The 57,671-nt window shown below is 56.2% G+C and carries 39 protein-coding genes (2 of these 39 cut by a window edge); 28 read left to right on the forward strand and 11 right to left on the reverse strand.

Going from position 1 to position 57,671, the window contains the following annotated elements; translation table 11 throughout:
- Positions 1–36: the 5' end (the start) of a hypothetical protein gene (locus ABEA92_RS24175; RefSeq protein WP_345687086.1), read on the reverse strand. It extends 237 nt beyond the left edge of the window; the window shows 36 of its 273 coding nt (coding positions 1–36); its start codon is at positions 34–36; the stop codon falls past the left edge of the window.
- A gap of 106 nt (positions 37–142) precedes the next feature.
- On the reverse strand, positions 143–1,666 hold the full coding sequence (locus tag ABEA92_RS24180; RefSeq protein ID WP_345687088.1) for a sulfatase family protein: 1,524 nt from the start codon (positions 1,664–1,666) through the stop codon (positions 143–145).
- Positions 1,667–2,034: 368 nt separating this feature from the next.
- Between ABEA92_RS24180 and ABEA92_RS24185 the strand changes: the two genes are divergently transcribed.
- From ABEA92_RS24185 to ABEA92_RS24205, 5 genes are all read left to right on the forward strand, one after another.
- A complete protein-coding gene (locus ABEA92_RS24185) occupies positions 2,035–3,885 on the forward strand; it encodes a leucine-rich repeat domain-containing protein (protein WP_345687090.1) in 1,851 nt (616 codons plus the stop codon).
- The gene (locus tag ABEA92_RS24190; RefSeq protein ID WP_345687092.1) at positions 3,882–5,195 is read left to right on the forward strand and encodes a nickel pincer cofactor-dependent isomerase, group 22; all 1,314 of its coding nucleotides are present in this window, start codon (positions 3,882–3,884) and stop codon (positions 5,193–5,195) included. The genes ABEA92_RS24185 and ABEA92_RS24190 overlap by 4 nt, the downstream gene beginning before the upstream one ends.
- Before the next feature lie 290 nt (positions 5,196–5,485).
- Complete coding sequence (locus tag ABEA92_RS24195) at positions 5,486–6,712, forward strand: hypothetical protein (protein WP_345687094.1); 1,227 nt, start codon at positions 5,486–5,488, stop codon at positions 6,710–6,712.
- Between the two features lie 709 nt (positions 6,713–7,421).
- The gene (locus tag ABEA92_RS24200) at positions 7,422–8,723 is read left to right on the forward strand and encodes an efflux RND transporter periplasmic adaptor subunit (protein ID WP_345687096.1); all 1,302 of its coding nucleotides are present in this window, start codon (positions 7,422–7,424) and stop codon (positions 8,721–8,723) included.
- Between the two features lie 192 nt (positions 8,724–8,915).
- Positions 8,916–12,494 (forward strand): efflux RND transporter permease subunit, encoded by a 3,579-nt coding sequence (locus ABEA92_RS24205; RefSeq protein ID WP_345687098.1) that lies wholly within the window; start codon positions 8,916–8,918, stop codon positions 12,492–12,494.
- 909 nt (positions 12,495–13,403) lie between these two features.
- Here the strand turns inward: ABEA92_RS24205 and ABEA92_RS24210 are convergent.
- Positions 13,404–14,714: a DUF3754 domain-containing protein gene (locus tag ABEA92_RS24210; RefSeq protein ID WP_345687100.1), complete on the reverse strand. Its 1,311-nt coding sequence runs from the start codon at positions 14,712–14,714 to the stop codon at positions 13,404–13,406.
- Here ABEA92_RS24210 and ABEA92_RS24215 point away from each other — a divergent pair.
- Positions 14,698–15,405: an HAD family hydrolase gene (locus tag ABEA92_RS24215; protein WP_345687102.1), complete on the forward strand. Its 708-nt coding sequence runs from the start codon at positions 14,698–14,700 to the stop codon at positions 15,403–15,405. The genes ABEA92_RS24210 and ABEA92_RS24215 overlap by 17 nt on opposite strands.
- A 901-nt stretch (positions 15,406–16,306) precedes the next feature.
- Here ABEA92_RS24215 and ABEA92_RS24220 read toward each other — a convergent pair.
- Positions 16,307–17,185 carry a thiazole synthase gene (locus ABEA92_RS24220; protein ID WP_425572486.1) on the reverse strand — a complete coding sequence of 293 codons (879 nt, stop codon included), beginning with the start codon at positions 17,183–17,185 and terminating at the stop codon, positions 16,307–16,309.
- A 141-nt stretch (positions 17,186–17,326) separates the two neighbouring features.
- Between ABEA92_RS24220 and ABEA92_RS24225 the strand changes: the two genes are divergently transcribed.
- From ABEA92_RS24225 to ABEA92_RS24240, 4 genes are all read left to right on the forward strand, one after another.
- Positions 17,327–20,359, forward strand: coding sequence for a PSD1 and planctomycete cytochrome C domain-containing protein (locus ABEA92_RS24225; RefSeq protein WP_345687104.1), 3,033 nt, complete (start codon positions 17,327–17,329; stop codon positions 20,357–20,359).
- Between the two features lie 66 nt (positions 20,360–20,425).
- Positions 20,426–21,871, forward strand: a complete 1,446-nt coding sequence (locus ABEA92_RS24230) for a DUF1501 domain-containing protein (protein WP_345687106.1) — start codon at positions 20,426–20,428, stop codon at positions 21,869–21,871.
- A 67-nt stretch (positions 21,872–21,938) separates the two neighbouring features.
- A complete protein-coding gene (locus ABEA92_RS24235; RefSeq protein ID WP_345687108.1) occupies positions 21,939–22,754 on the forward strand; it encodes an ATP-grasp domain-containing protein in 816 nt (271 codons plus the stop codon).
- 266 nt (positions 22,755–23,020) lie between these two features.
- Complete coding sequence (locus tag ABEA92_RS24240; RefSeq protein WP_345687110.1) at positions 23,021–23,410, forward strand: hypothetical protein; 390 nt, start codon at positions 23,021–23,023, stop codon at positions 23,408–23,410.
- 309 nt (positions 23,411–23,719) lie between these two features.
- Here the strand turns inward: ABEA92_RS24240 and ABEA92_RS24245 are convergent, their stop codons facing one another.
- The gene (locus tag ABEA92_RS24245; protein ID WP_345687113.1) at positions 23,720–27,205 is read right to left on the reverse strand and encodes a pyruvate carboxylase; all 3,486 of its coding nucleotides are present in this window, start codon (positions 27,203–27,205) and stop codon (positions 23,720–23,722) included.
- A gap of 291 nt (positions 27,206–27,496) precedes the next feature.
- Here ABEA92_RS24245 and accD point away from each other — a divergent pair, with 291 nt between their 5' ends.
- The 6 genes from accD (at position 27,497) to ABEA92_RS24275 (ending at position 33,585) form a co-directional block, all read left to right on the forward strand.
- A complete protein-coding gene (gene accD / locus ABEA92_RS24250) occupies positions 27,497–28,435 on the forward strand; it encodes an acetyl-CoA carboxylase, carboxyltransferase subunit beta (RefSeq protein ID WP_345687115.1) in 939 nt (312 codons plus the stop codon).
- Between the two features lie 94 nt (positions 28,436–28,529).
- Positions 28,530–29,447, forward strand: a complete 918-nt coding sequence (locus tag ABEA92_RS24255; protein ID WP_345687117.1) for a serine/threonine protein kinase — start codon at positions 28,530–28,532, stop codon at positions 29,445–29,447.
- 282 nt (positions 29,448–29,729) lie between these two features.
- On the forward strand, positions 29,730–30,566 hold the full coding sequence (locus ABEA92_RS24260) for a hypothetical protein (protein WP_345687119.1): 837 nt from the start codon (positions 29,730–29,732) through the stop codon (positions 30,564–30,566).
- Positions 30,544–30,753: a hypothetical protein gene (locus ABEA92_RS24265; RefSeq protein WP_345687121.1), complete on the forward strand. Its 210-nt coding sequence runs from the start codon at positions 30,544–30,546 to the stop codon at positions 30,751–30,753. Before ABEA92_RS24260 ends, ABEA92_RS24265 begins: the two co-directional genes overlap by 23 nt.
- Before the next feature lie 338 nt (positions 30,754–31,091).
- Positions 31,092–32,126: a proline racemase family protein gene (locus ABEA92_RS24270; RefSeq protein WP_345687123.1), complete on the forward strand. Its 1,035-nt coding sequence runs from the start codon at positions 31,092–31,094 to the stop codon at positions 32,124–32,126.
- Positions 32,127–32,181: 55 nt separating this feature from the next.
- Positions 32,182–33,585 (forward strand): NAD(P)/FAD-dependent oxidoreductase, encoded by a 1,404-nt coding sequence (locus ABEA92_RS24275; protein ID WP_345687125.1) that lies wholly within the window; start codon positions 32,182–32,184, stop codon positions 33,583–33,585.
- A 194-nt stretch (positions 33,586–33,779) separates the two neighbouring features.
- Here the strand turns inward: ABEA92_RS24275 and ABEA92_RS24280 are convergent, their stop codons facing one another.
- On the reverse strand, positions 33,780–36,338 hold the full coding sequence (locus ABEA92_RS24280; protein WP_345687127.1) for a dockerin type I domain-containing protein: 2,559 nt from the start codon (positions 36,336–36,338) through the stop codon (positions 33,780–33,782).
- Between the two features lie 634 nt (positions 36,339–36,972).
- On the opposite strand from ABEA92_RS24280, the gene araD reads away from it, so the two are divergent.
- The 4 genes from araD to ABEA92_RS24300 all read left to right on the forward strand — a co-directional run bounded on the left by araD (position 36,973) and on the right by ABEA92_RS24300 (position 41,253).
- Positions 36,973–38,727 (forward strand): L-arabinonate dehydratase, encoded by a 1,755-nt coding sequence (gene araD, locus ABEA92_RS24285; protein ID WP_345687129.1) that lies wholly within the window; start codon positions 36,973–36,975, stop codon positions 38,725–38,727.
- 51 nt (positions 38,728–38,778) lie between these two features.
- Positions 38,779–39,375, forward strand: coding sequence for a hypothetical protein (locus ABEA92_RS24290; RefSeq protein WP_345687131.1), 597 nt, complete (start codon positions 38,779–38,781; stop codon positions 39,373–39,375).
- An 82-nt stretch (positions 39,376–39,457) separates the two neighbouring features.
- A complete protein-coding gene (locus ABEA92_RS24295; protein WP_345687133.1) occupies positions 39,458–40,165 on the forward strand; it encodes a hypothetical protein in 708 nt (235 codons plus the stop codon).
- A gap of 32 nt (positions 40,166–40,197) precedes the next feature.
- The gene (locus tag ABEA92_RS24300) at positions 40,198–41,253 is read left to right on the forward strand and encodes a methyltransferase (RefSeq protein ID WP_345687135.1); all 1,056 of its coding nucleotides are present in this window, start codon (positions 40,198–40,200) and stop codon (positions 41,251–41,253) included.
- Between the two features lie 187 nt (positions 41,254–41,440).
- Here ABEA92_RS24300 and ABEA92_RS24305 read toward each other — a convergent pair whose 3' ends face one another.
- On the reverse strand, positions 41,441–43,195 hold the full coding sequence (locus tag ABEA92_RS24305) for a 30S ribosomal protein S1 (RefSeq protein ID WP_345687138.1): 1,755 nt from the start codon (positions 43,193–43,195) through the stop codon (positions 41,441–41,443).
- 176 nt (positions 43,196–43,371) lie between these two features.
- Here ABEA92_RS24305 and ABEA92_RS24310 point away from each other — a divergent pair, with 176 nt between their 5' ends.
- Entirely contained in the window at positions 43,372–43,923 is a 552-nt protein-coding gene (locus ABEA92_RS24310; RefSeq protein ID WP_345687140.1) for a hypothetical protein, read from the forward strand.
- Between the two features lie 372 nt (positions 43,924–44,295).
- On the opposite strand, the gene cysK is transcribed toward ABEA92_RS24310, so the two are convergent.
- The 3 genes from cysK to ABEA92_RS24325 form a co-directional block, all read right to left on the reverse strand.
- On the reverse strand, positions 44,296–45,237 hold the full coding sequence (gene cysK, locus ABEA92_RS24315) for a cysteine synthase A (protein WP_345687142.1): 942 nt from the start codon (positions 45,235–45,237) through the stop codon (positions 44,296–44,298).
- 395 nt (positions 45,238–45,632) lie between these two features.
- Positions 45,633–46,643, reverse strand: coding sequence for a 2-oxoacid:ferredoxin oxidoreductase subunit beta (locus ABEA92_RS24320; protein WP_345687144.1), 1,011 nt, complete (start codon positions 46,641–46,643; stop codon positions 45,633–45,635).
- A 72-nt stretch (positions 46,644–46,715) separates the two neighbouring features.
- On the reverse strand, positions 46,716–48,620 hold the full coding sequence (locus ABEA92_RS24325; protein ID WP_345687146.1) for a 2-oxoacid:acceptor oxidoreductase subunit alpha: 1,905 nt from the start codon (positions 48,618–48,620) through the stop codon (positions 46,716–46,718).
- A 491-nt stretch (positions 48,621–49,111) separates the two neighbouring features.
- On the opposite strand from ABEA92_RS24325, the gene rpsB reads away from it, so the two are divergent.
- From rpsB to ABEA92_RS24360, 7 genes are all read left to right on the forward strand, one after another.
- The gene (gene rpsB, locus ABEA92_RS24330; RefSeq protein WP_345687148.1) at positions 49,112–49,918 is read left to right on the forward strand and encodes a 30S ribosomal protein S2; all 807 of its coding nucleotides are present in this window, start codon (positions 49,112–49,114) and stop codon (positions 49,916–49,918) included.
- Positions 49,919–50,317: 399 nt separating this feature from the next.
- Positions 50,318–51,160: a translation elongation factor Ts gene (gene tsf, locus ABEA92_RS24335; RefSeq protein WP_345687150.1), complete on the forward strand. Its 843-nt coding sequence runs from the start codon at positions 50,318–50,320 to the stop codon at positions 51,158–51,160.
- 249 nt (positions 51,161–51,409) lie between these two features.
- Complete coding sequence (gene pyrH / locus ABEA92_RS24340; RefSeq protein ID WP_345687152.1) at positions 51,410–52,180, forward strand: UMP kinase; 771 nt, start codon at positions 51,410–51,412, stop codon at positions 52,178–52,180.
- 79 nt (positions 52,181–52,259) lie between these two features.
- On the forward strand, positions 52,260–52,820 hold the full coding sequence (frr, locus tag ABEA92_RS24345; RefSeq protein ID WP_345687154.1) for a ribosome recycling factor: 561 nt from the start codon (positions 52,260–52,262) through the stop codon (positions 52,818–52,820).
- A gap of 403 nt (positions 52,821–53,223) precedes the next feature.
- Positions 53,224–54,792: a hypothetical protein gene (locus ABEA92_RS24350; protein ID WP_345687156.1), complete on the forward strand. Its 1,569-nt coding sequence runs from the start codon at positions 53,224–53,226 to the stop codon at positions 54,790–54,792.
- 130 nt (positions 54,793–54,922) lie between these two features.
- Positions 54,923–55,987: a hypothetical protein gene (locus tag ABEA92_RS24355; RefSeq protein WP_345687158.1), complete on the forward strand. Its 1,065-nt coding sequence runs from the start codon at positions 54,923–54,925 to the stop codon at positions 55,985–55,987.
- 121 nt (positions 55,988–56,108) lie between these two features.
- Entirely contained in the window at positions 56,109–56,855 is a 747-nt protein-coding gene (locus ABEA92_RS24360; protein WP_345687160.1) for a sugar phosphate isomerase/epimerase family protein, read from the forward strand.
- Positions 56,856–56,921: 66 nt separating this feature from the next.
- Here ABEA92_RS24360 and ABEA92_RS24365 read toward each other — a convergent pair whose 3' ends face one another.
- Positions 56,922–57,671, reverse strand: partial view of a glycoside hydrolase family 5 protein gene (locus ABEA92_RS24365; protein ID WP_345687162.1) — the end only. 1,488 nt of this gene lie beyond the right edge of the window; 750 of the gene's 2,238 nt are visible here — the last part of the coding sequence; its start codon lies beyond the right edge, outside the window — the gene reads right to left on this strand; its stop codon occupies positions 56,922–56,924.

Here is a 57,671-nt window from a genome sequence, read left to right on the forward strand (position 1 = left end):
GACGAGAAAGACGACCCAGAGAATGAAATAGATCATCGATAGATGGCAAAACTCACGAGGAACGAAGGAAAACGTGGGTCTGTTAGGATAGTTGCCGCATGGCGACCACGCAACGAAAACATCCGCAGATGCCCGCCATCTGCTATTCGTAATCCCATTTCATGATCCACGGATCCTGCATCTCTTTCTGCATCGCTTTCAGCTTGGCCTTGTAACGCTCCAGGATATCTTTGTGCCCTTCGCTGTCGGCTAGATTGCTCGTTTCATTCGGATCGGCCGCAATGTCGTATAGCTCGAATTGGGGGCGGTGAACATAGCCGTCGACAGTCTTGTTGCCGTACGGCGCGTCAGGGCCTTTCTTCCACTGAGCCTGCCAGCTGCTGGCGGCCCACAAATCCGAAGCGAACGGGTACGGCAGTGGATAGGCGATATTCCAGATCAATTTGTACTTGTCGTCGCGAACGACTCGCATAGGGTAATACATCTGGATTTCATGGAACGTGTGCGAGGCAAAAATGGTTTCGTGATGTGGTTCGGACGGATTTGCCAAACAGTGCATCCATGATTTGCCGTGGTAGGAGTCGAATTTCTTGCCTCCGTCACGGTTGTCTTTCATCGCCTCGTCACGCTCGGCCCAATACTTTTTGACGTTGATTGGATTTTTGGGGCCGTTTGTTTTCGGATCCAACCCGCCGGCAAAATCGAGGATCGAAGGAGTGATGTCGATGTGGCTGATCAGGGCCTCGGATTCGACCCCGCGCTCGCTTTGGTAGGGATCGCGAACGACAAAGGGAACTCGCAGCCCTCCTTCGTAGACGGTCGTCTTGCCTCCGGCGAACGCCATTCCGTGATCGGCGGTAAACACGATCATCGTCTTGTCGTAGAGATCGTTGGCCTTCAGGATCTCAACCAAGCGAGCGACGCCTTGATCAATCCGCGAACACGATTGGTAGTACTGAGCCAGCTCTTCGCGTGTCTCGGGCGTGTCGGGCAAAAACGCCGGCACGACCACGTCCGCAGGATCGTAGAACACCTCGTCGACGCCGGGATAAGCTTTGCCGTTGGGCTTGTTGCCAAAGAGATCGGGCTTCAGTTCGAGCTTGCTGGTCTTGTCCACGCCGCCACCGCGATGGGGGTCCGAGGTGGCAAAGTACAAAAAGAAAGGCCGATCATCGCTCGAATCGATGATGAAGTCGCGACTCGCATCGGCCATCTCAACGGCGTTGCGTGAATTGCCTTTTAGATAGGTTTCGAAGTGATAAACCGCCTCGGGCGCTACGTGGTACTTGCCGATCTGTCCCGTGCGGTAGCCTGCGTTCTTCATCACTTGCGGCATCGCCAAACCGACCACGTCGTGAAACGACGCAAATTTGTGGTAGTGGTGTTGGTGACCAAATTGTCCGTTACGATGGTTGTGCAGTCCACTCATCACCACACTGCGGCTGGCGCTACACGACGCGGTGGTCGCGAATGCATTGCGAAACAACATGCCATCTGCGGCGATCGCATCAATGGCAGGCGTCTTGGCAACCGGATCGCCATAGCACCCCAGCGTAGGGCTTTCGTCATCGGTGATGATAAAAATCACATTGCGTTCGGCTGCGACAAGGCTGCCGAGCGAACATAATGAAAGGATCGGGGCAAGTGTCAGGAGTGCGAAACGCATGAGCTGCGTTCCGAAGTGGGCAGGATTTCGCATAGGATGGGAAGGCATGAGGTTGGAAGGGGGGAACAGCATCGAAATCAATCGTGGCAGCAGCGATGGTGAAAGCTTCAAACAGTGGAACCCTCGCGTTGTAGCGGAAGTCGTCAAGACTTTCGTTGCAATTGCTAATGATCCAAAACTCTTGACGGCTTGTTGATTTAAACCAAATGCAAATCGCGACAGTGAGCCATGAGCCACAACGCACCGGGTGGTGCGAAGGACCCGGCCGCTGACGCGTCGCGGCTCAGGAAATCAATAAGCCGTTGACGAGTCCCGCTACCTTGAAACTCACCTTCGACAGAGCGTTAGTTTAATAGATTCACAATCAGATGGCGAATACGTTGCATCAATTTCAAGTTTTTCATTCGCGAGCCCTCTGGTTCGGTCGCAATCTTAGCGGCCCGGCTCAATCCGGCCGGTTGGCATGGGTAAGCCGTGCGAACGCGATGCTTTGCCCGATCCTGAAGATCGCTTTTCTTTTTGCCTTGATCGCAACGCCGTCATCTGGGGCCGATCGCACCACATTTGCCGTCGCATTGCCGGCTGACGCTACGGCCGTGGATGCGGCAACGTGGAATGGAGCCACCTTCGCAAACCAAGCCATGCTGGACACGCCTGCAGCGGCGGGCACGGCATCATCGGCAACCGATACGGCTTGGCGGGCTTACACCGAACTATGGCAATCTCATGCCGACGATCCTGGTGATCGAGCGGTTCGCCGTTTCCTCGGGCTGTCCCTTCGAGGAGTGATTGAAATCGGATCGGCCCGTGGTCGCTCGGCTCCGTCGTGGTTGCAGTGGCGGCGAGGCAGTTACCAGCAGTTCGAATCGCCTCACTTTACCATCTACAGCCGCGCTTCGGACGATGATTCAAAGCGAGTCGCCGTCGACCTGGAACAGTGTTATTGGGTTTGGACGCAGATGTTTTTCCCGTTGTGGGAAGGCAAGCAACAGGTCGCGTTGGCGTTTGCCGAGTGGACCCCTGGAACGTCGATCGCCGATCATTTGGCCAAAAAAACGTCGCGGCTTTCCACACGTACGAAAATGAAAGTCGTGCTCTTTCGGGATTGGAACGAGTACGCTGCGACGCTTTCTAAAGCGATTCCGGGGATCGAGCGTTCCACTGGTTTTTACAGTGACGAAAATCGCACGACGTTCCTGTTTGCCGGGCACGAGGAAACCGAAGCAACACGTCGCCACGAACTGACGCATCAATTGTTTCGTGAAGCCACGCGATCGACTCGCGCGCGGACCAGCCGTTCGGGAAGCGACAAAATGCCTGGCGAAGATGCCGGGTTCTGGTTAATCGAAGGCATCGCCGGCTACTTTGAATCACTGCAGTTGCACCCGAGTCATGCGACGCTCGGCGGGTGGGATGCTTCGCGGCTGCAATACGCTCGTTACCGCACGTTGGTCGGAGGCGATTTTATGCCGCTTTCGGAACTCGGGCCCGAAGGCCGGCTGCAAGCTCAACAACGCCCCGATCTGGCTCGCTACTACGCGCACGCGATCGCCCACACCCATCAATTGCTTGATGGTGGCAACGTTGAAAACCGCAAATGGATCTATCACCGTTTGGCCGAGTTGTATGGAATCGAATCCCCTTACCCCAACGTTGCCGCCCCCGACACGGGCGTGCAGCCGCTGCGTTCGTTTCTGAGCGTCAATGACGATGATCTGAAACGCAATCCGCCTGATCCCACGACGAAGCGGTTGTGTTTGTCGTCCTGTGAAGTGACGGCCGATGGGATTGAACGATTTCCAAAACTGCCGCAGCTCGATTGGCTGGATCTTTCGCGAAATCGCCAAATCGATTCGGGCGTCGTGAACTCGGTTCTGGCCGGTGCCACGTCGCTGACGCAGTTAAGTCTCGAAGCGACGGCGGTCGATAACCGCATCGCCGGTTCTTTGAAAAATGCCCAGAAACTCGAGGAACTTGATCTCAGTTTTGCGGCGATCGACGACACGCTGATCCAGGCGATTGGCGGTTTGAACGAGCTGCGAACACTGTGGCTGACCAAGACCGAGGTATCCGACGTGGCGATGGACGTGATCGAGTCGCTGCCGAAATTGGAAGTCCTGGACGTCCAACAAACCAAGGTTACCGATGCTCGGCTCGAGCAGTTCAAACGAGCCCGACCCAACGTCAAGCTCAATCCGCTGGAGCTGCGCGTGCAATGACTCACCCCAAGGAATCAGCCCTGCCTCAGTGTTTCCGGCTTCGCCAACATTTCGCCTCGCTGGCGGTGGACGATGTCCGTCAATCGGTCGATGCCGCGATTGGCAATTCGACGTTGGCAAGCCGGATTCGTCCGGGGCAAACGGTCGCGATTGCCGTCGGCAGCCGCGGGATCGCGGACTTGCCGACCCTCGTTTCGGCCGTGGTTGATTTTATCAAACGATGCGGCGGCGTTCCCGTGATCGTGCCGGCAATGGGCAGCCATGGCGGCGCGACCGCCGAAGGACAAGCCGCATTGTTGCGATCCTTGGGAATGGAGGAAGCGGCGATGGGGTGCGAGATCCGTGCTTCGATGGACACGATCGTGATCGGCACCTCTTCGGAGGGACTGGACGTTCACTTTGACAAAATCGCCAGCCAGATGGATCACGTCGTGGTGCTGAACCGGATCAAGCCACACACACGTCTGGTCGGCCGCTACGAAAGCGGGCTGGCCAAGATGTTGATGATCGGGTTGGGAAAACACCAAGGCGCAATCGTTTATCACCAAGCGATGGCGGATGCTGATTACTGTTTAGACGCGATGGCGGCAGAGATTGTGCCGATGATCCAGGCCGCCGCGCCGATCTCGCTCGGGCTCGCGATCATCGAAGATGCGTTTGACCAAGTCTCGCATGTCGAAGCGGTCGAACCAGCCGAATTCCTGTTGGCCGAACCACGATTGTTGACGATGGCACGCCAGCGGATGCCGCGTTTGCCGTTTGACCATATCGATCTTTTGATTGTCGATCGAATGGGCAAAGAGATCAGCGGCACCGGAATGGATACCAACGTGGTGGGCCGTAAATGGAACGACAAGATCGCCGCGGCGGACGAGTTTCCGAAAGTCAAACAGATCTACGTGCGTGATCTCACCGACCAATCCGCTGGCAATGCCGCCGGGATCGGAGTGGCCGAATTTTGTCATCGCCGCGTGGTGGAAAAGATCGATTACGAAAAGACTCGCGTCAATTGTTTGACCAGCATGCACGCGACGGCCGGTGCCGTGCCGATCCATTTTGACTGCGATCGCGAAGCGTTAGTCGCAGCGATGGGACAAGTTGGCAAGCGGACACGCCAGCAGCTGCGTTGGGTCTGGATCCAAGACACGCTCCATCTGAGCGAGCTGGTCTGCAGCGAAGCCTACTGGGACGAAGTGGCTCGCGGCGAGGACCGCAGCGGCGCGGCGCTCGAAACCCTTGGCGAACTTGGGCCATTGAGGTTCGATGACGAGGGAAACCTTCGGTCGATATCGGAATTTCTAATCGAGTAAACTGCCCCGCTTCTAATGGAAAACGTTCCCCCCCCCTTTAGCGTGGCTATGCTAACCTGGAACGGCCGCACGCTCCTCTTGTGGACGAGATGGCAAATTCGCTAGGCTAAACGGCCTTGTCTACCCCAAATCACGGCGGCGTTTGCAAGCGATCCTGCGATTTTTCCCCGTTCGATTCATTTTACAGCGTCCTCCTGAACTTTCGGTCCCCATTGTCTGACGTCGTTTCACAGCCGACCCCGTGGTCTGAACGGATTTCCGAGCGATATCAGTGCGTTTTGGCACCTGATTTGGCTGATTGGCTGGACCGTGAGATCTGGAAACGCAAAGGCACGGGCGAATTCCGCGTGCCGATCGCCGCCGATGGGTTGCTCTCGGATGCTCCGGATGAAATTTGGCCCGGGCTGATGCCCTGTGACCTGTTGCCGATACTGGGGGATTCCGACGGTAATTGGGTCTGTGTTCGCGCCGATGCAAACAATCAGCTGGCTGAGATGGTCCAGTGGTTTCATGGCGGAGGCGATTGGATGCCTTGGGGCAAACGATTGGCGGACGCGATTGTTTTCGAGGCCGTGGTCGAGCGACTGCCAGGCCCCCGACGACGATTGGCGATTCCTGCGGAAAATCCCAAGCAAGATTTTGATCCGCTCAATGACCCCTTCGTGCACTGGGCGTTCGAACATCAACACAAGGCGATCCGCGAGCTGTTGGCCGAGCAGATCGGAGCTCAAGAGTCCGCCGATATTCTGCTTCGTGAAGACGTCGCCTGCGAAGCCGTGCGATGCGAATTGGTCCAAGATGCAATGCATCAACCTTGGGCCAGTCGACTCAACAGCAAACTGGCCAACCAACTCGGGTTGTCATGGAACGATTGCGTCTCGTGGATGTTCGATGGATCGCGGATGCCCGAGGACGCATGGAGTTTGCTCAAAGAAAAACTAAAGCTAGGTGACCATGATCGCGGTCAGCAAGATTGGCAGGCGGTCGAATCGCATTGCCGCGCCGTGATCGATCATACCTCTGATTCGGCTCGCCAGATCGCTTGGGCATGGGATTTACTCGGCTACGCGATCGAACGCCGAGGGGATGTGGCCGCAGCGATTGCAACGTATGAACAAGGCGCGATGGCATCGAGTTTTACCGATCAAGCCGTTCGCATGAACAGCCATTGGATGCAGCAAGACGCGGCCAAATTTTCGGTTGCCCGACTGCAAAAACTTGATCCGAATCGAGTCGCCGATTCAAAATATTTCTCTAGCTTGCTAGCCACAGACACTCAGTCGTGTCGCCACCAAGTTGTCGAGTACTGGATGGATCAAGCCAACCAGGCAACGTGCGAAGTCCAGCGACACGACCGTTTGATGAAAGCCGGTTGGGATGTCGGTGTCGACTCGTTCGCACGTTACTCGGTGCTGTTGGATCGCGTGGCCGAAGCCGCCGAAGGTTCCGGGCAACATGCACGAGCGACGTTAGCTAAAACGCATCGCCGCTGTTTGCGTAATCGCTACGGCGTCTAGCCAAATCTTGAGTCAACATCCAGCGGGTCGATTTCAACAAGAATCGTTCTCGATGACAGACTCGAAGTCCGGTTCCACAGAGCACCCCCACCAGGCGGATACGGGGCGTCGATTTTGATGACTCCATCGGCATAATCGTTACCGTTTGACGCTCGACCTGCACATTCCTAATCAAACAACACGAACAACTAGAAGTATCAGCACGATCCGGTCGATTGTTCATGAAGCCGGCATGGGTCAACCAAGTGGACGACCCGATGCTAGAAATGTTGAGTGGGTAACAATCGTCTCGGCTTATGTGGGTTTGCTGGGACGAGAGTGCATCTTCTCTCGCGGGTTTAAGTGATAAGCGGCTGTGAAACACTTTCGAGTGTCTCACAGCCGTTTTTTTTTTTGGCGTGATGGGAATTTGGTTCAGTGGGCCAATCTCGCCCAGTCCAATCCTTCGGACTCGGGGCGCCGCCAACGCACCATGAACGCGTTGTCTCGCCGGGCGACCGCCGGTCTGGGAAGAAAGTGCGTCCCAAATTGGATTAGAAGGTGGGAAACCCGAACTTTGCGGCCTATGATAAGTATGATTACCGAAGATGGGCTTGCCGTGATCCCCCACTCGATTCCTCCCACCCTGGCATGCTCGCTTCAGTGTTAGTGGATTCAAATCCCCTCTGTTCTGCCCCTCTCGCCGTATCTAGAGCAAACCGTCATTTCGATGCCGACATTTCAATACCTTAATTGCTGCGATCGCCTTCCCAATCCGTTGCTCGCGATTTCGCTGACCTTGCTGACCAGTTTTCTGATCACAAGTGATCGTGTTTTGCTAGCACAAGGCGGTCCTGCGAGCGTGGTGGTCACGGCGGTCGTGGAAAAGGACATTTCGTCGGAACAGTCATTTGTCGCCAACGTCAAACCGTGGCGTCAAAGTACGATTGGCAGTGCCGTCGATGGCCGTGTTTTAGAGTTCTTGGTCGACGCGGGGCAAGCGGTCACCGAGGGCCAACCGCTTGCACAATTGAGAACGAAGACGATTGAGATCGAAATCGCAGGTGCCGAAGCCGAATTGGCTCTACAGCAAGCAGAGCTCGAAGAGTTAAAGAACGGTTCGCGTCCGGATGAGATCAAACTAGCCGAAGCGTTACGAGACGAGGCCAAAGCCAAACTCGAATACGCTCAAGCCAAACTAGCCCGCGCCAAGCGGTTGTACACCGATACGGCGGGGATCTCGGTCGATGAATTCGAGAGCGACCAAGCGGCAGCCTTGGTAGCCGCCGCGACATTGGCGCAAGCCGAAAGCTCGTATCGGTTGGTGGTCGAGGGGCCTCGCAAGGAACGGATTGCGCAAGCAGCAGCACGAGTGGACAGGCAAACCCAGACGCTCGAAGGGCTGCGGGATCGCCATGCCAAGTACACGTTGAAGTCACCCTTTGACGGCTTTGTCGCGAGCGAGTTGACGGAAACCGGCGCTTGGGTACGCCAAGGCGATCCGGTCGCCACCATAATCGAAATTGATCCAATTGAAATCGAAGTCTACGTGCCTGAGAGCGGCATTCGCTTCGTGCGTCCCGGCGATGAGGTGGTCGTTTTGGTCGAAGCGGTTCCAGGCCAAACGTTTGCCGGGGTGATCGATCAAATCGTGCCATCAGCCGACCCTCAAGCTCGCACGTTTCCAGTGCGGGTGCGAGTGGAGAACGCGGCCGTCGAAGGGCGTCACCCTCTGCTGCCTGGCATGTTGGCGCGAGTCAAATTGCCGTCGAGTGAAAAACAGACGCGTTTGATGGTTCCCAAAGATGCCATCCAGCTAGGCGGGGCGGCTCCGACGCTGTACCGCGTCGTCGATGGCAAGGCGATGGTCGTGCCGGTGGTGATGGGGCCGTCGCAAGGCAGCTGGGTTGCGGTCACGCCCGCAGTATCGGATCAACTCAGTCCGAATGACTTGGTCGTCACTCGCGGCAACGAACGACTTCGCCCGGGGCAAGACGTCAAGATTACGGAGCAACAAAAGACAACCCCTTAACGATTGATCTTCGCGGTTCGTTTTGGGCGAGCGGAAGCCAACCGTCGGAATTCGACGTCGCTGCCGTCGCTAGATGGCGGCGATCCACGCTCTGGCGAGCGTCGCTACCACCCTGATCGGCCGTTCATCCGCCGCGATTCTTAGCGTTTCATCACCATTCATTTCATCGCTACTGCAAACTGATCCGAACACATGCATCCCATCGAATCCTGTGTCCGCAATCCTGTGAAAGTCGCCGTCGGTGCGCTGCTGCTGATTCTGTTTGGCGTGATCGCATTGATCGGGATGCCGATGCAGTTGACTCCCGAAGTGCAAACGCCAACGTTGACGATTGAAACGCGTTGGCCGGGAGCCAGTCCACAAGAAATCGAACGCGAAATCATTCAAGAGCAGGAAGAACAGCTCAAGAGCGTCGAAGGGGTCACCAAGATGACCAGCGAATCGATGGACTCGATGGGCCGCATCACGCTAGAGTTCTTTGTCGGCACGAACATGGAAGAGGCGTTGTTGAAGGTCAACAGCCGGTTGCAACAGGTTCCGGAGTATCCCGAGGAAGCGGACCAACCGGTGATCTCGACGAGCAATTCGTCAGACCGTCCGATCGCGTGGTTCATTCTGAGTGCATTGCAACCGACACGCCAAGAGATTCAAGCCTTTGCCGACCAGCATCCCGAGCTTCGTGAACCGCTTGCCACCGTGCTTCGCACCGACAACCCGGGGCTGCGATTGATGCGGCTGCGCAATCTTGCCAAGGATCACCCGGGCATCGCTCCGCTATTGCCGCCCGATTTGAATGTGCCCGAAATGCGGCGGTTCGCCGAGGACTATATCGAAGCACGACTCGAACGCGTCAACGGTGTCTCCAATGCCAACGTGCTGGGCGGATTGACCGACGAGATGCAAGTCATCATCGATCCTCAGAAATTGGCCGCCCGCAGCCTGACGATTGACGACGTCCGCCGCGTGCTTCGCAACCAAAACCAAGACACCTCGGGCGGCGATTACTGGGAAGGCAAACGACGCTATGTCGTTCGCACGCTGAATCAATTTCGCAGTGCCGATCAAGTCAAATCGCAAGTGCTGGCGATTCGCGATGGGGCGCCTGTGTTTGTCAGCGATGTGGCCGAAGTCAAACTGGGGTTCAAAAAGCCTGACGGTTTGGTACGCCGTTTCGGCGAATCATCGATTGCAATCAATGCGCTGCGGGAAACCGGTGCGAATGTGTTGGACGTGATGGATGGATTGAAACACAGCGTCGATGATCTGAATAACGACTTGCTGCGTGACCGCAAACTGCAACTGTTGCAGGTCTATGATGAAACCGAATACATCGATGCGTCGGTCGGGTTGGTCAACCAAAACATCGTGGTCGGCGGAACGTTGACGATGTTGGTGTTGATGTTGTTTCTGCATTTGAATGTGCGAACGTTGATCTTTGTGCCGTTGATTGTCGCTAGCACCGTCGCATCGATGTTATTGAGTCCTTGGTACGGCTTGATCACGTTGGCGCTGATCGTCATTGCGGGGTTCTGGTTCGCCCGAGGTGCTTTGGTCGTCGGGATGGCGATCCCGATTAGTGTGATCGGCACCTTCTTGCTTTTGAATTTGTGGGGGCGGTCGTTGAACGTGATCAGTTTGGCAGGGATGGCGTTTGCGGTTGGCATGTTGGTCGACAACGCGGTGGTGGTGCTGGAAAATATCTATCGTCATTACCAAGACGGACGGTCACCGTATGACGCGGCGTATCGCGGAACCAAAGAGGTATGGGGAGCGGTGTTGGCGTCGACGTTGACCACGTTGGCCGTGTTTCTGCCGGTCTTGTTCGTCGAAGAAGAAGCGGGGCAACTGTTTCGCGACATCGCGCTGGCGATCAGTGCGGCAGTCGGCTTGTCGTTGATCGTCAGCATCACGTTGATCCCGACGGTCACAGCTCGACTGCTGACCGAAAGGCCTGAACGCTCGAAAGCCACTTCACAGCCCAAGCCAACGCCGCACTCGCTGCAACGTGTGTCCGATCGGATCGTACAACCGATTCTGTGGCTCAGTTCGTTGTTTGTATCGATGGTGGTCGGCACGAACCGGATGATTCAACAGAGTTTGCTGCGGCGATTGGCGTTGGTCACGGTGCTGTTGGCTGCCACCGCGGCGTTGAGTTACGCGTTGTGGCCAAAGGTCGAGTATCTGCCAACAGGCAATCGCAATTTGGTGTTTGGCATCATTTTACCGCCGCCAGGATACAACCTGGATGAACTGTCGAGTCTTGGTGAAACGGTCGAAGAGCATTTGAAACCCTACTGGGACATCGACCCGGATGACCCGGCGACCAAGAATCTCGAATACCCGGCGATCTTTGACTTTTTCTATGTTGCTCGCGGACGGCAAGTCTTCTTGGGCGTGCGTTCGGTCGATCCGCAGCGCAGCGGTGAACTGATTCCGTTGATCCAAAGTGTGCGTTCCAAATTGCCTGGCGCGTTTGTGATCGCCAAACAATCGAGTTTATTTGAACAAGGATTGACCGCAGGCCGCACGATCGATGTCGAAATCACTGGCCCCGAACTCGAGAAATTGGTCGGGATCGGGGGCCAAGTCCTCGGTCAAGTGATGGGAGCGATGGGCGAACCGGTGATCCCCAACGCGCAAGCTCGACCGGTGCCTAGTTTGGACCTTAGCAATCCCGAAACCCACGTGATCCCCTATCTGTTTCAAACCGAGCAAATGGGGGTCGATGCGTCTAGCCTGGGTTATGCCGTGAACGCGTTAGTCGATGGTGCGTTTGCCAGTGATTATTACATCGGTGGCGACAAGATCGATCTGACAATTGTGGGCAGCCCTGATCAGGCGGGGTCGATTCAGGATCTCGAGTCATTGCCGATCGCGACACCAAGTGGTCATTTGGTTCCACTGAATTCATTGGCTCGGATTGAATCGTCAAGCGGACCGGAACAGATCAATCATCGCGAGCGACAGCGGGCGATCACGATCGAAGTGTCTCCGCCGCCCGAGATGGCACTGGAGGATGCGTTGCAGCGGATTGAAACGCAAATCGTCGATCCGATCCGAGCATCGGGGCAACTCGATGGCGGTTACCAAATCACATTGTCGGGGACCGCCGACAAATTGCGTGATACCTGGTTGGCGCTGCGCTGGAACGTGCTGCTGGCCTTGCTGATCACGTACCTGTTGATGGCCGCGTTATTTGAAAGTTGGGTTTACCCATTTGTGATCATCATGAGTGTTCCGCTGGGCGCGGTCGGCGGGATTTTGGGCCTGCGGCTGTTGAGTGTTTACTTGACTTGGCGGGGGCTGCCGCCGCAAGCACTCGATGTGTTGACGATGTTGGGGTTTGTGATCCTGATCGGGACAGTGGTCAACAATGCGATTTTGATCGTGCATCAGTCGCTTAATTTGATGCGAGAAGACGGTTTCAAGTCGCGCGACGCGATTTTGGAAAGCGTTCGCACTCGGGTGCGTCCGATTTTGATGACCACCGCAACGACGGTGCTCGGGTTGTGTCCGTTGGTATTGTTCCCTGGTTCCGGCAGTGAGCTTTATCGAGGTTTGGGCAGCGTGTTGTTGGGCGGGCTGCTCGTGTCGACGATCTTTACGTTGGTGTTCGTGCCGACGTTGTTCCGAATCTTCATGGACATCAAAGAATCGTTTGGCCGCGGAGAGAAACCGAGTCATCCAGATGAGTCGTTGAGTGTCGACGACGATTCGCAAGAAACGCCGGCTGAGGCTCCGGCGCACACCGCCGCCCACGTGATGAGTTAAGGGGCGTGGCTTTCATAGCGGTTTGTGTGTCGTTCGAAATGAAATCACCCTCCCGTGTGCGGGAGGGTCGGACGCGGTAGCGGCCAGGGAGGGTTGGTTGCATTGTGTTTGCACAATCCACCACTAACACATCGAGGCCCCACCCAGAGCTTGCTGCCGCTCGCTTTGACCTCCCCAAAACAAGTTTCGGGGAGGTGAAAATGAAATTACCCTCCCGTGTGCGGGAGGGTCGGACGCGGGAGCGGCCGGGGAGGGTTGGTTGCATTGTGTTTGCACGATCCACTGCTAACACATCGAGGCCCCACCCAGAGCTTGCTGCCGCTCGCTCTGACCTCCCCAAAATCGAGTTTCGGGGAGGTAAAAAAGAAATCACCCTCCCGTGTTCGGGAGGGGCGGACTCGGTAGCGGCCGGGGAGGGTTGGTTGCATTGTGTTTGCACGCTCCACCACTAACACATCGAGGCCCCCCCCAGAGCTTGCTGCCGCTCGCTCTGACCTCCCCAAAACGAGTTTCGGGGAGGTGAAAATGAATTCACCCTCCCGTGTGCGGGAGGGTCGGACGCGGTAGCGGCCGGGGAGGGCTGGTTGCATTGTGTTTGCACGATCTATCACTAACACATCGAGGCCCCACCCAGAGCTTGCTGCCGCTCGCTCTGACCTCCCCAAAACGAGTTTCGGGGAGGTGAAAATGAAATCACCCTCCCGTGTGCGGGAGGGTCGGACGCGGTAGCGGCCGGGGAGGGCTGGTTGCGTTGTGTTTGCACGCTCCACCACTAACACATCGAGGCCCCACCCAGAGCTTGCTGCCGCTCGCTCTGACCTCCCCAAAACAAGTTTCGGGGAGGTGAAAAAAAATCACCCTCCCGCACACGGGAGGGTAAATTCCGCTTGGCCTAACAAACCAACTCCCTCAACAGCCTCGTTCCTTCATCCGCCACTGCTCGCCATCGACTTGTTCGATCAGTCCGGCTTGCGACAAGATTTTCAGCGACCGCTCGACTTGAAAGTCGACTTCGACGTTCACCGCTTCACGAATCATTCGCTCGCAGTGACGCCGCAGTTTGCGAGAGCTCAGCGGAGTGTCGCTCGACAGGATCCCGTACAACGCCAGCGTCACCTCGGCTTCACTCTGTTGCCGGGCTTGTTGGATCAAACGGTAACCCACGCCTGCGTTGGTATCGAGTTTTTGGTAGTACAGGTTCTTTGCCAGGTTCAATAGGTAGCGATTGCGGGTCTGGAAATAACTCACCACACTGCGAACGATGTAGCCGATCGAAGCAAAGATCAACCCGGCCAACATCATCGAAGAGTACAGCGTGATCGCGGCAAACAAGAAGATGAAATGGGCTAGTTTTCGAAGTGACATCAGAAGCCCTCCCAGACTTGGCACGATGATCTTGACCCGGTCCACTTTGCTGATTCGAACTTGCGTTCCTGGCAACAGCATGTCGACATCCAGCTTGGGAATGTTTTTGAACATCCTCAGGTGCAAACACCGTGACGACAATTGTTCTTCCGATACATCGTCGTTGTGCAGTTTGAACAGCACCACCATCCGTTGATACACGGGAACTTCGACTGGTTCACGTTGATACAGCGTGCGGAGCCGGCGGCGAAAGCGGGTGCCGACGATGTCGCCTCGCGAATAGACCACCAGCTGGTCGAACAGCGTGAAGTCGACATGCAGCGGGACTCCCCACTGGCTCGCCACACCCACGCAGGCTTCGATGTCAGATTGATCCAGACGACGGTAGCCCGCTTCGACCAACATCCGCTCGCAGAGCTGCAGTGTCGGAGCAATGTGGGGATGCGTTGTGCCGTCTTCGGTCGCTTCATCCTGGGGGGCAGCGGTGTCTGAATCCTCCTGCAGCGGGTCGCGATGATCCGAATCGGGGTCGAGTGCGGAGTACCATTTTGAAAATTCGGTGTGGTACGCCGCGGTATTGCGATTGAGTATGCTTTCGACTTGCCCGAAGGCTTCGGTAAACGCGTGTTGCTGTGATTCGCTCAGTTCGTTTCGGCGGATCAAGTATTCTCGCAACCGTGTGGGTTCGACGGGCAAGTACAACTCGACCGACCAGTGATCGGGATTGTCCGAGATCAGTCCCGATGCACTCAGTTCGCTGATGTCGCCAAACGAACTGCCCAAAGGGCGTGTCGTCGCGCCGTCACGATTGACAGACCACTCGACGAGAAAACGATCAATGAACGATTTTGACACCACGGGCTCCCAGTCGTCCGACGAGCAAGCCGACGCCGCGCGAAAACCGGTTCGCGGGGTGGCACTCGATATGGACGGGCTGTTGATTGATACCGAACGATTGTACTGGCAAGTGGGCGATACGTTACTGCAGCGGCGGGGATATCGCTACAGCCGGGAATTGCAGGCTCGGATGATGGGCCGCATCGGGGTGTCGGCGATCGCACAGATGATCGAAATGCACAATTTGTCGGATTCCGCTGAATCGCTGCTTGCCGAGTCAGACGAACTGTATGGAGCGTTGTTGGCCGAGCAGCTTCAGCCGATGCCGGGGCTGAGCCAGTGGATGGACTCGCTACGACGATCCGGTTTGCCGTTCGGATTGGCAACCAGCAGTCAACGCAAATTTGTCGATGTCATTTTGCCGACGTTTGATTGGTCGGATCAGCTTGCGTTTGTGTTGACCGGCAACGACGTCGTCAATGGCAAGCCTCACCCCGAGATGTATTTGACGGCAGCCGAGAAGATGCAAGTCCCCGCATCGGAAATGCTGGTGCTCGAAGATAGTGGCAATGGATGTGCCGCGGCATTAGCCGCTGGAGCCCAGACGGTCGCCGTCCCCAGCGAACACACCAAAGATCAATCGTTCGACGGCGTGATGTTGATCGCCGATTCGTTGTTGGATCCACGATTGCACGAGTTGATCGCATGACCGGGTAGCGAACGTCGCTCGCGTGTTTGGGTAGCGAAAGTCGCCAAGACTTTCGGCAGAACGGCTTTACCTCCCCGAAACTTGTTTTGGGAAGGTCAGAGCGAGCGGCAGCAAGCTCTGGGTGGGGCGTCGGTGTGTTAGCGATGGATCGTGCAAACACCGTGCAACCAACCCTCCCCGGCCGCTATCGCGTCCGACCCTCCCGCACACGGGAGGGTGAATTCATTTTCACCTCCCCGAAACTTGTTTTGGGGAGGTCAGAGCGAGCGACAGCAAGCTCTGGGTGGGGCGTCGGTGTGTTCGCGATGGATCGTGCAAGCACCGTGCAACCAACCCTCCCCGGCCGCTATCGCGTCCGACCCTCCCGCACACGGGAGGGTGAATTCATATTCACCTCCCCGAAACTTGTTTTGGGGAGGTCAGAGCGAGCGACAGTAAGTTCTGGGTGGGGCGTCGGTGTGTTAGATGGATCGTGCAAGCACCGTGCAACCAACCCTCCCCGGCCGCTACCGCGTCCGACCCTCCCGCACACGGGAGGGTGAATTCATATTCACCTCCCCGAAACTTGTTTTGGGGAGGTCAGAGCGAGCGGCAGCAAGCTCTGGGTGGGGCGTCGGTGTGTTAGTGGTGGATCGTGCACGCAGCGTGCAACCAACCCTCCCCGGCCGCTACCGCGTCCGACCCTCCCGCACACGGGAGGGTGAATTCATATTCACCTCCCCGAAACCTGTTTTGGGGAGGTCAGAGCGAGCGGCAGCAAGCTCTGGGTGGGGCTTCGGTGTGTTAGCGATGGATCGTACAAGCACCGTGCAACCAGCCCTCCCCGGCCGCTATCGCGTCCGACCCTCCCGCACACGGGAGGGTGAATGCGTTGCCAGCCCGCGCGCAAGGCGACGTTGTCTTACTCGCCGCTGAGCGGCGCAGATCCGTAGGGGCGGGTGCTAATAACGCCTTCTTCGGGACTGCTGGCGGTGCCATAAAGTCGCTTGGGGATCCGGCCGGACAAATAGGCGTCGCGGCCGGCGAGCGAAGCATACTTCATCGCTCGTGCCATCCGAATCGGATCACGGGCATGCGCGATTGCGGTGTTCAACAGCACGCCGTCGGCCCCCAACTCGAACGCTTCGCTGACATCGCTTGCCGTGCCCACGCCTGCATCGATGATGACGGGATAATCGGGATCGTCTTCCTTCAAATACTCCAAGATGATCCGCAAGTTGTTGGGATTTAGCAGCCCTTGGCCGCTGCCGATCGGGCTGCCCGCTGGCATCACGCTGGCCGCTCCGACGGCCTTCAGCCGCTGAGCCGTGACCGGACAATCGCTGGTGTAGCAGAGGACTTTGAATCCTTCTTTGCTCAATTCCTCGCACGCGGCCAATGTTTCCGATGGATCCGGCAACAGCGTTTTGCTGTCACCAAGCACTTCCAATTTGACCCAATCGGCGCCGGCATTGTTGAGCGAACGAAGGATTTCGCGGCCGAGTTTCGCGGCGCGGATCGCGTCTTTAGCCGTGTAGCAGCCCGCTGTGTTGGGCAATAAAATGTATCGATCCAGGTCAAGGAAATCGAGGATGTTTTGCCCCATCCGGTCGTACAGCCGCTCGCGACGCACCGCGACCGTCACGCAATCGCTGCCCGAAGCCATCAGCGAGTCCCGCATTTGCGGCATCGAGTCGTAGCGGCCGGTGCCCACGATCAGACGGCTCTTCAGTTGATGGCCGCCAACAACCAATCCGGGATCGTCGTCAATCACTTGGGGGGCGGATTCCGTGGTAGACAATGCGAAAGCTCAACAGAATGCGGGTAAAATGGAGTGACACTTTGAAGGTAACTGCAAGGATACCAAATCGCCCCGCCTGCTGGCGAGCGGCCGCAATCGTCAACACGCGACGAAGCGTTTGGCATCGACTATGATACATCCATGAAGTCCCACCCCTCCCCCCACCTTGTCCACCGCGTCCTGCTTGCTTTGGTTTGCAGCGTCGTAGGTACTGCCGCCCGAGTGAACGCCGACGATGAAATCTCGTTCAATCGAGAGGTGCGTCCCGTGCTGGCGTCGCAGTGTTTTGCTTGTCACGGCCCCGATGAGGAACATCGCGAAGCCGATTTGCGGCTCGATGTTGACGAAGCCGCGATCGAACACGGCGTGATCGAACCAGGCGATCCGGACGCCAGCGAATTGGTGCGGCGGCTGTTCTCTTCCGACGAAGACGAGGTCATGCCACCGCCGCATGCAGGAACGCTCAAACCCGAACAGAAACAATTGCTTCGCGATTGGGTGCAAAGCGGCGCGAAGTACGATAAACATTGGGCCTTCACCCCGCCGACGCGGCCCGCCGTGCCGACCGTGACACAATCTGGCTGGGCACGCGGCGCGATCGACGCCTTCGTGCTGGACCGTTTGGCTCGCGAAGGAATCTCGCCCTCGCCCGAAGCCGACCGGATGACGTTGGTGCGTCGGTTATACATCGATTTGATCGGACTGCCGCCGACGCCGGAGCAAGCGGATGCATTTGTTTCCTCGACCGACCCGCATGCTTACGAAGCTCTGGTTGACGAACTGCTGCAATCGCCTCGCTATGGTGAGCACTGGGCTTTGCCGTGGCTGGATCTCGCTCGTTACGCCGACACCAACGGGTACGAGAAAGATCGCGAGCGTTCGATTTGGCCTTACCGCGATTGGGTAATCCGGGCGCTCAACGAAGACATGCCCTACGACGAGTTTTCGATCAAACAGTTGGCTGGCGATTTGTTGCCTCGCAAAAGTCCCGATGATTTGATCGCGACCGGATTTCATCGCAATACGATGCTCAATGAAGAAGGCGGGATCGATCCGCTTGAGTATCGTTACCTTGCGATGGTCGATCGCGTGGCAACGACCGGTGTTGTGTGGCTCGGTTTGACCACCGGTTGTGCGCAGTGCCACACACACAAATTCGATCCGATCACGCACACCGATTACTTTCGGTTGATGGCACTGTTGAACAATGCCGACGAACCCGACTATGCGATCCCTGATCCTACGGTGGAACAACAGCGACGCGAAACACTCGATCAAATCGAGCGACTTGAATCTCAGTTGGCGGACGTCTTTCCGATCGGCGATGATGCATCGGCAACTTTCGAAAGTGAATTCGCCAAGTGGATTCGCAGTCAAGAAGCGGTCGCGACGCCATGGCAAGTCATCACGCCGACGGAGATGAAATCGAATTTGCCGCGGCTCGAGTTGCTCGATGACGGCAGCGTCTTTGCCAGCGGCGACACCACCAAGCGTGACGAGTACGAGTTGACGTTCACGATTCAGCAAAGCGATTTGCCCATCACCGCGATCCGGCTCGAAGCATTACCGGATGATCGGCTGCCGGAGCATGGTCCTGGTTTGGCGTTCTACGAAGGCCGCAAGGGCGACTTCTTTGTGAGCGAATTGAATGCGACGCTCGGCGATGCCCCGCTGAATTTTGGTGAGGTCACGCACAATTACCGCACCACCAACGACGGCAATTCCAAAGTCCGTCCTGATAACGTTTTTGATGGTGATGGATCGACGGGCTGGCAACCTGGCAATCACAAAGGTGAACGGTTGCATTTGGTGATGAACCTGCAGCAGCCAATTGAAACGCCCGGCGAACTTCGTATCAAGTTGCTGTTTGAACGCCATTATGTGGCGAGTCTGGGGCGTTTTCGCTTTGCGGTTACCAGCAAGCCCGATGCAGTTGCGAGCCAGCTGTCCGAGTCCGCTGAGACGATCCTTGCCTCAGCGGAGGACGACAAAGAACGAAGCGAGGTGCTGCGACGCGAGTTTTTGCGTACCACTCCGCTATTGGCCGAGGCACGTAAACCGATCGATTCGTTGCGAGCGAAGTTGCCGGAGCCGACGACCACGTTGGTGATGCAAGAACGCCCAGCGGATCATCCACGCCCGACCTATCGTCATCATCGCGGTGAGTACCTCAGTCCGAAGGAACAAGTCAGTCCGGGGATGCTGAGCGTGTTCGTTGAGGACGAGCAGCGTTCGCCGAAGAATCGACTCGAGATGGCCCGCTGGCTCGTCAGTGACGCCAATCCCTTGATCGCCCGGGTGACCGTCAACCGGGCGTGGCGGTCACTGTTTGGTGCGGGGTTGGTGCGGTCCAGCGACGATTTTGGCGTCCAGTCCGAACCGCCGACGCATCCCGAATTGCTCGATTGGTTAAGCGTCGAGTTGATCGAAAACGGTTGGTCGATCAAGCAGTTGCACAAATGGATCGTGATGAGCGAGACCTATCGTCAAGATTCCAAAGGGACAGCCGAACTAGTCCAAATGGATCCTGATAATCGACTGCTTGCCCGCGGTGCACGTTTCCGCGTCAATGGCGAAACGGTTCGCGACATCATGCTCCGGGGATCAGGATTGCTGTCAGAGAAAATGTACGGTCCCGGTGTGTTTCCGCCGCAGCCTCCGAGTGTGACGGAGTTGGCGTATGGCAATTTTAAATGGAACACCGCCAAGGACGCTGATCGGTATCGCCGCTCGATTTATACGTTCAAAAAGCGGACCGCGGCATTTGCCGCCTACACCGTGTTTGATGCCCCGACCGGCGAAGAGTGTATCCCACAGCGAAACCGCAGCAACACGCCGCTGCAAGCGCTGACGGTTTTGAATGACGAGATGTATTTTGAGATGGCCCGAGCGTTGGCGGAACAGACGTTGGCGAAGCAGACCAGTGAAGATGCAAACGATTCCCCAACAGAGATCGCAACGTCGATGTTTCGCCGAATTTTGACACGACCGCCCACGATCGAGGAAACGCAGATGTTGACGGCGTACTTCGATGCTCAGAAGCAACGGCTGGTTTCCGGTCAGCTCATCGCGGCAGAGATCGGGGGCGACAAGAATGCGTCTGCCGACTTCGCGGCTTGGTCGATGGTCGCTCGGGTGATCATGAACCTCGACGAAGCCGTCACTCGCCCCTAACCAAACGCTCGGTCAATCGATCTTTATTCGAGCCAATACGCCGTTTGGCATTCCATGGTAAAAGCAATGAATTCTCACTCACGACCCGATCCAACCCGCCGCCATTTTTTCCAAGATTGTGGTGTCGGACTTGGCAAAATGGCACTCGCATCACTGATCGCTGGCGGAGCGAAGCATGCTTTGGCCGGGCAAGATGACGTGTCGCAACCGAGTTCGGTGCGTCCGACTCACTTTCCTGCCAAAGCCAAACGGGTGATCTTTTTATTCATGGCCGGGGCACCCAGCCAACTCGACTTGTTTGACAACAAACCCAAACTGGCTGAACTCGCCGGACAGCCGATCCCACCGTCGGTGATCGGTAACCAACGTTACGCGTTCATCCAACCTGATGCGGCGGTACTGGGGCCACAGTTCCCGTTTGCCAAGTATGGCGAAAGCGGCGCCGAGCTATCGGATCGCTTGCCCTATTTGTCCAAAGTCGTCGATGACATCTCGTTCGTAAAATCATGCACCACCGATCTGTTCAATCACGCCCCGGCCCAATTGTTGTTCAATACCGGCAATCAGTTGCCGGGGCGACCGAGCATGGGAGCTTGGTTGAGCTATGGGCTTGGCAGCGAAGCGAACGATCTGCCCTCGTTTGTCGTGCTAAAAAGTGGCGGCAACTTGAGTGGCGGAGCGGCGATGTGGGGCAGCGGATTCTTGCCTGGTTCGCATCAAGGCGTTCCTTTTCGCGAGTCGGGCGATCCGATTTTAAATGTCACCAACCCAGCCGGTTTCGACACGCAGGCTCAGCGAGACTCGCTCGATCTGATTCGCAAGATGAATCAGAAACGCCAATCGGTGGTGTTTGATCCTGAAATCGAAACCCGGATTCGTTCGTACGAGATGGCGTATCGAATGCAGACGCGGGCTCCTGAGTTGATGGATTTCCAAAGCGAGTCGGCTGAGACGCTTGCGATGTACGGTGCCGAGCCTGGCAATGCGTCCAAATCGTTTGCTAACAACTGCTTACTTGCTCGCCGTTTGGCAGAGCGAGGCGTGCGTTTTATCCAGGTTTACCACTCGGGATGGGACCACCACAGCAACGTCGCCGGCGGGCTAAAGTCGCAATGTGCCGCGACCGATCAAGGCTGTGCCGCGTTGATCCAGGATTTGAAGCAGCGTGGATTGCTGGACGAAACGTTGGTCGTCTGGGGCGGCGAGTTTGGCCGAACACCGATGGTCGAATCGAGTGCCGCGTTGGGACGCAGCATGGGGCGCGACCATCATCCGCAAGCGTTCACGATGTGGTTTTCAGGCGGCGGGATCAAACCAGGAATCACGCTCGGCGCAACGGATGAACTCGGATTTAACATCACCGAGCGACCGGTCCATGTGCATGACATCCAAGCCACGATCCTGCACTGCCTTGGACTGGATCATCAACGGCTGAGCGTCAATTTTCGCGGACTGAACGTCAAACTTACGGGCGTCGAAGAGCACCACCCGGTCAAAGAATTGTTGGCGTAGGGGATCTTGCTAAAAATCCCGTGTGCAGGATGTTTAGCAAAAAGATTCTTCTTGCTATCGTGCGTGGATGAAATGGACGGATCAATATCGATTGGCGACCTGCCGAATTCAGCGAAAGCCATCGGTGTTGTTTTCACGCAAACACGACTGGAACAACGCGATTGGCCAATCGTTACGGGATTACGTTCCGTTCTGCTACAACCTGTCCGACGTCAATGTCCGGCGTTTTGATTTGCTTTTTCCGCTGACGGTGCGTGACGAAAAGTACTTTAACCTGCACCACCGCTCACTTCATGGCCAAAAGGCGATCGTGCCGAGTACCGAGGTGATCGAATTGTGCGATGACAAACAAGCATTGATTCATCGGTTGACTCAGTATGGTTTTGGCGAGCACATGCCAGCGACGGGCTGTCGATTTGAGTATCCGTATGTCGTGAAGAAACGTGTTTCTGGATTTGGCGATGGAACCTTCATCATCCAAAACTCCGACGATGAACGCGAATTAGAAACGCTGTTGAATGCAGAATCGCATTTCACGCTCGAGCATATCAGTGGACAAGAAGAATTTGCTACCCATCTGGTCATTGCGAAGGGGCAAGTTGTCTTTAGCCGCACCTGCAAATATTTCTTTCCGCCGGGGGTGTATGTCAAAGGACGACATGGCAAACCGGTAAAGCGTCAGACGTCAGACCATTCCCCTTACACCGGCCTTTTCGAAGAGATGTTGAGAGCGATTGGCTACGAGGGCGTTTGCTGTATCGATTACAAACCGCACGGCAGCGGAATCAAGTTGCTGGAGATCAATCCGCGTTTTGGCGCGACGATGGCATTGTTCATCAACGAGGCGCTGCCCGCCTACGAGGCAGCGGTTGCAGCCTACTGATGTTTGCTAAGAGGAAGAGGGGGGCAGATCCATGCAGGCCGGACCGCAGCAAAGCAGAGCACCGGCTTAGTGGTTCGGCGGATGATAGTCGTCCAATTGCGAATGGCCACCTTGCCGGGGAGGGGCCCTACCCGCAAATGCTTCACTGCGTTGGCTTTCATCGCGGGCAAAGCCCTTCAGGTAAACAAATTGAGTCCGGCAGGGTAAGATGCGAATCTCATGCTCGCCACGACATTCCTTGGTTCAAAACGAAGACCGGTTGATTGATGCGTTTCGCCCCCTACCTTGCCCCGTTTTCGGATCACCCGGTCTTGCTGCGCCGGGTGCGGCATGTCCTTGAGCGATTGCCGGCCGAAGTGCAACAAGATTTTTTGGACGACCATCGCTTCCAGGTCACGGTTGACAACTATCAACCGGGGGTGGGGTGGTCGTTCTTGATGCCCGCGCCAGGGGATGCTGGAAAAACCAGTCGCTGCGTGGTGCTGCGATTGAAACTAGCCGATGCACCCGAAACGTTTGCATGGTACGTGATCGCGCACGAATTCGCTCATGCCTATCTTCGCAACGGGGGGTGGGGCGAGATCACTGACATCGAAGAAGCGGCCGATGCGATGGCCGCATCGTGGGGCTTCGAGCGACCGAAGCCCGGGAGCTGAATTTTTTGAAGTTGTGCTATTTGCTGTCGCGGAGCGACATATTTCGATAGCCTCGGACTTTAGTCCGATGACTTTCGCCAGTATCAATCGAGTCCCAACGGGACGTTTTGTGACTTAATCGTTCGCCACAGAACGTCGCTCCGCGACGGGGTGCCAATTTCAGAACCGCTAACCTTGGACCAAAGTCCAAGGCTATTCCACAAAGAGCCTCCGGCACAAAAATAGCAACCTAGAAACTGACGCGTCGGGTTGTGATTTGCCGGGAAAAACGGCAATCACGCAACTTCTAGATGGCTGATAGGACTTCGGCTACTTGACCGTGATCGTCGCTAACAAATCGCCCGCTTCGACTTGCGTGCCTGCAGGCGTTTGGATGCTGGCGATCGTTCCGCTGACCGGCGCGTTGATCGTGGTTTCCATCTTCATCGCTTCGAGCACCATCAATTTCTGGCCCTCTTTGACCTTGTCGCCTTCGGCTGCAGCGACGGTAATCACCATACCCGGCATGCTGGCGGCGACTTGGCCAGGATCGTTGGGGTCCGCCTTGACCGCCGCTTTGACTTTCGGTTCGAGCGATTTGTCGAGGATCGACACTTCGCGTGGTTGACCGTTCAGTTCAAAGAAAACAGTCCGCGTCCCATCAGGATGAGGCACTCCGACGGCGAGGAATTTGACGATCAAGCGTTTACCCGGTTCGATATCGACCGCGATTTCTTCGCCCGGTTCTTGTCCGTAGAAAAAGTTAGGCGTCGGAATGTGATCGACGTCGCCATACGTGTTGCGGTGTTTAGCAAAGTCCTCGAACACCTTTGGGTACAGCAGATGCGTGACGGCGGCGCGGTCGTTTTCAGGATCGCCGGTCAACTTGGCGGCCGCCGCCCGAGCGGCAGCGACGTCGGCGTCAGGCATCGAATCACCGGGACGATTGAGAACCGGTTTCTGGTCACCCAAGATGATCTTGATGACTTCGTCGGGGAATCCGCCTGGCGGTTGTCCCATCCGTCCGCCGATCAAATCAATCACGCTGGCAGGATAGGCAAGCGATTTGTCAGCCGTCAAAACGTCTTCGGCTGACATCTCGTTAGCAACCAAGAACAGCGCCATGTCGCCGACCGCTTTGCTGGTCGGGGTGACTTTGACGATGTCACCAAACAAGCGATTCACGCCGGCGTAGGCTTTACATACTTCGGCCCAGCGATCGGATAGCCCCAACGCACGAGCTTGTTGATACAAGTTGGTGTATTGTCCGCCCGGCATTTCGTGTTCGTAGAGGTCGCCGGTAGCGGGCAACACGCTGCTTTCAAAGGGCAAGTAAAATTCGCGTGCGGCTTGCCAATATGTTGCCAACTGCGTCAACGCCTCGGTCGATAGAGAAGACTCGCGATCGGTATCGCGAAGCGCTTCGACCAACGTGTTCAAGTTGACTTGGCTGGTTCCGCCGGAAAGCGGTGCGAGTGCGGCGTCGGCAATCTGCAAGCCTTCGCCAGCGGCAGCCAGGATGGTTGCCGCTTGGATGCCTGCGGTGTCGTGCGTGTGGAAATGGATCGGGATACCAATTTCTTCTCGCAACGCACGGATCAACTGGACCGCCGCCGCCGGTTTGCAAAGTCCGGCCATATCCTTGATCGCCAACAAATGGGCACCGCGTTTTTCCAGCTGTTTAGCCAGTTCGACGTAGTACTTGATGTCGTACTTGGTGCGACGTGGGTTTTGCAGGTCGCCGGTGTAACAGATCGATGCTTCGCAGATCCCGCCTTCGGCCAACACCGCGTCCATCGCCACGTTCATGTTTTCGAGCCAATTGAGTGCATCGAAAACACGGAAAACGTCCATCCCTGCTTGCACGGCTTCGCGTACAAACAAACGCACGACGTTGTCGGGATAGTTTGTGTAGCCCACCGCGTTGCTGGCTCGCAGCAACATTTGAGTCAGGATATTGGGGACCTGTTCACGCAAGTCGGCGAGGCGTTGCCACGGAGATTCTTTTAAGAATCGCATCGTAGTATCAAACGTGGCTCCGCCCCACATTTCCAGTGAAAACAATTGGGGCGTTAGCTGGGCGTACGCTGGTGCGATTTGCAACATGTCAAACGTTCGCACTCGCGTGGCCAACAACGATTGATGCGCGTCTCGCATCGTGGTGTCAGTAAACAGCAATCCTTTTTGATTCTGAACCCATTTGACAAGTCCCTCGGCACCTTCGCGGCGAAAGATGTCCTTGGTTCCTTCGGGTAACTGTTTGCCGGGCAGTTCCGCGAGTTTTTTCAGTTGCGGTACCGGAGCCGGTTCGCGGCGTGTTGCCACAGGGCGTCCGACGACAAGCGGGTTGCCGTTGACGATCGTTTCCCCCAGAAACGCCAACAACTTGCTCGCTCGGTCGCGGCGGCGTGGCAATTCAAACAGCGACGGCGTTTGGTCGATCAAACGGGTCGTGGCCTCGCCGGCCAAGAACGCCGGATAGTTGATCATCTTGATCAAAAACGGGATGTTCGTCTTCACGCCACGAATGCGGAATTCGTGCAAACAGCGGTTCATGCGTGATGCAGCCGAGGCCAGCGAGGGAGCCCGTGCGGTGACTTTCACCAACATCGAATCGTAAAACGGGTTGACCACCGCGCCGCTGAAAGCGCTGCCGGCGTCCAAGCGAATCCCCAGCCCGGCGGCGCTGCGGTAATGGCTGATCCGGCCGTAATCGGGACGGAATTGGTTGCTCGGGTCTTCGGTCGTCACGCGACACTGCATCGCAAACCCGCTGGTGTGAATCGCGTCTTGCGACGACAATCCCACCTCTTCGCTATCGAGCGGATAGCCCTGGGCGACCAAGATTTGGCTGCGAACGATGTCGATCCCTGTGACTTCTTCGGTCACCGTGTGTTCAACTTGGATGCGAGGATTGACCTCGATAAAGAAGAATTGCTTTGCGTCAACATCGTAAAGGAATTCGACGGTGCCGGCATTTTCATAGCCGCTGGAGTCCCCGCCGACGGCGCGGCCGATTTTGATTGCCGCTTCGCACATCGCTTGGCGGATGTCGCTACTCAAGTTCGGAGCCGGTGCGATTTCGACGACCTTTTGGTGTCGCCGCTGAACGCTGCAGTCACGTTCCCACAGGTGAACTAAGTTGTTGTGTCGGTCGCCGAGCAATTGGACTTCGATGTGACGCGCTCGCTGAACGAACCGCTCGACAAACACTTCATCGCTGCCGAACGCGGTTTTCGCTTCACGCTGAGCCGCTTCGAGTGCCGCCGGCAATTCGTCTGCCGAATTGACGACCCGCATTCCGCGTCCGCCGCCTCCTTTGGATGCTTTCAAGATCACGGGGTAGCCCATCGAGTCGGCGATTTCGAGTGCTTCATCGACGCTAGAGAGCGCTTCGTTCTTGCCTCCCAAGACCGGCACCTGGGCCGCCTCGGCGATCTTGCGTGCGGCGGTTTTGTCCCCGAGCTGCTCCAGCGAATTGACGCTGGGGCCGACAAACAAGATGCCGGCGTTTTCCAGTGCCCGGGCGAACTCGGGGTTTTCCGACAGGAATCCATAACCCGGGTGGACCGCATCGACGTCATGCTTCTTACACAAGTCGACGATCGCTTCGATGTTCAAGTACGAGCGGATCGGTTCGCCGGGTTCGCCGATCTGATACGCCTCATCCGCCTTGAAGCGGTGCAGTGCGTAACGATCTTCGTGGGAATAAATCGCTACCGTGCGAATTCCAAGTTCCGTTGCACTGCGGAAGACTCGGGTCGCGATTTCGCTGCGATTGGCGACAAGGAGTTTACGTACCGGTCGAATCGTCATGATCGTGTCGTCGAAAGAAGAGGAAGGGGGGGCGGGTTTCGACTCAATTATCCGCAGCAGCCAATTTTTCACCCGCTTTTCCAAGCGGTGCGTTTGGAGCGTCAAGTTGAGTAGACTGCAATTTAGCGAAACCGGGACTTGGGGTCATGAGGGGTGCGGGGGGCCATGTCCCGCATTTGACTACAAGCGACTAGAATTTGAGGGAGCACAAATTGGAAAAATCGGCTAAGGTGAAGGTTCGATTCCGACTTTGAAATTGTTGATCCCCAAGACAGTATGGTCCGAAATAGCATGGCAAGCGTTGATTCGACCCCTTCCAAGACCGATGAACCCAATTCGTCGGTGACCTCTGCCCCGTCGCAATCCGAAGGGATTTTGGCTGCGGATGCTTCAACCGGCCAAGAGAGCGTGGACAAGGCGGCACCGCCCAAAAAACGGGGCGTTCCCGAAGGATTGTGGGTGAAATGCCCCGGTTGCGGTGCGTCGGTCTACAAGAAAGAGGTGGCCCAGCGGCTAAACGTTTGTCCCAAGTGTGAATACCACTTCTACGTCTCCGCAACCGAACGTATCGCACAGGTGTTGGACGAAGGAACCTTCGAGCCGATGAACGAGCATTTGCGGTCTTCGGACCCGCTCGAGTTTTCGGATCGACGCAAGTATTCCGATCGGCTGGTTTCGGAACAGAAACGGACCGGGCTCAGCGATGCCGTGCTGACCGGTACCGGAATGGTTCGCGCTCGCCGGGTCGCATTTGCGGTCACCGACAGTGCGTTCATCATGGGAAGCATGGGGTCGGTGGTCGGTGAGCGGTTGACTCGTTTGATCGAATTTGCGACCGAACATGACCTGCCGCTGATCATCATTAGCGCCAGTGGTGGGGGGGCCCGAATGCACGAAGGGATCCTTTCGCTGATGCAGATGGCCAAAGTGTCCGCCGCGTTGGCACGCTATGACGAAGCGGGCGGGTTGTTTGTCAGTGTTCTCACGAACCCCACTATGGGCGGGGTTGCCGCCAGTTTTGCCTCGTTAGGAGATTTGGTCTTTGCCGAGCCCAAAGCGTTGATCGGATTTGCCGGGCCGCGAACAATTAAGGCGACCATCGGGATCGAATTGCCCGAAGGGTTCCAGACCAGCGAATTTCTGTTGGAGCACGGTTACATCGATCGAATCGTGCCACGAAAATCGCTAAAAACGGAGATTGCTCGCGCAATTGACTATTGTGGAAAGTAGGTTTTCAGAAGAAACGTAGTCCATTGAAGACGGCGATTTCGAAACCGACGGCGCTATTTCCCTTTTCTCCTGTTTCCAAATGCTCACGTGACCTATGGGGCTATTTGATTCGCTCAAGGCTAAATTCAATTCCGGTTCCAATGGCGGAGCAAAGGCCAATCTAAAAGCCAACGCGCGAATAAACGTCGAGCTACGTTTTGACCGGATGCGAACCAGTGCCACCGGCACGATGAGTAATTTCTTCGTCGCCAACGATCGTGAGCACAAACGCACCGTTGGCGTCAAATTGCTTGACATTGAGAAAATGGAGCAGTTTGAAGCCCGTTTCAAAGGGCTGAAAAAGCCAAGTGAAGGAGAGATCGCGTTGGGAATGAAACACCCCAACGTGGTTGAAACCTACGAAGCCGGGGTGACCAGCAAGGGGCAACCCATTTTGGTAATGGAGTATGTCGAAGGCCCCAGTTTGCAGCATGTGATCGTCAATCGCCAAGAAGCGAACTTGAAGGGCAATCGGATGGGATTGATTCGCCAGATGGCCGAAGCGATTCGCTACGTCCATTCACGCGGCTTCATCCATCGCGACATTTGCCCTCGCAATTTCATTTGTTTTCCCGATTTCAGCGGCCTCAAGCTCATCGATTTTGGCTTGACCGTGCCTGCAACGCGTCACTTCATGGCGCCGGGGAATCGCACGGGGACACCGCTCTACATGTCGCCTGAAATCGTCCGTCGTCGAGCGACCGATTTTCGTGTCGACATTTTTTCGTTCGGAATCACCTGTTACTGCCTGTGCTGTTTCGAGCATCCATGGCAGGGAGATGTAGTGAACGGAAAGGCAGCTCTGCACCACGATACCTCGCCGCCGAAGGATCTGTTGGAGCGGTGCCCTGAGATCGAGCCACGGTTATCGCGGGCGATCATGGGCGCGTTGCAGCCGAACGTCGAGAAGCGAACGGCAAGCATGGATCAGTTCCTACAAGCGATTAAATCGCTCGAAGGACTCGACTACTAGGCCGGTTGGGGGAGGGAATTGATACCGTAAAAAACGGTACAAACCGCCCCGACTGTTAATCCAGGTTCGGTTTACCTGTTTTAACAACGTTTTCGTTGACACTCTATTTATTGGCTAACTATACTTCACTGGTCGAGTCAAGCGTGCCTTTCGCGACTCGTCCATCAGAGCGTGCCAGCGTTGATGAATTGACATTGGATCAATTCACCCGCCTATCGTGTCGCTGGATCTCTTTTTCGTCGGGGATCTCTTGTCGGTCGGAACGTATACGGAATTTTCGCAATGACCCTACTTGGGAAGTCGTTCTCAGTCATCATTCTCATCCTCAGCTTGACCTTCATGGTTTTGGCTTTGGCGGTTAACGCATCGCACCGCAATTGGCGGGACGTGGTGACAGGCCCGGGTGGACTGAAAGAACAAATTCAAGATTATGAATCAACCAACGAGCAGCTTCGTGATACGCAGCAACGCGTCGAAGCTGCCTTGGCTCGTGAACAAGCCGCGCGGCGAACCGCATTGGCAGCGTTGACGACTCAGTTGGACCAATTGAAAGACCAACTGCAAAAACGGGAAGAGAGCTATCAGCAAAAAGAAGCTCAAAACACCGTCTTTGCTCAAACCGATCGCAGCCGTGCTTTGCAGCTCGAAGAGTTGACGGCCGAAGCAAATCGATTGCGGCAACAGATTCGCAAGGAACAAGAAGACCGCGACACGCTGTTTACGCAAACGTTGAAATTGACCGACCAAATGAACCGGTTGCGTGGGATTGTTCAGATCCAAAGCGAGCGGAACGATCAATTGATGGCCCAAGTAACCCGTTACAAAGAGGTCGTCGATGCCAAGGGGATCGATATCAACGAACCCCTCGATGGATCGCCTCCGGATCGCAACGGCACCGTTTTGGTGATCAACCGTCCTAAGAAACTGGTCGAAGTTTCGATTGGATACGATGATGGGCTGCGATCAGGTCATCATCTCGAAATCAGTCGACAGGGCCGCTACCTTGGCAAGGTCCGTGTGTTGAAAATTGAACCTGACCGAGCGGTCGCGGAAATCCTGCCCGACTTCAGCCAAGGCACTATCCAGGAGGGCGACCGTGTCGACACTACCCTCGACTGAGAAACCACGTAAACAGCCACCCAGTGTTTACACCGTCATTTTGATTCTCGCGATGTTGTTCATGCTCGTTGCGGTCATCGCAATGTACGTCGAACTGGGCCGCTGGGCACCCGATTATTATCGCACCAACAGCGCTCAACCTGGCGCGATGGTAGTGCCGGTTGATCGCACAACCGCACTGGCTTAAAGCATCGATCGGCGAGTTGGTTTGAAAAAGCCATTGGCGTTTGCGTCCCCGCAACTCTGCCCGGTGCTGCAATCGCGACCAACATCTTCACGAGACTTACAGCCTCCGTCCCCCCTGTTCTCGCACGCTATCCATGACGATGGCTGGGAAGAATGGGTGGGACTGCGACAGCGGCGATGATTCTGCGCCGTGGAGACTTGTGGCGCGATGATTTTGTTGCAAACATAGTTGCTTAGCCATTGCATTTTGCGTGGCTTCACGCTTACGTCCCCAGCTCGATTGGAACGTTCGCGTGAATGGACTGAAACCTTGATTGTTTGCCATACAATATCTCTCTCATGAAAGTCTCTGCTCCGAAAGTCGAGCGTATCTCGACGGTTGATTCTCACACTTGCGGTGAACCCACACGGACGATCGTTTCGGGTGGTCCCGATCTTGGCAAAGGGACGTTGATTCAGCGTCAGCAGCGTTTTGCCAAAGAATTCGATCACTATCGCACGGCGGTAATCAATGAACCACGAGGAAGTGATGTGTTGGTGGGCGCCCTGCTGTGTAAGCCCACCAATCCCGAGTTCGCCGGCGCAGTGATCTTTTTTAATAACACCGGGTACCTAGGGATGTGTGGTCACGGTGCGATCGGCGTCGCGGCAACGCTTGCCTATCTCGGCCGCATCGGGCCCGGGTATCATCAGCTCGAAACATCGGTGGGCGTGATCGGTTTCGAATTGGATGAAGACATGCACCGCGTCACGGTCGAAAATGTTCCGAGCTATCGCTATCGCAAAGCGGTGGCCGTCGAGGTGCCAGGGTTTGGCCAAGTCGTTGGAGATATCGCCTGGGGCGGCAATTGGTTCTTTTTGGTTCGCAGCGAGTCGGCTCAGATTCGTCCGCAACATCTCGATGAACTGTTGGCATTTACCAAAGCGATCCGCAAAGCTTTGGATGACCAAGGCATCACCGGCCATGGCGGCAAGGTGATTGACCATATCGAGTTGTATTGGGATTCAGAGACCAACGACGGTCGCAACTTTGTGCTTTGTCCCGGCGGCCAATGGGACCGATCACCATGTGGTACCGGCACGAGTGTTAAGTTGGCCTGTTTGGCTGCCGATGGTGAACTGGCTGCCGGAGAACGATGGCACCAAGAAAGTATCATCGGGACCTATTTCGAGGCCAACTATCGCTTGGCTACCGATGAAGAAATCAAGCAGCTCGGCAACATTGGGCTCGACCCCAAGCAAACTGTGGACGATTCCGTGGCAGCCAGTGCAGGGATCATCGTACCGAGTGTCACGGGCGAAGCTTCGGTGACCGCCGAAAGCCAATTGTTGCTCGACCCGGACGATGCATTTCGGTACGGGATCCCGGTGTAAACGTGCTTCGTAAACCGCCGAGTCCATCCGCTGCCCATCTGACCGTTCGGTACTTATGACCGCCAAACACGTGCCTGATCCGTCCAGTTCGTCGCAGCACCAACTGCCAGAGCACAATGCTGGCCAAGACGAGCCGGGCCAGCCCAACGCAGGCCAGCCCATCTCAGGCCAACACGTTCAGGGCCAGCGAATTGCCGCGTCCGCAGGTGAGTCTCAGCATGTCGCCATCGTCGGCGGCGGAGTCGTCGGTATCGCATGTGCCCACTACTTGAATCTGCGTGGCTATCGTGTGACGGTGATTGACCGCGGCCGTGTTGGCGGTGGCTGCTCGCACGGCAATTGTGGTTACGTCAGCCCCAGTCATGCGTTGCCACTGGCTGAACCGGGGGCGATTTTCTCAACCATCAAAGCGATGTTAAAACCGAATCCACCACTGCGGATTCGGCCGGGGCTGAACCTCCATCTGTGGAAATGGTTGTGGAACTTCTCACGTCGCTGTAACGAGACGGATTGGATTGAATCGGGGCATGCGATTCATCCGCTGTTGACCGAGTCGATGCAGCTGTACGGTGATTTGATTCGCGATTACCAATTGGATTGTGAATGGACCAAGCAAGGATTGTTGTTCGTCTATAAGAATCAGCATGCGTTTCAAGCGTACGCACCGATCGATGAGATGCTGCGTCGTGATTTTAATGAACCGGCGCGGCGAATGTCGGCGAGTGAGCTATTGGATTTTGAGCCCGGTTTGCAAGAGGATGTCGCGGGGGCTTGGTATTTCGAACATGATGCCCATTTGCGGCCGGCACGCTTGGTCGCATCTTGGCGTGATTCGCTGCAGAGCCGCGGGGTAGCGTTTGTCGAAAATCAATCGCTCGAATCGATCGAAGAATCGGGCGGTAATGCGACACGTGTGTCGCTGTCGTCACAGCAAGTCACGGCGGATCATGTGGTGATTGCCACTGGCGCCTGGACACCGCTGTTAGAGAAGATCCTTCGTTTTCGTGCACCGATTCAGCCAGGCAAGGGCTATTCGATCACGATGCCGCGGCCTGAGGGCTGTCCTCGCACGCCAATGATTTTGCCCGAGCGAAAGGTGGCGGTGACACCGTGGGGTTCTGAGCTGCGTTTGGGATCGATGATGGAGTTCATCGGTTATGATTCGGCGATCTCCAAGAAACGTCTCGGGTTGCTGACCCAGGCCGCGGCGGACTACCTGAAGTGCAAACTGCCTGAATCGTTCTCTGAAACCTGGTACGGATGGCGTCCGATGACGTACGACAGCACTCCGATCATTGGACGCTGCCCAGGATTCTCAAACGTCTTCTTGGCGTGCGGACACAACATGCTAGGGCTGAGCATGGCGCCCGCCACCGGCCGTATGATTGCCGAGTTGGTCTCGGGCGAACCGACCAGCATCCAAACGCGGCCCTATCAAGCGGAGCGTTTTATCGCTTAGAGCGACTATTTGTCGCGGGGCTCATCTTCTCGCCGCACAAACCAAAACCAAAGGAGCCCCATGCTGGTCAGGATGAGTACGAGGGAGGTGACGGAGATAATCAGCGAGATCATGTTAGGGTGCAGGTTGTAGGAAGGGGGGCGGCGTGACGCCAGTGACGGTTTACTGCACCCTTTTCGCGTTTTCTAGCGTTTTTAGAACAGCAAACCCTCTGCGCCGATGGCCTGGTTTTTGTCGAGCTCATTATCGCGGATCAGAGCATCCACTTGAATAGGGGCAAATATGGCCGGTGCACGCTCCCCTTCGCCCTCGCTTTCTCCGCTGCCGATCCGATTCAGTTCGTTGATGACATTCAGTGCATCAAGCGGAGTGATTCGATAGTCGCCGTTGACGTCGTAATAGCCGTCGTCGCTCGGTTGTTCAGTATCAGGGTCGAGCAGCGCGTTTCCGTTGCGAAACTGCAACGCGTTGATGACGACCAACGCATCAGCTGCGGTTACAATCCCGTTGCCGTCCACATCAAATCGATTTTCTGCGTTTTGAAACAACGGAGCTTCGTCATCAACTAACTCAATCGTCGCAGAATCCGCAACATAGCCGCTTGCCGCGAACGTGTAGCTGTATTGCTCGGATGATTCGGGATCATCGTCATCGACGGGGACCACGTTGATCAGCACACTTGTTTGATTCGCCGGGATGACCAATGCACCATCAAAGCCCAATTCATTTGTATTGCCACCACTGACTTGAATCGGCAACGCTTGCGATACGTCACTGTTGCTGCGGGTGATCCGCAGCTGCACGGTATTGGATGCGTCTTCGTGAACCGAATCGGCGGTGAAGCTGGCGCTAAGCGTCTCGTGATCTTTGACCAGCAAATCGATCACGCCTGGATCCACTCCAGCGGCCGACGCCGATAACTGGAGCGATTGGTCGCCGTCAAGCAAGGCGTCGTCCACTGCCGCGACAGGAACTTTGACCGAAGTTGCATTGGCGGGAATGACAGCAGTCGCAGGGACGGTGGCTTCGCTGGCGTCCGTTGAATTCAATGAAACCGTCAGCGGGCTGCTCGAGGCCGGGCCTGACCGGGTGATCGTCAATTCGGCAGCGCTTCCGCTGTTTTCCAAAATCGAGGATTGGTTTAGTGCAAGCGAAAGCTTTGGAGGCGATGAGACCGAAACGCTAAACGTTTTCTGGTCAACCCCGCCGTCGCCGTCTTCGACGCGGACAACAACGGTGAAGTTGCCCGCAGCGGCATAAGTGTGCGTGCCGTCAAACGAGGCCAGCGTCGGACGTGTGGCATTGCCGGTTTGATCGATTGTTGCAACGCCCGAAACGACGTTGCTTCCGTCACCCCAGTCGACCGTGTAGGTAAACGTATCGCTGCTAGCAGGATCCGAGATCGATCCAATGTTGGTGATGGTAAGAGGCGTGTTGACGACGACGCTTTGGTTCGCGGCGACCGTTAGCGTCGGCTTCACGTTACTAATCGATGCCGTCGTCACCGGGATGACCAATTCGCCTAGTCCGCTGCCGGTCAAAACGATCTCGACCGGAAAACTTCCGTTGTCGCCATAGACGTGGTTGGCGGACACCGTAACGGTCGATCCCACCAACGTCCAACCGATGTCGTCCAATGCCGCAACATCGAGCGATGTAATCATTTGTCGCTCGCCGTTGCTCAGCGAGCTACGCATCAGCGTCGCTTGATTGTTGGTATCCAGGATCGAATTGGCCCAGTGGAAACTTTGGTCAAGCGGCGGATTGCCCGAACCCACATAAGCCGCGTTCGCTTTGGCACCTGTGAAGCTGTTTCCGCTGGTGTAAGTGCTCCAGGCCTTGTTGATTCCCGCGTTGCCAAACCCCAACACGTGCGTCAATTCGTGCATCGCGACGGTGATGAAATCGGTTTGTCCCGGCTGAATGCCGTCAATGTCTTTGCCGAAATACCAATTGGTTCCATTGTTGTCAAAGGCGACCGATCCTCCCCATGGTCCGAAATCGGTTGCCGGCGAAGCTTTGGCACCACTTTCCCCACGGAATTGAACGGTGTCACGAAACGCGTTGATGTTCGCTAGCTGCTCGGGCGTGATCGACCCGACGCTGGGAAAAGCGAAGCCACCAGGACCGCCGCGACCTCGTTCATTGCCAGCCAAGTCGCGGGCGCCAGGAAAGATGACGAGTTCGTTTGCGTTGACTCTCAAGTTCTGGGCAACGGCATCGCGGGCCGTCCCATTGCTGTTGAGCGTTGAATTGCCGGTCGATGGGTTCGTGAAATTGGCGATCCACTCCATCTTTCCAGCGGCGTTTGGGGTGATCGCATCGAGCTGATCCGAAAAACGACGGACAATCGAATCGGCAGCAAGCTGCAGCAGTTCTCGGCGGTACTGATTCGCCCCCGAGAAAAATCCCGATGAGTCGAGCGAATAGTCAAAGCGAATCTTCAAGCCGCCAGTGGCTGGTTGCGAATTGACCGCAGCGGCGGATTGCGTTCCATCCCCCCAGCGGATCTGGGCCGAGACGTTTCCGAGCAGTCCGGTCGTATCGACGTTGCGAATGATTTCAAACGGATCGCCCTCGGCAACCAATAGCCGGCGGTCTTCGAGCGTTTGATAACGGATCAGACGTGAAGCGCTGCGACGGCGTCTTCGACCCTGAGGTCGCCCCGCATCAGGCTGAGCGCGGCCACGTTCGCTTGGAAACACAACGGTGGCCATGCGAGCCAGGATTGCTTGGGTGGCAGGTTTGAACATAGCGAAGATGGGTAGAAAAGAGAGGCCCAATGGCGACTTCCTTGTCGAGCGATTGACCGCGCGGAAGCTCTGATGACGCCAATATTTTTTGAAACATGGGAAATTCAATGCCGGATTGCCGCTTGGGGCGTTGCACCACAGCCATCCTGGGAATCTTCGCCCCTATTGAACGTTACGTCCAAGATTTCAGGTACCCCTTCGATGGCGGTGAACGCAACCGTAGTTTCGTGCGAAAGAACATCCTCGACTGACAATCTTGCCGTTAATCCGACAAATGACGGCGATCGTGGGCAAATGCAAAGAGCGTGCTCATTCATCCGGCGGCGACAAAAACGGCGGGGATCCGCTAACCGAAAAAGCGTTCTCGTGATAGCATTTCATCGTCATTCATGCTCGTGGACCCTGTGTATGGCAGGTTGGGTTGGGCCGCTGGCCAATGGATCGAGCCACGCTGACGCGGCGGTTCATCGTTGGCGATTCCGCACCAGAGTGTCGAGCTGGTAAATTGTGTCCGTTCCATCGGCCGTGGATCGGTTTTCCCTTTTGAAAGATCGCTCGTGGCCGCCCCCCTCCTTCGTTTCCTCCGTTTCGACTCTGCTCGTTTCCCCTCCATTTCGAATCGACTGATCTCCCCATGACCTCTTCGAATTCTGCTGCGGATGCTCCGCAAGATCGCGACCCTACAACGCTTCGTTCGTACCGTTGGTTTGGCCCAGACGACATGCGGTCCTTTGGCCATCGCTCGCGGCTGAAAGGGATGGGGTTTGACGACATTGACTACCAAGGCCGACCGGTCGTTGCGATCTTGAACACGTGGAGCGATTTGAACACGTGTCATTCGCATTTTCGCAACCGCGCGGACGAAGTACGCCGCGGGATTTTGCAGAGTGGTGGTTTTCCGGTTGAAGTCCCAGTGATGTCGCTGGGCGAAATGATGATGAAGCCGACCACGATGCTCTATCGCAACATGTTGGCGATGGAGGTCGAAGAGGTCTTGCGATGTCACCCGATCGATGCCGCGGTTTTGATGGGAGGTTGTGACAAGACGGTTCCAGCGATGTTGATGGGGGCGATCAGTGCGGATGTGCCTTCGGTCTTTCTGCCAGCCGGCCCAATGTTAAAAGCGAGATGGAAAGACGTCACGCTGGGTAGTGGTAGCGATGTCTGGAAGTATTGGGACGAACGGTTAGCCGGAAACGTGTGTGATCGCGATTGGAATTGCATCGAAAACTGCATCGCACCATCGGCAGGAACCTGCATGACGATGGGCACGGCTAGCACGATGGCGTGTATCGCCGAAGCACTCGGGTTCACGCTCGGCGGTGCGGCAAACGTGCCGGCCGTGGTAGCCGAACATTCTCGATTGGCTGTGGCCACGGGACGCCAAGCGGTCCGGATGGCGTGGGACAAACGTACGCCATCGAGTTTTTTGACCGAACAATCGATCCGAAACGGCGTGGTCACCTCGTTGGCGATCGGCGGCAGTACCAACGCCATCGTGCATCTGATTGCGCTCGCAGGCCGGTTGGGGATCGAGTTGACGCTAGAGCGATTCGACGAACTGTCGCGAATCACCCCCGTCCTCGGGAATCTGCGGCCGGCAGGTAAATACTTGATGGAAGACTTTTATCATGCCGGTGGATTGCGGGCGCTGTTGAAAGAGCTTGGCGATTTGATCGACCTATCGTGTCAAACGATCAGCGGAACGAGTCTAGGTGCGCAGATCGCGGATGCCGAAGTGATCGACAGCGACGTGATTCGCTCGCGTGAAAACCCGTTATCGCCAGCCGGTGGGACGTCGGTGTTGCGAGGCAATTTGGCGCCCAGCGGCTGCGTGATCAAGGCGCTCGCGGCAGAGCCACGTTTGCAGTGCCACCGCGGGGCCGCGGTGGTGTTCGACAATTACGCCGAAATGAAACAGCGGATTCATGATCCTGAGCTCAACGTCACGGCCGACAGCGTGTTGATTCTGCGGAGCGCCGGCCCGTTGGGCGCACCCGGGTTTCCTGAATGGGGCATGTTGCCGATTCCGAAAAAACTGTTGCAGCAAGGGGTGCGTGACATGGTGCGGATCAGCGATGCGCGAATGAGCGGAACCAGCTATGGGACATGCGTTCTTCATATTGCACCCGAGAGTGCGGCAGGAGGGCCGTTGGCGCTGGTGCAAACCGGTGACGAGATCGAAATCGACATTCCGGCACGACGAATTCATTGGCATGTTTCGGACGACGAGATCGAGCGGCGTTTGCAGCAGCATCCCGAAGCGAAAGCATTAGCGAATCGTGGTTATCTGCATCTGTACGCAAAACATGTGATGCAGGCCGACAAGGGATGTGATTTTGACTTTTTGGTCGGTCGCACGCCTGGCGCAGAACCTGATATCTTTTAGTGCCCCGGTCGCCCCGATTAAGAATCCGACATTTTCCCTTGCGAGACCGTCATGAGCGATGAATCTAACCCGTTCGCACGTCCCTCGAGCGAATCGAATCCCTACACTCCCTCGTTGTCGGCGGCTTCGATCGGCAGTGCCGGTGCGGTTCAGTTGTCTGAGGTGCATTCACGTGGAATGGTCGGCCAGATCCCGATCGTCGGCGTGTTGATGATCGTGCAAGGCGTGTTCATCACGTTGATGGCGCTGGTGTTGGGCGGGTACGCGTTTGCGATGCCGATGTTATTTCGCAGCATTCGCGAAGATGCGATAAAACAGGGAGCCAACCCGCCACCGATGCCACAACAGATGGAACTAGGCATGTTGATCGTGCTTGCCTTGACTGCGGCTTGTGTGTTGGCCATCGCCGTGTGCACGATTTGGGCGGGCGTACGGGTGATCAAGTTTCAAAGTCGCACGTTTGCGATTGTCACGCTGTGCGTGGGCATGTTGACTTGTTTGACGTGTTATTGTGCACCAACGCAAATTGCGCTGTCGATCTATGGTTTGATCGTCTTGCTCAATGGTCCGGTGACCGATGCGTTTCGATTTGCTGAGCAAGGTCACACGGCGCGTGAGATTCAGCAAGCGTTTTTATCGCTGCCGTAGCGGTTGCCTCGTTCGCTGAGCTGCGTCGATCAACGTCCACCGCCCCATGGGCGAAAACATCAAAATACGGGAACCGACCATCATGAATGAACCTTCCTCCGAACATGCGGGCGACGCCAGCGAAGCCAATCCGTATGTTCAGGCTCAATTGGTGCACGACGTCGCGGTCGTTCGCCCCACCGGGATCACCGTGATTGCCGTCGTCTGTATTGTCGCGGGAATTTTGGGGAGCTTAAGTTCGCTTGGCAGTTTGGCGAACACGCTGTTCTCCGAACGGTTTGCGTCGATGTTCACACCGTCAGGACCTGCGGGAGAGATCCAAGGCGAGATGCAGCGAGAAATGATGGCGGTGCTTGGCAAGTATTACTTCGTCAATCTTGCCTTGGCCGTTGCGGGGATGGCCATCGGAATTGCACTGTTTGTAGGTGGCATCGGGGTGATTCAAGGCAAAGCGTGGAGCCGAGGCTGGGTTCGCCGAACGCTGCTTGTCGCGATCTTTTTTGAAGTGGTGCGGGTTGTGGTCTACTCGCTCACTCAATTCGAAATGTATCCCGTCACGCAAGAATACATGCAGAAAATAGCGGGTGAGCAAAATGGGGCGATGGGAGGCGAAACGATGGCGTGGTTCTCCACCATCGGAGTCGTCATTAGCATGGTGTTTATCGTTGGATGGTTCTTGTTAAAACTGTTTTTGATGATTTGGGGACGTCGTTATTTGGCTAAAGAAACGCTCGATAGCTACTTTGGCACAACGTCGCCCTCGCAATCGTCCCCGCAATCACCTTCGTAATCGCACTTGCCATCACTCTCGCTCTCTGAAAAATGTTGCTCATGTATGAATCCGCGATCCAGCCACCGCTGGTTGATCCTACACCGATCTTTGAACTGTTTCGCGGCAGCTATGGTTCTGAGTTGTTGACCGCGGCAGTCGCCCATTTTGATCTATTTGGGCGATTGTCAAAGCAGCCGATGACGCTCGAGCAGCTTGGTGACGCATTGGGACTCGATCCACGTCCGGCCAATGTGTTGGTTACCGCGCTGCGGGCGATGGATTTGCTTGATCTCCGCGATGGCAAGCTTGGTTTGACCGCGATGGCATCAGAGCATCTTGTCCCCGGATCGCGTTTGGATTGTGGTGACTATTTATCACTTGCGGCTCAATCGCCTGGCGTGATGTCGATGGTCCAATTGTTAAAGAGCAACAAACCGCTTGGGTCCGATAGTGATTCCGGGACCGCGTTCATCTATCGCGATGGAGCAAAGTCCGCGATGGATGCCGAAGCATCAGCGCGACATTTCACGTTGGCGCTCGCGGGGCGAGCCAAGAACGTGGCTCCGGTACTCGCCGATGTGTTGCCGATTGATGACGCCAAGACCATTTTGGATCTCGGTGGGGGGACAGGGATTTATAGCTACGCGTTGCTACAAAAACATCCTGGGCTGCGAGCGATCGTTTTTGATCGGCCCGACGTGTTGAAGGTCGCGAGCGAGTTCGCCGAGACCTACGGGGTGAGCGATCGAGCGGAATTGCACTCAGGCAACATGTTCAGTGATCCATTGCCGAAGAACGTCGATGCGGTGCTGCTGTCGAATATCCTGCACGATTGGGACGTGCCCGAGTGTAAACAGCTGATAGGTCGCTGTGTCGACGCGTTGAAGCCAGGCGGGCGGTTGTTCATCCACGATGTGTTCTTGAATGATTCGCTCGACGGTCCGCTACCGATCGCCCTGTACTCGGCGGCCTTGTTCACGTTGACCGAAGGCCGTGCGTACAGCGAAGCAGAGTATCGCTCTTGGATGACCGAAGCTGGGTTGGCGACCAAGGCCAAAGTGCCGACTCTGGTGCACTGTGGCGTGATCGAAGGCGTTCTTTCGTAGCAGCCGCGTCGGACGCGGTTCCACTTTATCTACTTTCGGTCAGCGCTCGCGGCACCAGTTGCCGGATTGCAGCGAGTAAAGCGTCCGACCTTTACCGGGCGGCTCGCGCCGCTCCGCTATCAATCAACAACGCTAGACGTATCGCCCAGGCGTTCCCTTGGGAAACCACGGGGACGAAATCCCGTTTTTACCAACGCAAACCAAATCGTTCGCCGCCCGATTCGGTGTTGTTGCCGCCACGAAGCGGGCCTTGGTGAGTCGGTTTGACGGCGACTTCACGCTGCGGTTCTTCCTCTTCGACTTCGGGTTTGGTATCGGTATCCGCTGCAACGGCTTGCGCCGCCTTGATCGAAAGGGCAACCTTTTGTGAATCGCGGTCAAAGCTCAGGATCTTGACTTCGACCTCATCACCTTGGCTGACAAACGCATCGACCTTTGAAACGCGATGGTGTGCCAGTTCGCTGATGTGGACCAAACCTTCGACACCCGCCGTCAGTCGGACGAAGCAGCCAAACGGCGCCGTGCGAGTTACGGTTCCCTTGTGGACCGTGCCGACGGCAAAGGTTGCCTCAGCGGTGTCCCACGGGTTTTCCAAAAGATCGCGATACGACAAACCGATCTTGCCGGTTTCTTTGTCAATCTTGTCGACGGTGACCTTGACCATTTGGCCTTCTTGGATCACTTCGCTTGGGTGTTTGATTCTTTCCCAGCTAAGCTTGCTGACGTGAATCAGGCCTTCGAGACCACCGAGGTCGACGAACGCACCAAAATCTTTGACGTTGCGAACGATGCCTTCCAAGGTGTCGCCCACTTCGATCTTCTCAAGCTGTTCCTTGCGTTTTTCTTCACGCTCACGCTCCAGCACGGCGCGTCGGCTGAGCACAAGGTTGCCGCGGCGTTCGTTCGACTCGGTAACGATACAAACGAGTTTCTGGTCGACAAACTCGGACAGATCTTCGACACGGAATTCGGTCACTTGGCTGATTGGCATAAAGCCACGCATATTGCCAACTTTGCACTCGAGTCCGCCGGTGTTATGACCGGTAACGACGGCTTCGACGACGGTGCCTTCTTCGATGTCTTCCCAATCGCTGACTTCGACTGCCGAACCAGGCAGCGTCAGCACGTACAGGCCGTCTTCACGATTGAAACCTCGCACCATGACTTCGATGTTGTCATTGGGTTTAGGTTCTTCGCCGGTGAATTGCTCAAACGGCACAACGCCTTCGTCGGGACCGCCGAGCGAAACGAAGACAGTGTCGTCGTTGATTTTTAATACGCGGCCATGGACGCGGGCGCCTTCGGCAAGCGGTTCTCGGCGGTCGGGCATGCCGGCACTGCCACCCAACATCGATTCGACATCGGCCAGACCGAGTTCGGCATCAAGTTCGGCTTGCAGGTCCGCCGACAACGATTCGCGTCGATTGGGAACGGCGACCTTCTTGGCGGCAACCGGAGCGGACGAGGTTGGTTTGGGCTTGTCATCACCCGGCAACCGAGGTGTGCGGTTCTTGGGCTTCTTTTTCGGCTTCTTGGCAGCGTCGGATGTCGCGGCGGCAAGTTTTTCCGGCGACACCGCGGGGGATGCAGGCTTGGCAACCCCAAGGCCGCGGGACGCCAGCGGGCCGGCACCACGAACGGCTCCGGCCAACGGAGCGGCTGCGGGCGACTTAGGCGTACCCAATGCTGCAGCGGTTTCCGCCGCACCGCTTTCCGATGCGGGGGACTCTGCAGGCTTGGTCGCCGCGTCCGCGCTACTAGGGCCAGCGTTACTCGAATCCGAGGTGTTCGATTCCGCAGCACTCGCAGTCGGTTCGGTCGGGCCTGCCGCAGCGGCGGGATCGGAAGTCGCGGGCTTGGGATCGGCCCCAGCGGGGGACGATGCAGCGGAAGCGTCAGAAACGGGAAGGTCAGAAGAAGTCGAAGGGTCGCCGTTAGTCATCAGGTCTCTGCAGGGGGCAGGAGCGAAGCGAAGAGGAAATTACGATGAAGGCTATTGTAATAAGTTGCCGTCATCGCCGTGTCGCAGTCTAGCAATCCAGACGGCGTCCCGGTAGCCTTGCTGGTCATTGTTGAACCCAAAATCCGATTCCATTTGCAGATCAGCGAGGCGACGTTTTGCCAAACTTGGATTCCTTTTGCACGAAGGCTTTTTCTGGATTCTCGAGCGAATTGATCGAGGCGATTCAAAACGCGCCGCTGCCGGATCTGGGTGATGGTTCCCGCAGCGGGGGGGATGGCGTGGCGGCACTGCAAACCCTGCTTCGCAGTGGCGATATTACCGGTTCACTCAATACGTCATCGCCGCTTGCGGCCCAACTGTGCACCAGCGGGCTGTGGCTTTTGGCGGGTGATTTGGACCGCAGCCATCGAATTAGCCAAGATATTGACGAAAAAGAGGGCAGTTTTTGGCACGGGATCATGCATCGTCGCGAAGGCGATTTCAGTAACGCCAAATACTGGTTCCGCCGTGTCGGCAAGCATCCGGTGATCACGCAGCTCGCCGAAATCGGTGGCAACCCATTCCGCACTGCCGAAGAATTTGTTGACGAATGTGCTGAGGCGACACGCGAGTCAGCGGCGGGAGGGGTGACGCCTCGGTACGCCCAATGCCAGGACGTGCAGTGGAAAGAATGGCAGCTGCTAATGGCTCACTGTGCCGCTCTGTAAAAAAACGGAAAAAAAATTTCGCAATCAGAGTCAATCGCTCGCCCGACAATTCCGATAAAAATCGTGTTGGAGGGCAAATCGGCACACCATTGTGTGGGGCAAAACGCCGGTTCGTATTCTAGCACCGCATTCGGGCCTAGGTCTTTAGCTCAGCGACGTTCGAAATCAGATTCGTCGCACCGGGGGGCAAAGACCTAGGCCTTTTTTTGTGCGCCGACATAATTTTTCTGCGGCGGTTGCGGTGACGATGCCCCGCTATGGAAAACCGCCCCGTTGGCATCGAGGGCGGATGGCATCGCGATCACGCCGCGCTGCAGTATACATGCAGCAGCGGCGAGCGGTTGGTTTTTGTGAGGTCCGCGGAGTGCGCGACTACATTCCCAGATCGCCGAACAGCGGCGTGCTGAGGTAGCGTTCACCAAGGCTGCACATGATCGTGACGATCCGCTTGCCTTTCATTTCCGGGCGAGCGGCGACTTGAGCTGCAGCCCACATGTTCGCTCCGCTGCTGATCCCCGCCACGATGCCTTCTTCTTTGGCTAGCCGGCGGCCCCACTCGAACGCGTCTTCGTCATCGACTTTGATCACTTCGTCAACAATCGAGGTGTCGAGGTTTTTAGGAATAAATCCGGCACCGATCCCTTGGATGCGGTGTTTCCCCGGCTCGCCACCACTGATGACGGGCGAGTGGATCGGCTCGACTGCGATCGCTTTGAAGTTCGGGTTTTGCTTTTTCAGATAGCGAGCCGCTCCGGTGATGGTTCCGCCGGTACCGACACCCGCAACCAAGACATCGATGTTCTGGCCGCTATCGGCCCAGATTTCAGGGCCGGTGGTGGCTTCGTGGATCGCGGGGTTCGCAGGGTTTTCGAACTGCTGTGGCATGTAGGCGTTGCTGTTTTCGCTAACCAGTTCGCCTGCCTTGTTGATCGCTCCCTTCATGCCTTCGGCCGCCGGGGTCAACACCAACGTGGCTCCCATCGCACGCAGCAAGGCGCGGCGTTCGACTGACATCGATTCGGGCATGGTCAGCGTCAATTTGTAGCCTTTGGCCGCACAGACAAACGCCAACGCGATTCCGGTGTTACCGCTGGTCGGTTCGATGATGTGTGTGTCTTTGTTGATCTTGCCGTCTCGTTCGCCCGCTTCGATCATCGCGACGCCAATTCGGTCTTTGACGCTGTTCAGCGGTTGGAAGAATTCACATTTCGCAAACACCGTCGCGCCATCCGCAGGAACCAGTCGATTGATTTGGATCATCGGGGTATCGCCGATGGCTTTGGAAGCGTCCGAATAAGTTTTTCCGCGAGGCATATCAATTTCCAAATTAAGAGTTGCAACGGATAGAACGGGCGAGTGAGCCAATTGTGGTTGGGCAATTTTGCACACACGCAAACGCAGCCTGATTGGCTGGCAATCAATTTGCCTGGGCGATTGCGAATCGTCCAGGCAACATCATGTGTCTGAGATCAAGAGTGAAGGGGCGGTGGTAGCCGATGTGATCAACGGATGGTTGATTTTATCGAAATGGAAACGGCCGTGGTGATCCGGCGCCCGTCAGGGCCCGGATAGCAAAGGTTCGGTCGGGTTTTAATTGCCCGAGCACTGATTCCCGAGCCGGCCCCGCTCACACGCGAGCCGCTCGCAAAACCAACGAACCGTCAACCGTTTCGTTTGGGCTGCCCCTGAATTTGTCTATGACTTGGCCCTTAGGCGACTTCCCAGGTATCGCCCGAGTTGAACAGGGCCTGCAGGTCTCCCTCGCCTTTTTTCTGTTTGGCAAGGGTGACTTGGTCATTGATCTGTTCGTTGTAGGTGGCGACCCCTTCGACGGCCCGCAGAACGCCAATGGGTTCGGGCATTTCGGGGTACCGCATCCGAGCCAGCATCATTTGGATCGACGGATTCATTTCCTTTTCGTCATGAATCAGCAAATCGTCCGCAGGCACATCGGCCACGTTGACCACTTCAAGGTGGTTGCCGACCAAACGCACGGCTTTGTCGTTGTTGGTGCCAAAGATCAGCGGTTTGCCATGTTCGAGCTCCACCACGTTTTCAGCCCGTTGCTTGCGTTCTTGGGCGTAAGCCATCGCGCCGTCGTTGAACACGTTGCAGTTTTGGTAGACCTCGACGAGCGACGTGCCTTTGTGCTCGGCCGCTCGCTTGAGCGTCTCGCCAAGGTGTTTGACGTGGGCGTCGATGCTTCGCGCGACAAACGTTGCTTCGGCCGCAAGGGCGACCGACAACGGATGCAGCGGATGGTCGATCGAGCCCATTGGGGTGCTCTTGGTGACTTGCCCCTCAGTGCTGGTTGGGCTGTACTGTCCTTTGGTCAAACCGTAGATGCGGTTGTTAAACAGCACGATGTTGATGTCGAGGTTTCGGCGAAGGCAATGGATAAAGTGATTGCCACCGATCGACAACGCATCGCCGTCGCCCGTGATGACCCAAACCATCAAGTCAGGCCGAGTCGATTTCAGCCCCGTGGCGAACGTGGGTGCACGACCATGAATGCTGTGCATTCCATAGGTGTTCATGTAGTAGGGGAATCGGCTGCTGCAGCCAATCCCGCTGATGAACACGGTTTTTTCGCGAGGCACGCCCAACTCGGGGAGCACTTTTTTCATTTGTGCCAAGATCGAATAGTCGCCGCATCCGGGGCACCAACGAACGTCTTGGTCCGAAGCAAAGTCGGCCGCTTTTAAAACAGGAAGATTCATTTCAGAAAGATTCGAATTAAGTATGTTGCTAAAGGGGGAACGAAATCGGGTGACTCGAGCGGTCCGTGCTCGTTAACCCGCTTTGCTTCGCACGTCGGATTCGGACTTGCCACCTTTTGCGGTCGAAACGTGCTCTTGGATCGCTTCGACCAACTCGCTAACTGCGAATGGTTTGCCTTGGATCTTGTTGACGCCGATGCAGTCGACCAAGTACTTCGCTCGCAGCAGCATTCGCAACTGTCCCGTGTTCAACTCAGGCACGATCACCTTATTGAACCCTTTCATCAGTTCGCCCAGGTTCTTTGGCATGGGGTTGATGTAACGCAAGTGGGCGTGGCTGACCGAGTGGCCTGCTTTGCGGCAATTGCGAACCGCGGTGTGACAGGCCCCATAGGTTCCGCCCCACGAAATCAACAAGACATCGCCACTCGTTTCGCCGTACACATCTTGGTCGGGGATTCGTTCGGCAATCCGGTTGACTTTCGCAGCCCGCGTGTCCGTCATGTGTTGATGGTTCGCCGGGTCGTAGCTGACGTTCCCGGTTCCATCTTCTTTTTCCAGTCCACCGAGACGATGCATTAGCCCGGGGGTACCTGGGATTGCCCACGGACGCGCCAAGTTTTCGTCGCGTGCATACGGCATGAACGGCTCGTCCGGATCCGATCCTTCAGGGTGTTTGACCTCGATTTTGGGAAGCTTCGCCACATCGGGGATCTTCCATGGCTCGCTGCCGTTGGCGATATAGCCATCGGACAAGATCACGACCGGGCACATGCATTCGGTTGCAATTCGCCAGGCTTCGACGGCGATGTCAAAGCAGTCGCCGGGCGATCGAGGGGCCAGGATTGGCAGCGGAGATTCGCCATTGCGGCCGAACATGCATTGCAGCAAATCGCTCTGCTCGGTTTTCGTTGGCAGCCCCGTGCTTGGGCCACCCCGTTGAACGTTGATCACGATCATCGGTAGTTCGAGCATCATGCCGAGGCCCATTGCTTCGGCTTTCAGCGCAATGCCGGGCCCGCTGCTGGCGGTGACCGCCATCGTGCCACCAAACGCGGCTCCGATCGTGGCGCAGACCGCAGCGATTTCGTCTTCGGCTTGGAATGTTCTCACGCCAAAGTTCTTGAATCGTGTCAGCTCGTGCAGAATGTCGCTGGCAGGCGTAATCGGATACGTGCCATAGAACATGTCTTTGCTGCTGAGTTTTGATGCGGCGACCAAGCCCCAGGCCAGCGCTTGGTTGCCCATCATGTTGCGGTAGGTGCCTTTTTCAAGTTCCGCCGCCTCGACTTGATAGCTTTCGCCAAATGCTTCGGTCGTTTCGCCGTATGCCCATCCGGCTCGCAAGGCTGCTTCATTCGCCGCCGCGATATCAGGTTTCTTGCCGAATTTGTCTTGGATGAAACGCAGCGTCGGGTCGAGCGAGCGGCCAAACAACCAATACACCAACCCCATCGCAAAGAAGTTTTTGCAGCGATCGGCGATTTTTTGGCTCAAACCATGGGCCGCAACCGCATCACGCGTCAGCGTGGTCATCGGCACCTTGATCACTCGGTAAACCTCTTCGATCACACTGGCGTCCAGCGGATTCGACTCGACTTTGGCGAGTTTGAATTCTTTTTCGTTGAAGCCGTCTTCGTTGGCGATCAGGATGCCGCCTTTGCGTAGATCGCCCAAATTGGTGACCATCGCGGCCGGATTCATCACCACCAACGCATCAAGGTGGTCGCCGGGAGTGAAGATTTCTTCGCTGGCAAAACGGACTTGGAAACCGCTAACGCCGGCACGGGTACCCCGTGGGGCGCGGATTTCCGCGGGAAAATCGGGGAAAGTGGCCACGTCATTCCCCGCCAACGCGCTAGTGTTGGTCAATTGGGTGCCGAGTAGCTGCATCCCGTCACCGGAGTCGCCTGCCAGGCGAACGGTAATGCCGGAAACGGTTGATACGTCTTTTAAAGTGGTCGGAGAGGCCGTCATGAGCTTCGCTGGATGCGTAGAAACGCACCTCCATTGGGAATGGATGTATTGAGTGAAGATATAGTGTTTGTATCGATCATTCGGATTCGCAAACTTATCCGAATTCTATATTTTGGGCATCGAAACGTAATGTCCACCTCGACGCTTTCTCTGAAAATAAGACAGAAAAGAAAAAAACGAGTTCAGGATCGCGACATTTTGTCGCCGTCATGATTCGGATTGATTGCAATATTTTCGCGACTTCTGACGATAAAACCTACTCCCTTGCTCAAATGTCGCGATTCCGTTAACCTCCGCACTTCGCTTAGCTGCGGCGACGGTCTTGTGTCGTAGCTTTCTCACTTTTTTGCCGCTTGCAAGATGGGACGAAGGGTGTGTGCGGTTGCCGCTAGGTCGGCAGCCTCGAATGCTCTGGAATGCGTGGCGATCGATTCGCTCGTGATTCTCGTGCCCGCAGACGGTCCACTTCTGAAAAGGAAAAATTTCGCTCGATGTCCACTCCATCCAGTCCTATCGTTCAAGAAATGATCGAAGCCGGTGTCCATTTCGGTCACCGCACCAGCTTGTGGAACCCGAAGATGGCTCCGTACATCTTCGGTCGCAAGAACCAGATTCACATCATGGACATCCGCGAAACCCTTCGTGGATTGCTGCGTGCCAAGAAATACCTCAGCCAAGTTGCGGCTGGCGGCAGCTTGATCCTGTTCGTCGGAACCAAGCGTCAAGCAGGCGAAGCGGTCGAAGAGCAATCGCTCCGCTGTGGAATGCCATTCGTCAGCGAGCGTTGGTTGGGCGGCACGTTGACCAATTTCCGTACCATTCGCAGCCGACTTGGCCGTTTGGAAGAATTGGAAAACATGCGTCAAACCGGCGCCATGGACAACTACAGCAAGAAAATGCAATCGGCGCTGAACCGCGAACATCGCAAGATGTACCGTAACTTGAACGGTTTGCGAACAATGAACCGATTGCCCGAGTGTTTGTTCATCGTGGACCCAGGCAAAGAGCGTAACGCGATTCGCGAAGCAAAACGCCTTGGCATCACCACCGTGGCGTTGATCGATACCGATAGCGATCCAACTCAAGTCGACTTGCCGATTCCTGGTAACGACGATGGTATCCGCAGCATCGAATTGATCATGAAGCAACTTGCCGACGCGGTAATCGCAGGCAAGGGACAAACTGCGACCGAAAGCAGCCCCGAGCCTCAGCAAACCAAGCCAACCGGCACGGAAGCAGAGATGGTTGCGGCAGCAACGAAGTCGGACGAGGCTCAATCGCCTGCTACCGAAGGCTAGTTTTTTACGATCCTTGTTTTGAAGGGGATCCGATTGGGATCCCCAGGTTGTGCGGGCTCTCGTTTTTTCAGAGGGCCCCTTCCACCGCTTGGCATGGCAGCCGCCCCAAGACTCGTAAGTCGCGAAGCGGCTTGCTGGCAAATCGGCCGTAGTGCGGGCCCGCGGCTTGTTCACAAACGCGTCGCTGTCCAACCACTGCGGCCACCGTTGCCCGCGGTCCCTCACCCTACGATCGGTGTGAGGATGATTAAGAAATAGCGATAATTGCGATAAAAGCCCGAAGTCGCTTGTTCAAAAATGGCATGTGCCTAAAGCTTGTCGGTGAATGAGAGCGAACTGGCTCTTGCGAAGATGGCAAGCAACCATACAAACTGTTTTTTATACGTTGGAGATGAAGAGATGGCTGATATCACTGCGGCAGCGGTGAAGGCGTTCCGTGAGCGTACGGGATTGCCGATGATGGACTGCAAAAAAGCGTTGACCGAAGCGGGTGGCGACGAAGAAAAGGCGGTTGAGCTACTTCGTAAAAAAGGCCAAGCTCTCGCCGACAAGCGTAGCGATCGCGAAACCGCATTTGGTCGTTTCGGCCTTTACATCGGTACCGACAAAAAGGTCGGCGCGATGGTTGAATTGCTTTGCGAAAGCGCTCCTGTGACGACCAACGAGCAGTTCGTGCAATTGGCTGCGGACTTGGCTCAGCAATACGCGACCGGTCCAGGTGCCGCCAACGCTGAAGAATTGCTTGCCCAAGACTCGCCTTCGCAACCTGGCACGACCTTGGCGACTCAAAAAGAAGACATGTTCAACCGCATCCGCGAAGTCTTCAAGGTCGGACGGATGATCCGCGTCGAAGGCACTTGCGGCGGCTACATGCACCACGCCGGAACCACCGCGGGTGTTTTGGTCGAAATCGAAGGCGGCAACGACGAAGCTGCAAAAGACGTTTCGATGCACATCGCTGCGATGCGTCCAGAAAGCTTGAGCAAGGATTCGATCGATCCTGCGGTTGTCGCCAGCGAGCGAGAAGTTTTGTTGGAAGCTGCCATCGCCGAAGGCAAACCACAAAACATCGCCGAAAAAATGGTCGATGGCCGGATGCAAAAGTTCTATGCCGAACGCTGCTTGCTTGAGCAGCCGTTTGTCAAAGACGACAAGCAATCGGTCGGCGAATACGCCAAAGCCAACGGCATGACCGTCAAGAATTACTGGCACTGGGTCATCGGCGAAAAAGTCGACGCCTAATCCCGCCTCGCATTGCCACCGACGCGGTGGTCACTGCAAACCACGATAACCTCGCTTGTCCCCCATCGGACCGGCGAGGTTTTTTCGTATACTTTCCGTTATGCTAGGCACAAGCAAAATGCCAGGGCCAAGCAGATTCGCGATATCCGCGATCCTGGCACTGCTGGCCGATCCTGGCACTGCTGACACACGAACAACGCTCTGGTTTTCAACTGCCCCCGCTTTATCAACGCGAAAGTCTCTCACACCATGTCTGACGCTCCCCAGTCGGATGGCTCCGACGTCCAATCTCACTTGCACTACAAACGCGTCGTCTTGAAGCTCAGCGGCGAGAGTCTCGCTGATTCGGGCGGACGCGGAATCAGTGGCGAAGAATCGGGCGAGATCGCTCGCCAAATCAAATTAGCGCACGATACCGGCTGCCAAATTGCGATCGTGATCGGCGGTGGCAATATCCTCCGCGGCGCCCAATTTTCCGGCAGCAATTCGATGGTCCACGAGGCGACTGCGCATTACATGGGGATGCTGGCGACGATCATCAACTCGTTGGCCATGCAAGACGCGCTGGAAGCACACGGATTGCAGACTCGGGTGATGTCGGCAATCCCCACCGACAAGATCGCCGAGACCTTTATCCGCCGTCGTGCACTGCGTCATTTGAACCGCGGCCGAATCGTGATCCTTGCCGCCGGGATCGGGAACCCGTTTGTCACCACCGACACCGCTGCGGCGCAGCGAGCGCTTGAAATCGAAGCCGACGTGGTGCTCAAAGCGACTCGCGTGGACGGCGTTTACAGCGACGACCCAGAAAAGAATCCGCATGCCGTACTGTACGAATCGCTAACCTATAGCGACGTGATGGAAAAGAACTTGCGAGTGATGGATGCCACCGCGATCGCCCTGTGCAGCGAACACAAAAAGCCGATTGTGGTCTTTAACTTTAAAAAGAATGGAAACATCGTTCGAGCCATCTCTGGCGAAAACGTCGGAACATGGATCGGCGCTGAAAAGAAAAATTAGCCGCCGCCTCCGATGGCTCGTGTTACATAATAACTATCTCTAGTCTTCCCCACTGTTACCCAATTCCCAAGGATGCAAGATGTCCACCGATGATGTGCTTCTCGATGCCGAAGAACGTATGGAAAAAGCGATCTCCGTTCTCAGCCATAACTTGGCCGGGATCCGCACAGGACGTGCGAACCCAGGCTTGGTGGACTCGTTGAAAGTCGAAGTCTACGGTTCGGCAACTCCGCTCAAGCAGCTTGCTTCGATCGGAACCCCTGAGCCCCAGCAGATCGTGATCCGCCCCTACGATGCAGGCACGATCAAAGAAATTGAAAAGGCGATTGTCGCTGGCGACTTGGGGTTGAACCCGCAAAATGACGGACGCATCATTCGTTTGAATGTGCCACCGCTTTCCACCGAGGTGCGAAAGAAAATGGTTTCGCGGATCAAGGAATTGTCCGAAGAATCCAAGGTCGCGATTCGTAACATCCGTCGTGATGCCAACAAGGCGATCGATAACGCGGAAAAGGCCAAAGAGATCTCTGAGGACGATCGCGATCGTATGAAGGAAGACGTCCAAGAGTTGACCAAGAAATACGAGACGCAGGCAGCTGAGCTGGCCAAAAGTCGCGAATCCGAAGTGCTCGACAGCTAGTCGCAGCAATGCTGCGGCGGATGGTTGGCTCGTTTTTCAATTTTTTATCGGTGCGGCGTGAGCCGCCCGATAAATTTCGAACGTTTTTTCGACGCAGTCGGGCGGGCCTCGCGCCGCACCGCTGCCCAGTGCAGATGGCATTGGCCGTTGGCCGGCGGCGAATTTTTAGAGATGCTTTCGGAGCATGGTTTCCAGGCACGTGTTTTCTAAGCATGGGCCGAATCCGCCTCCGCCAATCGGGTGAAAATCGAGGCGACCCAGGCGAAGCGGGCCGCCGGGCAGGATAGAATGAGAGGATGGGCTTTTTCTCAAATTGTGCTCGACATTCCTCCTTTCCAACCTCGGCCAACGCCTCGTGTGTTCCATGCCCTTATCTCTGATCTGTCCTCGCTGTAGTAAGTCCGTGTCGATCCCAGATCGTTCGGCCGGACAGCGTGTCTCGTGTCCTCATTGTGCTACCGCGTTTCTGGCTCCCGGTTTAAGTGCAACGACCAGCGATGATGCCGACGATTGGTTGACGCTGGACACCGATCCCGTTCCAGCGAATCCACTTTCCGCGGGGCCCAGCGAAAAGAACCCACCGCGACGATCGGATCGCTCCAGCGACAATGTTCGCGATGACGACGATTCTCAGCCCGACGACGATTTGTTGCTCGGAGAGTTTGCTGCCGAGTTGGACGAGTTTGCTTCGACGGTGGAATCGGTCCCCAAGCCGAAATCGGCAAGCATCGACGACGGAGATGATCCGTTTGTCCTTCGCCCGGCGCTGTCTCGGCCGCCCGTCGGAGCGCCACGGCCTGCCCCGGTTCTCCCCACCCCGGTCAATCCCCCTTCGGCGTCCTCCGCTAAAGACAATTCCGCAAACGACGATGATGTGATCGAACTTGGCGACGAGAACATCGTCGGTGACGAGATGGACCTGGCTGCCGAATTGGGAACCAAGCCGGCGGCGGTGGAATACGCCACCGAGTACCGCGTGCAATGTTTGACCTGCGGATCGCAGCGGATGGTCCACGCCAGCCAAGCGGGAAAGACGATCAAGTGCAATGATTGCCATTCTCCGATCCGAGTCCGTCAGCCTCCGCGGGTGCCCAAAAAGGTCGTGATCGACATCGACAACGCCGCTACGTTTGCCTTCGAGGCGTCGCAGGTTTCGTCGTCCGATCGCCGCTCGGATCCCTACCGTAAATCCGCTCAGCAATTGCTTGACGAAGCATCGCGAGTCGAAGAACGGGTACAAAAACATGACGACGACATCCCCAGCATCAGCGGATGGCTGGCGGACATCTTTGGTATTTTTCGTGACCTTGGCGTGCTCGCTCACTGGGTCGCATTGTCGCTGATCGCATCGGTCCCCGCGATCGTGGTCTTGGCATCGGAAGTCCGCGTTTTACAGATTGCCTTGGTGCCGGCGGGAATCGTGTTCGGATTGGTGGTGGTCAGTTGTGGCTTCGCCATCCTGCAGTCGATTGCCAACGGAGAAGACAAGGTCAGCGAATGGCCTGTGTTCGATCCGATGGGGTGGCTCGAGAATTTGATCGAGGTGTTCTCTGCTGCCGGCTTTGCCATCATTCCCGTCTACGGGCTCGCTCAATTTGTGTTTGGGCAATCGTTGCTTACCGCCGCACTGACGATGCTGTCGCTGTACATCTTCTTTCCCTTTGTGTTGCTGTCGATGCTCGATAGCAACAGTCCGTTGACGCCGTTTTCAGCCGAAGTGGCCCGCAGTGTGACCCGCGCCCAAGAGGCTTGGGGAGGACTTTATTTCACTGCCGCGATTATGTTTTTTGCCTTATTCTTGACTTATGCCGTTTCCTCGACGTTGCCCTCGCCGGTTGCAGCGGTGGGAGGCATCTTTTTGACCGTGGGAATGGCATTCGTTTACTTTGCCATGATCGGCCGGTTGGCCTATGCCATTGGACAAGAAGTCAGTGAACCGCCTACGACCAAAACAAGCGACCAAGCAAAGTAGTTCGGCACGGATCGTGTCGCCCCCTACGTCGTGAAAGCGAAGCAAACCGAGTCATCCAAGAACCGCGTGCAATCCACAGGCGGCTTGTCATTGTTGTCCCCCACACAACCCTGAGTGCGATTAATTAGCAATGCCAAAGATGGCCCCCTACCCTAACGGCGATACGGAACCGGTGGCGACCGAGTTGCCTCATGCGTCGGTGCCGATTGGCAAACTGTGGGGGCATCCATTGGCGTTGTCGTATTGGGTGCTGTTTGCCACCGCTGCGATCGCGGGAGTGATCACGATTGTGGGAAGCGGACCTGGCAACCAAGACCTGGCACTCGCTTCCCTGGTGGGTTCGGTCGTTTGGATCGTTGGATGGTTCATTCAAGCGGTCATCTATGCGGGGTTTGCGGTTCGCCGCGACGTCGTGCTCTCATTTAGTTTGGTCGGCATCGGATGGCATCAAGGCGCGATGACCGCCAAGCGAACCTCGTCCGCGGCAATTGCGACACTTGCGGCGCTCGTTGGCGTCGGAGCAGGGTTGATTGCGATCGCAAAGTCCACCGAGGCTGCTGCCTCGGTGGACGACGCAGGACTGTTCGCGATTCCTGGGCTGGGGATGACGCCCGCGGATTCGATGCTGCACTTTTCGGGGTGGCTGTTCTGGCTGCAAGCGGTGGGACAACTCTACCCGCTGCGGATGACGTTAGGGCGTCATTTGATTGCATCGCTGATAGTCACGGTCGGTCCCAAATTGTCGCCGGCGGTCGCCGCCATTCTGCTGCACCGCATGTTATTAGGGATCAGTCTTCTGATGGTCGGTGTCGCGATCGCGACGATGCGGTTCGATCAACCGCTGATCATGCCACGTTGGCCATTATTCTTGTTGCTAGCATTTGCATTGATTCGAACGGCTAGCGTGGCAAGGTCGCGGCAGCTGATTGAGTCGTTGTGGGAGCGATCGGTGGAATTGGAATCGGGCGAAGAGCTGCCACCGCCTGACCGGCTTCGCGAGCGGCTGTGGGGATGGTTCGCCCGTCGGCGAGCGCGGCGAGCGTTACAACGCGAGCATGATGAAGCCGTTGACGCCACCAAACTGGACCAGATCCTCGAGCGGTTACACGATCAGGGGCCTGATTCGCTGAGTCACCAGGACCGGGTGATTTTGAAGCGAGTCAGCGAATCGCTTAAGAAACACCGCAATTCCTAGAACCTCTGCTCGGCAGCGGCGACCGGGGTTTTGCTGGAACCCGATTTCTTTGTAAGCTGTAAAAAACGAAAATAATACGCGTGAATACGCTCTTGATAGAACAACGGGATAGGATGCTCTTATGATTGTTGCTGCTTCGACAGAATGTTGGCCCGAAATGGAATTACGCGAAGCAATCGAAGTGCTCCAGGATTTGGAGTTCACTGCCGTTGAAATCGCGCTTCACGAATCGGGAAAGATCAAACCGAGCGACTTGGTGACCGACGTCGATCGGGCGGCGCAGATTCTGCGAAGCTCGCACCGCATGGATATCTCGGGATACAGTGTCCAGCTCGCATCGACTGGCGACCAGCACTACGCTGATTTCAAAGAGATCTGTCGCATTGCCAAAGCGACCAAGGTGGTCAACATCACCGTCCCATCGGCTGAGCTTGGAACCCCGTTTAACGAAGAAGTGGAACACCTTCAAAAGTTGGTCAAGGTTGCCGAAACCGAAGGCGCCCGAGTGGCGGTTCGCTGCCAATTAGGGTGTTTAAGCGAAGACCCCGATACATTGATGGTGTTGTGCAACAACGTCGACGGACTGGGGGTGACCTTTGACCCCAGCGTCTATATCGCGGGCAAAGCGAACACCAAGAACTTGGACAAGATTTTGAAGTTCGTTTGCAATGTCCATCTTCGCGACACACGTCCTGATGCATTCCAAGTCAGCGTGGGACAAGGCGAGGTGGATTACGGAAAATTGGTGACCCAATTGGAACGTGAGAAGTACGACCGCGCGTTGACGGTGCACATGTCGCCGATCGAAGGGCTCGATCATCGTGTGGAACTGCGAAAGCTACGCCGTTTGCTCGAAACGTTGATCTAGTCGCGTCGCACCATTCGATCCGCCGCATCACGCATGCGGCGTCATCGAGGGTGAGACGCATTTCGCTTACCGCGTCTTATTCAGCGGAAATTTGCGGCCAGACAGTGCCTGCTTCGCGAACTCGCCCCAGTACGGTGTTGGAGTGTAGCTCCAATCGGAAATCATCACTGGCGAGGCTTTTGGGTGCAGACACCATCCGGTCCAATGGAGGCGATGTTTCTGGATAAATCCCAACATATCGGGGACCCACGTATACGGGTCTTCTTGATCATCCGCCGGAACGAAGTCCATCTTCTTGGTGTCGGCCCCGACTTCGCCTAAGAAAATAGGATGCTGTGCCGCCGTCGCCAGCATCTTGTCTTCCCAATCGGTGTGCCAGTTATAGGTGTGCCAGGAATACATGATGCCGTTGCCGGTTTTGTCGTCCAGCGCGTATCCGCGAGTGATTCCGGACAGATCGTTACACCAGAAGATTCCTCCGGCGATGATGATGTTTTTGGCACCGGTCCCGCGAACCGCATCGACGAGTCCTTGCATGCCGATGGAGTGGAATCCTTGATTCTTCTTTTTCACTTCGTCGCTCAGGAATGCCGACTCATCCGTCCCCGACTTTTCGCCAATCCATCCGCCGCTACGCCATTGTTCCCATGACACACCGTGAGGTTCGTTGAAGACATCAAACAGCACGGCGGGGTGGTCGCGATAGCGTTTAGCAAAATCGTTCCAAAATTCGGCGTGTTCCTGTTTCGGTGCACGAAAACGATGTAGGTCAATCACGACATACACGCCGCGGTTAGCGGCCAATGTGATGATTTG

The sequence above is a fragment of the Novipirellula caenicola genome (assembly GCF_039545035.1).
In the GTDB taxonomy this organism is placed as follows: Bacteria; Planctomycetota; Planctomycetia; order Pirellulales; family Pirellulaceae; genus Novipirellula; species Novipirellula caenicola.

Excerpts from the sequence above, each read along its gene's own strand:
- ABEA92_RS24180 (WP_345687088.1), bottom strand. The coding sequence starts at position 1,666 with ATGCGTTTCGCACTCCTGACACTTGCCCCGATCCTTTCATTATGTTCG.
- ABEA92_RS24185 (WP_345687090.1), top strand. The coding sequence starts at position 2,035 with ATGGCGAATACGTTGCATCAATTTCAAGTTTTTCATTCGCGAGCCCTC.
- ABEA92_RS24190 (WP_345687092.1), top strand. The coding sequence starts at position 3,882 with ATGACTCACCCCAAGGAATCAGCCCTGCCTCAGTGTTTCCGGCTTCGC.
- ABEA92_RS24200 (WP_345687096.1), top strand. The coding sequence starts at position 7,422 with ATGCCGACATTTCAATACCTTAATTGCTGCGATCGCCTTCCCAATCCG.
- ABEA92_RS24205 (WP_345687098.1), top strand. The coding sequence starts at position 8,916 with ATGCATCCCATCGAATCCTGTGTCCGCAATCCTGTGAAAGTCGCCGTC.
- ABEA92_RS24215 (WP_345687102.1), top strand. The coding sequence starts at position 14,698 with ATGAACGATTTTGACACCACGGGCTCCCAGTCGTCCGACGAGCAAGCC.
- ABEA92_RS24225 (WP_345687104.1), top strand. The coding sequence starts at position 17,327 with ATGAAGTCCCACCCCTCCCCCCACCTTGTCCACCGCGTCCTGCTTGCT.
- ABEA92_RS24230 (WP_345687106.1), top strand. The coding sequence starts at position 20,426 with ATGAATTCTCACTCACGACCCGATCCAACCCGCCGCCATTTTTTCCAA.
- ABEA92_RS24235 (WP_345687108.1), top strand. The coding sequence starts at position 21,939 with ATGAAATGGACGGATCAATATCGATTGGCGACCTGCCGAATTCAGCGA.
- ABEA92_RS24240 (WP_345687110.1), top strand. The coding sequence starts at position 23,021 with ATGCGTTTCGCCCCCTACCTTGCCCCGTTTTCGGATCACCCGGTCTTG.
- ABEA92_RS24245 (WP_345687113.1), bottom strand. The coding sequence starts at position 27,205 with ATGACGATTCGACCGGTACGTAAACTCCTTGTCGCCAATCGCAGCGAA.
- accD (WP_345687115.1), top strand. The coding sequence starts at position 27,497 with ATGGCAAGCGTTGATTCGACCCCTTCCAAGACCGATGAACCCAATTCG.
- ABEA92_RS24255 (WP_345687117.1), top strand. The coding sequence starts at position 28,530 with ATGGGGCTATTTGATTCGCTCAAGGCTAAATTCAATTCCGGTTCCAAT.
- ABEA92_RS24260 (WP_345687119.1), top strand. The coding sequence starts at position 29,730 with ATGACCCTACTTGGGAAGTCGTTCTCAGTCATCATTCTCATCCTCAGC.
- ABEA92_RS24270 (WP_345687123.1), top strand. The coding sequence starts at position 31,092 with ATGAAAGTCTCTGCTCCGAAAGTCGAGCGTATCTCGACGGTTGATTCT.
- ABEA92_RS24275 (WP_345687125.1), top strand. The coding sequence starts at position 32,182 with ATGACCGCCAAACACGTGCCTGATCCGTCCAGTTCGTCGCAGCACCAA.
- ABEA92_RS24280 (WP_345687127.1), bottom strand. The coding sequence starts at position 36,338 with ATGTTCAAACCTGCCACCCAAGCAATCCTGGCTCGCATGGCCACCGTT.
- araD (WP_345687129.1), top strand. The coding sequence starts at position 36,973 with ATGACCTCTTCGAATTCTGCTGCGGATGCTCCGCAAGATCGCGACCCT.
- ABEA92_RS24290 (WP_345687131.1), top strand. The coding sequence starts at position 38,779 with ATGAGCGATGAATCTAACCCGTTCGCACGTCCCTCGAGCGAATCGAAT.
- ABEA92_RS24295 (WP_345687133.1), top strand. The coding sequence starts at position 39,458 with ATGAATGAACCTTCCTCCGAACATGCGGGCGACGCCAGCGAAGCCAAT.
- ABEA92_RS24300 (WP_345687135.1), top strand. The coding sequence starts at position 40,198 with ATGTTGCTCATGTATGAATCCGCGATCCAGCCACCGCTGGTTGATCCT.
- ABEA92_RS24305 (WP_345687138.1), bottom strand. The coding sequence starts at position 43,195 with ATGACTAACGGCGACCCTTCGACTTCTTCTGACCTTCCCGTTTCTGAC.
- cysK (WP_345687142.1), bottom strand. The coding sequence starts at position 45,237 with ATGCCTCGCGGAAAAACTTATTCGGACGCTTCCAAAGCCATCGGCGAT.
- ABEA92_RS24320 (WP_345687144.1), bottom strand. The coding sequence starts at position 46,643 with ATGAATCTTCCTGTTTTAAAAGCGGCCGACTTTGCTTCGGACCAAGAC.
- ABEA92_RS24325 (WP_345687146.1), bottom strand. The coding sequence starts at position 48,620 with ATGACGGCCTCTCCGACCACTTTAAAAGACGTATCAACCGTTTCCGGC.
- rpsB (WP_345687148.1), top strand. The coding sequence starts at position 49,112 with ATGTCCACTCCATCCAGTCCTATCGTTCAAGAAATGATCGAAGCCGGT.
- tsf (WP_345687150.1), top strand. The coding sequence starts at position 50,318 with ATGGCTGATATCACTGCGGCAGCGGTGAAGGCGTTCCGTGAGCGTACG.
- pyrH (WP_345687152.1), top strand. The coding sequence starts at position 51,410 with ATGTCTGACGCTCCCCAGTCGGATGGCTCCGACGTCCAATCTCACTTG.
- frr (WP_345687154.1), top strand. The coding sequence starts at position 52,260 with ATGTCCACCGATGATGTGCTTCTCGATGCCGAAGAACGTATGGAAAAA.
- ABEA92_RS24355 (WP_345687158.1), top strand. The coding sequence starts at position 54,923 with ATGCCAAAGATGGCCCCCTACCCTAACGGCGATACGGAACCGGTGGCG.
- ABEA92_RS24360 (WP_345687160.1), top strand. The coding sequence starts at position 56,109 with ATGATTGTTGCTGCTTCGACAGAATGTTGGCCCGAAATGGAATTACGC.